Annotated in this window: 57 protein-coding genes and 2 pseudogenes (1 of these 59 running past the window's edge); all 59 read right to left on the reverse strand. The window is 46.4% G+C overall.

Annotated features, from left to right (window positions below):
* Window positions 1-109: 109 nt before the first annotated feature.
* Complete coding sequence (gene dapA, locus CVD19_RS06930) at window positions 110-976, reverse strand: 4-hydroxy-tetrahydrodipicolinate synthase (protein WP_101581129.1); 867 nt, start codon at window positions 974-976, stop codon at window positions 110-112.
* Window positions 977-1260: 284 nt separating this feature from the next.
* Window positions 1261-2496 (reverse strand): aspartate kinase, encoded by a 1236-nt coding sequence (gene dapG, locus CVD19_RS06935; RefSeq protein WP_101581130.1) that lies wholly within the window; start codon window positions 2494-2496, stop codon window positions 1261-1263.
* 33 nt (window positions 2497-2529) lie between these two features.
* Window positions 2530-3582 (reverse strand): aspartate-semialdehyde dehydrogenase, encoded by a 1053-nt coding sequence (gene asd, locus CVD19_RS06940; RefSeq protein WP_101581131.1) that lies wholly within the window; start codon window positions 3580-3582, stop codon window positions 2530-2532.
* Window positions 3583-3766: 184 nt separating this feature from the next.
* A complete protein-coding gene (locus CVD19_RS06950) occupies window positions 3767-4366 on the reverse strand; it encodes a dipicolinate synthase subunit B (RefSeq protein WP_101581133.1) in 600 nt (199 codons plus the stop codon).
* Entirely contained in the window at window positions 4363-5265 is a 903-nt protein-coding gene (dpaA, locus tag CVD19_RS06955; protein WP_101581134.1) for a dipicolinic acid synthetase subunit A, read from the reverse strand. The genes CVD19_RS06950 and dpaA overlap by 4 nt, the downstream gene beginning before the upstream one ends.
* 191 nt (window positions 5266-5456) lie before the next feature.
* On the reverse strand, window positions 5457-5699 hold the full coding sequence (locus tag CVD19_RS06960) for a YlmC/YmxH family sporulation protein (protein WP_101581135.1): 243 nt from the start codon (window positions 5697-5699) through the stop codon (window positions 5457-5459).
* 132 nt (window positions 5700-5831) lie between these two features.
* Window positions 5832-7064: a M16 family metallopeptidase gene (locus tag CVD19_RS06965; protein WP_101581136.1), complete on the reverse strand. Its 1233-nt coding sequence runs from the start codon at window positions 7062-7064 to the stop codon at window positions 5832-5834.
* Window positions 7065-7164: 100 nt separating this feature from the next.
* Window positions 7165-8118, reverse strand: a complete 954-nt coding sequence (locus CVD19_RS06970) for a polysaccharide deacetylase family protein (protein ID WP_101581137.1) — start codon at window positions 8116-8118, stop codon at window positions 7165-7167.
* A gap of 122 nt (window positions 8119-8240) precedes the next feature.
* Complete coding sequence (pnp, locus tag CVD19_RS06975) at window positions 8241-10361, reverse strand: polyribonucleotide nucleotidyltransferase (RefSeq protein WP_101581138.1); 2121 nt, start codon at window positions 10359-10361, stop codon at window positions 8241-8243.
* A 153-nt stretch (window positions 10362-10514) separates the two neighbouring features.
* Window positions 10515-10784 (reverse strand): 30S ribosomal protein S15, encoded by a 270-nt coding sequence (rpsO, locus tag CVD19_RS06980; protein WP_101581139.1) that lies wholly within the window; start codon window positions 10782-10784, stop codon window positions 10515-10517.
* A gap of 87 nt (window positions 10785-10871) precedes the next feature.
* A pseudogene (gene ribF, locus CVD19_RS06985) lies at window positions 10872-11856 on the reverse strand (bifunctional riboflavin kinase/FAD synthetase).
* Between the two features lie 56 nt (window positions 11857-11912).
* Window positions 11913-12839 carry a tRNA pseudouridine(55) synthase TruB gene (gene truB / locus CVD19_RS06990; RefSeq protein WP_101581141.1) on the reverse strand — a complete coding sequence of 309 codons (927 nt, stop codon included), beginning with the start codon at window positions 12837-12839 and terminating at the stop codon, window positions 11913-11915.
* A 67-nt stretch (window positions 12840-12906) separates the two neighbouring features.
* Window positions 12907-13275: a 30S ribosome-binding factor RbfA gene (gene rbfA / locus CVD19_RS06995; RefSeq protein WP_101581142.1), complete on the reverse strand. Its 369-nt coding sequence runs from the start codon at window positions 13273-13275 to the stop codon at window positions 12907-12909.
* Window positions 13276-13293: 18 nt separating this feature from the next.
* Window positions 13294-13575 carry a DUF503 domain-containing protein gene (locus CVD19_RS07000; RefSeq protein WP_101581143.1) on the reverse strand — a complete coding sequence of 94 codons (282 nt, stop codon included), beginning with the start codon at window positions 13573-13575 and terminating at the stop codon, window positions 13294-13296.
* The gene (gene infB, locus CVD19_RS07005) at window positions 13575-16151 is read right to left on the reverse strand and encodes a translation initiation factor IF-2 (RefSeq protein WP_101581144.1); all 2577 of its coding nucleotides are present in this window, start codon (window positions 16149-16151) and stop codon (window positions 13575-13577) included. Before infB ends, CVD19_RS07000 begins: the two co-directional genes overlap by 1 nt.
* Window positions 16152-16170: 19 nt before the next feature.
* Window positions 16171-16470, reverse strand: a complete 300-nt coding sequence (locus CVD19_RS07010; protein ID WP_101581145.1) for a YlxQ family RNA-binding protein — start codon at window positions 16468-16470, stop codon at window positions 16171-16173.
* On the reverse strand, window positions 16467-16751 hold the full coding sequence (gene rnpM / locus CVD19_RS07015; RefSeq protein ID WP_101581626.1) for an RNase P modulator RnpM: 285 nt from the start codon (window positions 16749-16751) through the stop codon (window positions 16467-16469). The genes CVD19_RS07010 and rnpM overlap by 4 nt, the downstream gene beginning before the upstream one ends.
* A 17-nt stretch (window positions 16752-16768) precedes the next feature.
* Complete coding sequence (nusA, locus tag CVD19_RS07020) at window positions 16769-17875, reverse strand: transcription termination factor NusA (RefSeq protein WP_101581146.1); 1107 nt, start codon at window positions 17873-17875, stop codon at window positions 16769-16771.
* Between the two features lie 66 nt (window positions 17876-17941).
* On the reverse strand, window positions 17942-18415 hold the full coding sequence (gene rimP / locus CVD19_RS07025; protein WP_180953548.1) for a ribosome maturation factor RimP: 474 nt from the start codon (window positions 18413-18415) through the stop codon (window positions 17942-17944).
* A 214-nt stretch (window positions 18416-18629) separates the two neighbouring features.
* Window positions 18630-22955: a PolC-type DNA polymerase III gene (locus tag CVD19_RS07030; protein ID WP_101581148.1), complete on the reverse strand. Its 4326-nt coding sequence runs from the start codon at window positions 22953-22955 to the stop codon at window positions 18630-18632.
* Between the two features lie 216 nt (window positions 22956-23171).
* Window positions 23172-24875, reverse strand: coding sequence for a proline--tRNA ligase (locus CVD19_RS07035; RefSeq protein WP_101581627.1), 1704 nt, complete (start codon window positions 24873-24875; stop codon window positions 23172-23174).
* A 198-nt stretch (window positions 24876-25073) separates the two neighbouring features.
* Window positions 25074-26336: an RIP metalloprotease RseP gene (gene rseP, locus CVD19_RS07040; protein WP_101581149.1), complete on the reverse strand. Its 1263-nt coding sequence runs from the start codon at window positions 26334-26336 to the stop codon at window positions 25074-25076.
* Between the two features lie 17 nt (window positions 26337-26353).
* On the reverse strand, window positions 26354-27496 hold the full coding sequence (gene dxr, locus CVD19_RS07045; protein WP_101581150.1) for a 1-deoxy-D-xylulose-5-phosphate reductoisomerase: 1143 nt from the start codon (window positions 27494-27496) through the stop codon (window positions 26354-26356).
* Between the two features lie 76 nt (window positions 27497-27572).
* Window positions 27573-28364 carry a phosphatidate cytidylyltransferase gene (locus tag CVD19_RS07050; RefSeq protein ID WP_101581151.1) on the reverse strand — a complete coding sequence of 264 codons (792 nt, stop codon included), beginning with the start codon at window positions 28362-28364 and terminating at the stop codon, window positions 27573-27575.
* Between the two features lie 41 nt (window positions 28365-28405).
* Window positions 28406-29185, reverse strand: a complete 780-nt coding sequence (locus CVD19_RS07055; protein WP_101581152.1) for an isoprenyl transferase — start codon at window positions 29183-29185, stop codon at window positions 28406-28408.
* Between the two features lie 321 nt (window positions 29186-29506).
* On the reverse strand, window positions 29507-30064 hold the full coding sequence (frr, locus tag CVD19_RS07060; protein ID WP_101581153.1) for a ribosome recycling factor: 558 nt from the start codon (window positions 30062-30064) through the stop codon (window positions 29507-29509).
* Window positions 30064-30789 carry a UMP kinase gene (gene pyrH / locus CVD19_RS07065; RefSeq protein WP_101581154.1) on the reverse strand — a complete coding sequence of 242 codons (726 nt, stop codon included), beginning with the start codon at window positions 30787-30789 and terminating at the stop codon, window positions 30064-30066. The genes frr and pyrH overlap by 1 nt, the downstream gene beginning before the upstream one ends.
* 86 nt (window positions 30790-30875) lie before the next feature.
* Complete coding sequence (gene tsf, locus CVD19_RS07070; RefSeq protein ID WP_101581155.1) at window positions 30876-31760, reverse strand: translation elongation factor Ts; 885 nt, start codon at window positions 31758-31760, stop codon at window positions 30876-30878.
* Between the two features lie 220 nt (window positions 31761-31980).
* Window positions 31981-32691, reverse strand: coding sequence for a 30S ribosomal protein S2 (rpsB, locus tag CVD19_RS07075; protein ID WP_101581156.1), 711 nt, complete (start codon window positions 32689-32691; stop codon window positions 31981-31983).
* A gap of 144 nt (window positions 32692-32835) precedes the next feature.
* Window positions 32836-33474 carry a hypothetical protein gene (locus CVD19_RS07080; protein ID WP_101581157.1) on the reverse strand — a complete coding sequence of 213 codons (639 nt, stop codon included), beginning with the start codon at window positions 33472-33474 and terminating at the stop codon, window positions 32836-32838.
* A 9-nt stretch (window positions 33475-33483) separates the two neighbouring features.
* Window positions 33484-33792 (reverse strand): hypothetical protein, encoded by a 309-nt coding sequence (locus CVD19_RS07085; RefSeq protein WP_101581158.1) that lies wholly within the window; start codon window positions 33790-33792, stop codon window positions 33484-33486.
* A gap of 61 nt (window positions 33793-33853) precedes the next feature.
* Window positions 33854-35212, reverse strand: coding sequence for a DUF342 domain-containing protein (locus CVD19_RS07090; RefSeq protein ID WP_101581159.1), 1359 nt, complete (start codon window positions 35210-35212; stop codon window positions 33854-33856).
* 14 nt (window positions 35213-35226) lie between these two features.
* Entirely contained in the window at window positions 35227-35988 is a 762-nt protein-coding gene (locus tag CVD19_RS07095) for a FliA/WhiG family RNA polymerase sigma factor (RefSeq protein WP_257985077.1), read from the reverse strand.
* Between the two features lie 155 nt (window positions 35989-36143).
* Window positions 36144-36638, reverse strand: a complete 495-nt coding sequence (locus CVD19_RS07100; RefSeq protein WP_101581161.1) for a chemotaxis protein CheD — start codon at window positions 36636-36638, stop codon at window positions 36144-36146.
* Window positions 36631-37272 (reverse strand): chemotaxis protein CheC, encoded by a 642-nt coding sequence (locus tag CVD19_RS07105; protein ID WP_101581162.1) that lies wholly within the window; start codon window positions 37270-37272, stop codon window positions 36631-36633. Before CVD19_RS07105 ends, CVD19_RS07100 begins: the two co-directional genes overlap by 8 nt.
* Window positions 37273-37287: 15 nt before the next feature.
* Entirely contained in the window at window positions 37288-37743 is a 456-nt protein-coding gene (locus CVD19_RS07110; RefSeq protein ID WP_101581163.1) for a chemotaxis protein CheW, read from the reverse strand.
* A gap of 150 nt (window positions 37744-37893) precedes the next feature.
* The gene (locus CVD19_RS07115) at window positions 37894-39927 is read right to left on the reverse strand and encodes a chemotaxis protein CheA (RefSeq protein ID WP_101581164.1); all 2034 of its coding nucleotides are present in this window, start codon (window positions 39925-39927) and stop codon (window positions 37894-37896) included.
* 17 nt (window positions 39928-39944) lie between these two features.
* A complete protein-coding gene (locus CVD19_RS07120; RefSeq protein ID WP_101581165.1) occupies window positions 39945-41048 on the reverse strand; it encodes a protein-glutamate methylesterase/protein-glutamine glutaminase in 1104 nt (367 codons plus the stop codon).
* Window positions 41049-41057: 9 nt separating this feature from the next.
* The gene (locus CVD19_RS07125) at window positions 41058-41924 is read right to left on the reverse strand and encodes a MinD/ParA family protein (protein WP_101581166.1); all 867 of its coding nucleotides are present in this window, start codon (window positions 41922-41924) and stop codon (window positions 41058-41060) included.
* Between the two features lies 1 nt (window position 41925).
* A complete protein-coding gene (gene flhF / locus CVD19_RS07130) occupies window positions 41926-43086 on the reverse strand; it encodes a flagellar biosynthesis protein FlhF (RefSeq protein ID WP_101581167.1) in 1161 nt (386 codons plus the stop codon).
* Complete coding sequence (gene flhA, locus CVD19_RS07135; protein ID WP_101581168.1) at window positions 43083-45119, reverse strand: flagellar biosynthesis protein FlhA; 2037 nt, start codon at window positions 45117-45119, stop codon at window positions 43083-43085. The genes flhF and flhA overlap by 4 nt, the downstream gene beginning before the upstream one ends.
* A 49-nt stretch (window positions 45120-45168) precedes the next feature.
* Window positions 45169-46254 carry a flagellar biosynthesis protein FlhB gene (flhB, locus tag CVD19_RS07140; protein ID WP_101581169.1) on the reverse strand — a complete coding sequence of 362 codons (1086 nt, stop codon included), beginning with the start codon at window positions 46252-46254 and terminating at the stop codon, window positions 45169-45171.
* Entirely contained in the window at window positions 46255-47031 is a 777-nt protein-coding gene (gene fliR, locus CVD19_RS07145) for a flagellar biosynthetic protein FliR (protein ID WP_101581628.1), read from the reverse strand.
* Between the two features lie 2 nt (window positions 47032-47033).
* Window positions 47034-47303 carry a flagellar biosynthesis protein FliQ gene (gene fliQ / locus CVD19_RS07150; RefSeq protein WP_101581170.1) on the reverse strand — a complete coding sequence of 90 codons (270 nt, stop codon included), beginning with the start codon at window positions 47301-47303 and terminating at the stop codon, window positions 47034-47036.
* Window positions 47304-47317: 14 nt separating this feature from the next.
* Window positions 47318-47983 carry a flagellar type III secretion system pore protein FliP gene (gene fliP, locus CVD19_RS07155; RefSeq protein WP_101581171.1) on the reverse strand — a complete coding sequence of 222 codons (666 nt, stop codon included), beginning with the start codon at window positions 47981-47983 and terminating at the stop codon, window positions 47318-47320.
* Window positions 47976-48656, reverse strand: coding sequence for a flagellar biosynthetic protein FliO (locus CVD19_RS07160; RefSeq protein WP_257985054.1), 681 nt, complete (start codon window positions 48654-48656; stop codon window positions 47976-47978). Before CVD19_RS07160 ends, fliP begins: the two co-directional genes overlap by 8 nt.
* A 20-nt stretch (window positions 48657-48676) precedes the next feature.
* The gene (locus CVD19_RS07165) at window positions 48677-49039 is read right to left on the reverse strand and encodes a response regulator (protein WP_101581173.1); all 363 of its coding nucleotides are present in this window, start codon (window positions 49037-49039) and stop codon (window positions 48677-48679) included.
* A 17-nt stretch (window positions 49040-49056) separates the two neighbouring features.
* Window positions 49057-50286 carry a flagellar motor switch phosphatase FliY gene (gene fliY / locus CVD19_RS07170; protein WP_101581629.1) on the reverse strand — a complete coding sequence of 410 codons (1230 nt, stop codon included), beginning with the start codon at window positions 50284-50286 and terminating at the stop codon, window positions 49057-49059.
* On the reverse strand, window positions 50273-51274 hold the full coding sequence (fliM, locus tag CVD19_RS07175; protein WP_101581174.1) for a flagellar motor switch protein FliM: 1002 nt from the start codon (window positions 51272-51274) through the stop codon (window positions 50273-50275). The genes fliY and fliM overlap by 14 nt, the downstream gene beginning before the upstream one ends.
* A 46-nt stretch (window positions 51275-51320) precedes the next feature.
* Window positions 51321-51749, reverse strand: a complete 429-nt coding sequence (gene fliL, locus CVD19_RS07180; protein ID WP_101581175.1) for a flagellar basal body-associated protein FliL — start codon at window positions 51747-51749, stop codon at window positions 51321-51323.
* Window positions 51739-51960, reverse strand: coding sequence for a flagellar FlbD family protein (locus tag CVD19_RS07185; RefSeq protein ID WP_101581630.1), 222 nt, complete (start codon window positions 51958-51960; stop codon window positions 51739-51741). Before CVD19_RS07185 ends, fliL begins: the two co-directional genes overlap by 11 nt.
* A gap of 52 nt (window positions 51961-52012) precedes the next feature.
* Window positions 52013-52885 (reverse strand): flagellar hook-basal body complex protein, encoded by an 873-nt coding sequence (locus CVD19_RS26040; RefSeq protein ID WP_101581631.1) that lies wholly within the window; start codon window positions 52883-52885, stop codon window positions 52013-52015.
* A gap of 195 nt (window positions 52886-53080) precedes the next feature.
* A pseudogene (locus tag CVD19_RS26045) lies at window positions 53081-53842 on the reverse strand (flagellar hook-basal body complex protein); the annotation flags it as partial.
* Between the two features lie 79 nt (window positions 53843-53921).
* On the reverse strand, window positions 53922-54311 hold the full coding sequence (locus CVD19_RS07200) for a TIGR02530 family flagellar biosynthesis protein (protein ID WP_101581176.1): 390 nt from the start codon (window positions 54309-54311) through the stop codon (window positions 53922-53924).
* Between the two features lie 17 nt (window positions 54312-54328).
* The gene (gene flgD / locus CVD19_RS07205; protein WP_101581177.1) at window positions 54329-54967 is read right to left on the reverse strand and encodes a flagellar hook assembly protein FlgD; all 639 of its coding nucleotides are present in this window, start codon (window positions 54965-54967) and stop codon (window positions 54329-54331) included.
* A gap of 9 nt (window positions 54968-54976) precedes the next feature.
* On the reverse strand, window positions 54977-56269 hold the full coding sequence (locus CVD19_RS07210; RefSeq protein ID WP_101581178.1) for a flagellar hook-length control protein FliK: 1293 nt from the start codon (window positions 56267-56269) through the stop codon (window positions 54977-54979).
* Between the two features lie 46 nt (window positions 56270-56315).
* On the reverse strand, window positions 56316-56924 hold the full coding sequence (locus CVD19_RS07215) for a MotE family protein (RefSeq protein ID WP_101581179.1): 609 nt from the start codon (window positions 56922-56924) through the stop codon (window positions 56316-56318).
* 8 nt (window positions 56925-56932) lie between these two features.
* Window positions 56933-57376: a flagellar export protein FliJ gene (fliJ, locus tag CVD19_RS07220; protein ID WP_101581180.1), complete on the reverse strand. Its 444-nt coding sequence runs from the start codon at window positions 57374-57376 to the stop codon at window positions 56933-56935.
* A 4-nt stretch (window positions 57377-57380) separates the two neighbouring features.
* A protein-coding gene (fliI, locus tag CVD19_RS07225) for a flagellar protein export ATPase FliI (protein ID WP_101581181.1) crosses the window boundary here: on the reverse strand, window positions 57381-57671 show its 3' end. 1023 nt of this gene lie beyond the right edge of the window; the window shows 291 of its 1314 coding nt (coding positions 1024-1314); the start codon falls outside the window, past its right edge — the gene reads right to left on this strand; the stop codon is at window positions 57381-57383.

Raw genomic sequence — 57671 nt, forward strand, 5'->3', positions numbered from 1 at the left:
TCCCAATTATACAAAAAAGACTGTCGACAAAAACGATTTTCATCGAATTTGTCGACAGTCTGAGCCAACCAGCTTTAAACTGGTTGGCTTTTCACCCGGTTATTGCAATTTATAGGAACAACGCGGCCAGCGCTGATCTCTCATCTTGAGTAAGGGGAACGAGCGGCAGCCTGACAGACCCTACATCAAGCCCTTTTAGCTGCAGGGCCGTTTTGACAGGCGCGGGGCTTGGGGCGGCAAACAGGCCGAGCATCAGCGGCAGAATCTTCTGATGCTGTTTTGCTGCGGATTGATAATCGCCAGTAAAGAAGGCCTCAATCATCTTCTGTATCTCATTTCCGATTACATGGGACGCGACGGAAACAATCCCGGCTCCACCGATTGACAATACCGGCAGGGTAAGGGCATCGTCGCCGCTGTATAATAGAAAGTCATCAGGAGTTTCAGCAATGATTTTTGTCATTGCATTCAAATCCCCGCTGGCTTCCTTTACAGCCACAATATTGGGAATTTCAGCAAGGCGGATGACGGTTTCGGCCTGAATGTTGGCGGCTGCCCTCCCAGGGATGTTATAAATCATGACCGGCAGGGATGTACTGCTGGCGACAGCCTTGAAATGCTGGTAAAGCCCTTCCTGGTTAGGCTTGTTGTAATACGGCGCGACAAGCATGATTGCGTCGACACCGAGCTGCTCTGCTTTTCTGGTTAGCTCAATGGTTGCGTAGGTGTCATTGCTGCCTGTGCCTGCAACGACAGGAACGCGGCCATTTGCTGCCCGTACCGTGTGCTGGAATAAGGCAAGCTTTTCTTCTTTAGAAAGAGTCGGAGATTCGCCAGTTGTGCCTGCAACAACAAGTGAATCCGTTCCATTTTCGATTAAGTGGTTTACAAGCTGGGCGGTTTTTGAAAAGTCAATATGCCCTTTGTTATCAAAGGGAGTGACCATTGCCGTTGCCACTCGGCCAAATTGAACCATACTCCCAATCCTCCTGTTATAAAAAATAAGGTATCATTTTGTATTTAGACTGGTGTCTATCTCCAGCGCCTAGCCAGTTTTCATCCTGAATAATCTTCTTAGAGTATCTTGCGAGAAGCGTTAGCTTTGAGCAGCTCGAGCCGTAAGCCGCCGTCCTTTTTAGAAATCGGGATTTCCTTCAGGAGCCCTCTTACGCCTGTCGGGGTCTTACAGGATGTAAAGGGTTGACGCGTTGGGCACAGGACGTGCCCGTCTTCAGCGTCAACTCAGGCGCTTCCGCTTTTCTATATTCCATACTCATACTTTTCCTGTTCTAACTGAAAGGCGTCGTGCAGGGCGTTCACCGCTTTAACCAGGTCGGATTCTTTTACAAGCACCCAGATGGTAGTATGGCTGTCCGCGGATTGCAAAATGCGGATGCCTTTTTCCGATAATGCAGTAACGATTTTGGATGTGACCCCCGGAACGCCGGCCATCCCGGCGCCCACTACAGACACCTTTGCACATTTCCTTTCTATATCAGGACTATGGCCGAGCTCTGCCAAAACAGCAAGCGCCTTGTCCGACATGCCATCCGCAACCGTATAGACGACGCCATTCGGGGAAATATTGATAAAATCGACGCTGATGTTTTCATTGGCCATTGCCTTGAATACTTCTGACTGCAGGTTATACTGGTCTTTTTTCGCGAATACCTTGATTTGGCTGACGTGCGAAACATGGGCAATGCCGGTCACCGGCCGTTCCCTGATATCACTGCCTCGTTTCTCCCTGTCGATCGAGGTAACGAGTGTCCCTGGACTGTCAGAATAAGTGGACCTGATCCGGATTGGAACCTTTGCCTGCATGGCAATTTCCACAGCGCGGGGATGAATGACTTTCGCACCCTGGTATGCCATGTTGCAGACCTCAGTATACGTCACAACTGATAATGGCCTGGCATTTTCCGCAATTCTCGGATCTGCTGTCATAATTCCTTCAACGTCTGTAAAAATATCGATCCATTCCGCATTCAGGGCAGCACCGAGTGCAGCCGCGGAAGTATCGCTCCCGCCCCGGCCGATGGTCGTGATGTCTCCATTTTTGGCAGCCCCCTGGAATCCGGCCACTACAATGACATCCCTTTCCTCCAGTTCTTTCAGAAGCCTGTCGCATCTCATATCGAGAATCTTGGCATTTGTATGTTCACTGTTTGTCCTGAATCCTGCCTGGGCACCTGTCAGTGCCGCTGCATTGATCCCATTTTCAAGCAGCATATTCGCAAACACCGCACTGGAAATAACCTCTCCGCATGACAGCAGGAGGTCATGCTCCCGTTTGCTCAGCTTGCTGGAATTTCCGCCAACTAAAGACAGGAGGGTATCTGTAGCGTAAGGGTCGCCCTTCCGGCCCATCGCCGAAACGACGACGACTACCTTATACCCTTCACTGATGGCTTTTTGGATATGTTTTTTTGCATGTTCACGGCTGCTTTCGTCACGCACAGAAGTGCCGCCGAATTTTTGAACGATAATTTTCATGAAACACCTCTAACGAGTCTGACTAATGAATCATTATTTTGTGATAATTCCGAGCTGGATGAGGCTTTCGGCAATCTGGACCGAATTCCAGGCTGCACCCTTTAACAGGTTATCTGATACGACCCACATATGAAATCCGCGGTCATTGTCGAGATCCTTCCGGATACGGCCGACAAAAACGTCATTTTTGCCGACACTATATGCTGGCATAGGATAAATCTGCTGGGCCGGATCGTCCTGGAGGATAACTCCTGGTGCATCCTTTAACAATGCTTTAATTTGATCGGCACTTACGCCGCTCTCCTGGATTTCAAAATAAACCGATTCAGAATGGCCTGTGCCAACGGGAAGGCGGACGCATGTGGCCGCGACCTGCAGTTCAGGCATATGCATGATTTTTTTCGTTTCGTTGATCATTTTCATCTCTTCATACGTAAAACCATTTTCCACAAATTTGTCGATTTGCGGTATCGCATTGAAGGCGATTTGATAATGCTTTTCATCTGATTTTACTGGAAGGATTTGCGGTTCAATTTTTTCACCGTTCAAAATGGCCTGTGTTTGCTGTGTCAGTTCATCAACAGCAGCTGCACCGGCACCTGAGACAGCCTGATAAGTCGAAACAATGACTTTATTAAGCCCATACAGCTTCCTGATCGGTTCCAGGGCAACAACCATCTGTATCGTTGAACAGTTTGGATTTGCAATGATACCGCCATGACCATGAAGATCCGCGGCATTCACTTCAGGAACTACAAGCGGTATATTTTCATCCATGCGAAAAGCACTTGTGTTGTCTACAACGACTGCTCCTCGTTTGGCTGCTTCAGGAGCCAGTTCCTTTGAAACGCTCCCTCCGGCGCTGAAAAGGGCAATATCGACTCCTTCAAAGCTTTCAGGCTTTGCTTCCTGGACAGTATATTCTGTTCCTTTAAAGGATACAGATTTGCCCGCAGAACGCGCTGAGGATAGCAGTGTTAATTTTGAAATAGGAAAATCACGGTTTTCTAATGTTTTGATCATTTGTTGGCCAACAGCCCCTGTTGCTCCCACAACAGCTACATGGAAACCATGGATATGTTGCATGCCAGTTTCCCCTTCCGGTCTAATTTTTTTCCTGTGCCGGCAGTGCCGGTTCGGTCTGTATAAGTATCAGGCGGAGGAAACAAAAAAAGAATCCCTGCCGCCATTTTGATAATATCATTTATTTTATCATAATCATGAGACAAGGAAAGAAACATTTTGCTTATGTGGGAGAAAAGGAACCGTTTTAGTGCCCGTCGCGGTACCGTTCAACCAGTACGGGCTGGTATTGTTTTCCGTTCATTGCAGATACAACAGTTTCCCTTAAATCCGTCATCCGTGCAACCATGGAATTTGGTTTCTTTTCTGGATCGTCCTGGCCGAAGGGGATGAAGTAGACATTTTTTGTCGACATCAGCCTCATTAGATTGACACCGTTCAATCCTAGCGCATCATTTGTTGATATGCCAAGGACGACCGGCTTCAGGTTCCTGAGGGTTGCTTTTGCAGCCATCAAAACCGGAGAATCATTCATTGCATTCGCAAATTTGCTCATCGACACGCCTGTCATCGGTGCAATGACCATACAGTCGAGAGGAATTTTCGGCCCGAGCGGTTCGGCTTTTACAATTGAATCGATTACTTTATTTCCGGTCAGTTCTTCAATTCTCTGGATCCAGTCTTCGCCTTTTCCAAATCTCGTGTCAGTATTTTTTACTGTGAAGCTCACGACGGGCAAAACTTCCGCCCCTTCATTCACAAGCTTTTCTATCTCCGGAAAAACGGCGTCATACGTACAATGGGATCCAGTCAGGCCAAATCCGATTTTTTTTCCTTTTAAGCTCACGTAGCTTTCCCCTTTCGTTTGTCCAAATCATCAAGAAGCAGCTGAGAAAGAACATTGGCCAGAATCTGCCCGGCTGTTTTCGGGGCCACAATTCCGGGAAGTCCAGGTGCGAGCAAAGCTTTTATTCCGCGTTTTTCAGCATATCTGAAATCAGTGCCGCCCGGTTTGGAAGCCAGGTCTATAATGAGGGTATGGGCAGGCATCTTGGAAATGACAGAAGCGCTTACGACGGGATGGGGGATGGTGTTTATGCAAATGTCTGTGTCCCTGACTGAATGTTCAAGGTCATGTAAATGGAACGGGGCCAGCCCCATCTCGGTGATTCTGGCAATATGCTCACTTTTTCGCGCTCCAACCTTTACGTTTGCACCCAGTGCATGGAATGTCCTGGCAACACTCATTCCTACCCGGCCGAGCCCGAGTACCACGACATTTGAACCGTGGATTGTAAAGTCTGTGTGCTGTATCGCCATCATGATCGTGCCCTCTACCGTCGGAATGGAATTATAAATGGCAACATCGTCCCGCTCAAACAGCTGAACAAGGCGCCGGTTGGCGTGTTTTGTCATGGCTGTTAAATGTGAATTGCTGATACCTGAGTAAATCGTGCAGTGCTGTGGTGTGTTCTGGAGCAGCTCCTTGGTGAGGACTACTTTTTCATTTGAAAAAATCGTTTCGACCTGCCCCTCGAGACTGGTACCCGGAACCGGCAGTATAATGGCGTCCAGGCTTGTGAAATCCACATCATCTATTTTCTCTTTCGCCGCTCCTGTAAAGGCATGGTCCAATTGCTCAAAGCCAATCAAAGAAAGCTTAGCATCCAGCTCTGTAAGCTTGCGTATAATCTCCAGCTGTCTTGCATCACCGCCCATTACGGCGATTTGCATTCCTGTCAGCATGAGTACTTCACCTTCTTTTTTCGATTATCCATACTGAGAATGTTACTGCGAATTACTTAAACATCATATGTATCATTAGGCGATTCGGTGAGTTTTCCCAATAAAAGACATGAAAATTGCTTAGTTTGCCTACAGTTGCAACGTTCCCTCAATAAACAAAAATAGGACTGGCGCCCGCCAGTCCTAACCACTTACTCATTTTCCGGTATATCAATGATGATCATGTCATTGCCGATCTTTTTGATGTGCCGCCATGGGACCCTTACTTCTCCGCCTTGCTTCTTCAGCCCAAACCACTTCAACGCAGGTATGATCAACGCCTCAATCTGGCCGGTGCTTTCATTGATTTCCAGATCCGTCTGCCCAAGCACCCCAAGACGCTCAGCCCTTTTAACATCGACAATTTCCTTTCCTCCCAGTTCGCTTAACTTCATCTTTGCCCTCCTGTGCTTTGTCCTTACTATATATGTATCAGCAAGGGGGCTGTTTTAGAATCAAATTGCCGAACTGTTTTGTACCGCATTAAATAAAAAAACAGCCTTGTTTGCACAGGCTGTTCTGCTTGTTTAACTATTTGGGAGCTCTCCATCAGGGCTGATCAGTGCAGTGGAATATTTGTCGGTAAAAATGCTGTTTGCCAATCCATCCACACTTTCCTTCGTCACCTGGTCTATTTGCTCGACAATTTCATCAAGCGAGCGGTGGCGTCCCAGCATCAATTCATTTTTCCCGTTCCTGCTCATACGGCTGTTGGTGCTCTCCAGGCTGAGCATCAAGCTGCCTTTAAGCTGTTCTTTGCTGTTGTTCAATTCCTTAGCGGTGATCCCTTCGTCGCGGAGCTTGCCGAGTGTTTCCTCGATTGTTTCATATAGCACGTCCAACTGTTTGGCGCCTGTCCCTCCATAAATCGTCACAATCCCGCTGTCAAGATATGCTGAATGATAGGAAAATACAGAATAAGCCAGGCCCCGCTGCTCCCTTACCTCTTGGAACAAGCGGCTGCTCATGCTTCCGCCGAGGATGTTATTCAAAACGATCAGGCTGTAAACGTCTTTATGCCCGATCTGAAGGCCTTCAAAGCCAAGACAAAGATGGGCCTGTTCCGTCTCCTTTTGGCGGGAGATGCGGCTCGCATTGAACACGGGCTTCTCTATGTCCCTGTGGTTTTTCCCGCCCTCGTAAGACCCGAATAATTTTTCAACATTGCTGATGAATGCCTCGGAAATGTTTCCGGCAATCGAAACCACGACATTTTCAGGGGTATAATTATCATGCATGTATTGATTCAGCGTCTCACCCGAGAATGTATCCAATGTTTTTTCCGATCCCAGGATAGGATAGCCAAGCGGGTGGTCATCATATATCGCCTGGCTTAACAAATCGTGTACAATATCGTCTGGCGTATCTTCGTACATCTTAATTTCTTCATAGACGACATTTTTCTCCTTGTTAAGCTCTTCGGCCACAAATGTGGAGTTAAAAAACATATCCGAAAGAATCTCAAGCGCAAACTGAGCGTGAGTATCCAATACCTTTGCGTAGTAGCAGGTGTACTCTTTTGACGTAAAAGCGTTTACCTGGCCGCCGATGCTGTCGAAAGATTCGGCAATTTCCCTTGCCGTCCTTGTCTTGGTCCCCTTAAAAAACATATGCTCCAGGAAATGAGAAATCCCGTTGTTCTCAGGGTTTTCATTTCTTGAACCTGTTCCAATCCAAACACCGATCGCTACCGACCGGACAGTCGGAATTTGTTCAAGGACGATTCTTACTCCGTTTTGGCATGTATATTTCTTAATCAATTAAACTCCTCCTCTGGAACAACTGCTGAAAACTAATTATGCCTGCAATAAAATAGTATATGCCATTTTTGTTACTTTTTCCAAACTGACGATCGATTTTTCACTTTTTTGTCAGGATCCGCTCCTCGCTCAGGTTTTCTGAAACGGTCCCAAGCTCGATATTTTTGCTTTTTATGTTGCGGATCAATTGGTCAAGTGAATTTGCTGTCGATTCAGTTGGATGCATTAAAATTAGTGCCCCATTGTGAATCCTGGAGGTGACGCGCTCGATCAGCTTTTCGGGCGCTGGCTTTTGCCAATCTATTGTATCTATGCTCCACATAACGGTGCCCAGCTTATGGGCAGCGGCAATTTTGACTACTTCATCTTTATAGCTTCCGCTTGGAGGAGCGAACCAGCGGCAAGTGACACCGGTCGTTGCCGAAATCACGGCGTTCGTTTTTACGATCTGTTCATTTATTTCAGCCGGTGACAGTTGTTTCATGTCCGGATGTGAATACGAATGGTTGCCGATCTCGTGCCCCGCGTCAACAATCATCTTTGCCAGGTCCGGATTTTTCTTTACCCAGTTGCCCTCAAGGAAAAAACTGGCTGAAACATGGTGCTTCTTAAGTGTGGCAAGCATCCCGGACAGGTATTCGTTGCCCCAGGCAACGTTGATGATAAAGCTAGCCATCGGCTTATCCGGATGGCCTCTGTAAACCGCCTCCGGAGGAAGGTCACGGAGGAGGACCTCCGGGACAGTCTGTTTAAAAATGAGCTTTTCCTCTGAAAATTTGCCTGTCTGCTTCATTTTTTTATATGACTGTTTAATGTCTATTTTCAGTCCGTTATAGCCTGGCATCGCTTTCCAGACACGATCTATTTTGGCGTTTGAAGCAGGGACCTCATACTCAGCCGCTTTCATCTCTATTTCCCTCATTAGGTTATCTTCATGCACGGAAACAACAGCAGCTTCATTTTTTATCCCAGCCAGATATTTTGTAGACCACGGATTATTGACTAAAACCCACGCTGTTAAACAAATGATGGCAAACGTATTCAACTTTCTCATTATCCAGCCTCCTTCATTAAAAAATATGTGAAGGAGGGACAAGGTAGAACGAAAGGCAATTTGCAGCCGTGAAAAATCAGAGAAAGCCAGGGCACCCCCTGGCTTTCTCTCGGAATAATGATTTATCCTTGTGCTTTTTCGGCTTTTTCGCGCTGTTCTTTTAATACAGCCTTGCGGGACAGGTTGACACGTCCCTGCTTATCGATTTCTGTGACTTTTACAAGCAATTCGTCACCAAGCTTCAAGACATCTTCAACCTTTCCGACGCGTTCTTCAGCGAGCTCGGAAATGTGGACCAGGCCGTCTTTGCCTGGGAATATTTCGACGAAGGCGCCGAATTTTTCGATCCGTCTCACCTTGCCCAGGTACAGCTGGCCAACTTCGACTTCCCGGACGATATCCTCGATGATTTTCTTTGCCTTCTGGTTCATTTCTTCATTTATTGAAGCAATAAAAACGGTGCCATCCTGTTCAATGTCAATCTTGACGCCAGTTTCTTCAATAATTTTATTGATTTGTTTTCCGCTTGGCCCAATGACATCACGTATTTTATCAGGGTTAATGGACATGGTCAGGATTTTAGGCGCATATTCGGACAGCTGTCCACGCGGCTCTGACAGTGTATTCAGCATCGATTCAAGGATCTGCATCCGGCCCTTTTTGGCTTGCTGCAATGCTTCTTCTAAAATCTCACGGGACAAGCCTTCAATCTTTATATCCATTTGCAGCGCTGTAACCCCTTTGGAGGTTCCGGCAACTTTAAAGTCCATGTCGCCGAGATGGTCTTCCATGCCTTGAATATCGGTAAGGATTGAATAATGCTCACCTGATTTGACGAGTCCCATTGCAATACCTGCAACAGGGGCCTTGATCGGAACACCAGCATCCATCATCGCCAGCGTACTTGCGCAAATACTCGCCTGGGATGTTGAACCGTTCGATTCCAGCACTTCCGATACAAGACGGATCGTGTAAGGGAAATCCTTTTCTGAAGGAATGACTGGCTCCAACGCCCTTTCCCCAAGAGCTCCGTGCCCGATTTCACGGCGTCCGGGCCCGCGGATCGGACCTGTTTCCCCGACTGAAAACTGCGGGAAGTTATAGTGGTGCATAAATCGCTTTTCTTCTTCGATGCCGAGCCCGTCCAAAATTTGCACATCACCCATTGCTCCAAGTGTACAAATGCTGAGTGCCTGGGTTTGTCCCCTTGTAAACAACCCGGAGCCGTGTGTGCGTGCCAATAAGCCTACCTCGGATGACAGCGGGCGGATTTCATCCAGTTTTCGTCCATCCGGGCGGATTTTATCTTCGGTGATCAGACGGCGAACCTCGCCCTTAACGATTTTGTCAAGGATCTGTTTCACCTGTTTTAGACCGTCTTCTTCAGCCTGCTGTTCTTCAAATTTGGCGATTACACTGTTTTTGACTTCCTTGATCGCTTCTTCGCGGGCATGCTTCTCTTTCACCTGGATGGCAGAAAGCATGTCCTGCTCACACATTTCGCGGATTTCAGCCTCAAGGTCTTTATCCAACTCATATAGCGTTATTTCCCTTTTTGCTTTGCCAACCTTGTCGGCAACTTCCTCCTGGAAAGCAATCAGGCGCTTGATTTCATCATGGCCGAACATGATCGCCTCGAGCATCACTTCCTCAGGAACTTCATTCGCCCCCGCTTCAACCATGTTGATCGCATCTTTTGTACCGGCGACAGTCAGATGCATATCGCTTTTTTCTGTTTCATCCACAGAAGGGTTGATCACAAATTTGCCATCGATACGTCCGACTACGACACCGGCAATCGGGCCTTCAAATGGAATGTCAGACACAGAAAGTGCGAGTGACGATCCAAACATAGCAGCCATTTCAGGCGGGCAGTCCTGGTCAACACTCATGACGATGCTGATGACCTGCACATCGTTGCGGAAGCCGTCAGCGAACAGCGGGCGGATCGGCCGGTCGATTAAACGGCTCGCCAGAATCGCTTTTTCACTTGGGCGCCCTTCTCTTTTAATAAAGCCGCCGGGGATTTTTCCGACTGCGTAAAGCCTTTCCTCATAATTCACTGTCAGCGGAAAGAAATCGACATTTTTAGGTTCTTTTGAAGCCGTTGCTGTACTCAGTACTGCTGTATCGCCGTAACGGACCATGACAGCACCGTTTGCCTGTTTGGCAAGCTGCCCTACTTCAACGGTCAGCTTCCGCCCGGCCCAGTCTATGGAAAAACTTTGTTTTTCATGTTCCATTCTTTTATTGCCCCTCTCTGCCTTAAATCTATATGGACTCGTTTTTATTAATAGTATGTACACAAACCCCTGTCCTTAAAAGAAGGAGTCGATATGTGGGCGCAAATTGTTTTGTGCATATTAAAAAAGCGGGAAAAATCCCGCTTCTGCTGATTATCGACGTAAACCAAGCTTGTTGATTAATTCACGGTAACGTGAAACGTCTTTGTTGCGCAGGTAAGTCAAAAGATTACGACGTTTACCTACCATTTTTAAAAGACCGCGACGTGAATGGTGGTCTTTCTTATGAACGCGCAAGTGATCGTTCAAATTGTTGATTTCTTCAGTAAGGACAGCGATTTGAACCTCAGGTGAGCCAGTGTCACTATCGTGAGTTTTGTACTCATTGATTAGTTCGTTTTTACGTTCTTTTGTGATTGCCATCCGTTTTCACCTCCTGATTATAGATCCCCTGTTACCGAGCAAGCGTCGGTGACTCGACTTGCCAAGCAAAGGTTCCTTTTCGGTACGTTAATAAGAATACATCTTTTCATGGCAAAAAGCAAGCCTAAGCCTTGTTTTTTTGAAAGTACAGCAGTGCATTTTGTTTGTCTTTTTCGATCTGGCTGACAAGCTGCTGGATCCCTTCAAACTTCTGTTCCTGACGGAGATGCAGGTGCCATTCAACCGTGACATGGTCACCGTAAATATCACTGACGAAATCAAAGATATGAACCTCGACAGATGGCACCTCTGGCCTTTCATCTTTGAACGTCGGCTTATACCCGACGTTGCAGACCCCTTCATGCCAAGTGCTGCGATGCTTGATTTTTACGGCATAAACCCCGAGGGGCGGGAAAATGTATTCTACATCAGTCTCAATATTTGCGGTGGGAAATCCGATCGTTCTTCCGCGCTTATCACCATGGACAACCTTGCCCCTGGTCGTATAGAACCGGCCCAGCAAAGATGGGATTCTGTCCATCTCACCCTTTTTCAGGCAGGACCTGATCAAAGTTGAACTGACCTTTTCTCCTTCGGATGAAAGCTTGGGTACCACTGTGAAATCAAAACCGCCGCGGGAATGGAACGGGAGAGTTTCCATTGTGCCTTTTCCCAGTCTGCCATATGTAAAATCGAACCCGGCTACGACATGTTTGACATTCAATCCCAAAATATATTGATCTGCAAATTCCTGCGGCAGCAGCGCCGCGAATTCAGGCGTGAAATGGACTACAAATAAATAATCAACACCCAGGTCTTCAATCAACTGGATCTTGTCCTTCAAGGGCGTAATATATTGCACTTTTTGTTCACTTTTCCCGAGGACAACGGACGGGTGTGGATCAAAAGTCATAACTGCGCTCTTTAGCCCCAATTTTTGAGCTGCTGATTTTGCTTCATTAATGACCTTCTGGTGCCCAAGATGGACGCCGTCGAAATAACCGAGCGCCATGGCAAAAGCGGGCAAATCCTCAACGCATGAGAGAGGATGCTCTAATCTGATCAATTGCACGATGATACTCACCTTTTCTAGTAAAGCCTCATTTATAAAACAACGATATATATAAATTATTGCTGTTGCGATTCGTTCCTCAATACTTTGTCAGGCTTGATGCAGCCTGGTTTGCGCGGGTGTTTCCTGTAAATCGCCAATGCAATCCCAGTGTTGGTCCCGACGACGATCGGTCCGTCGACATCCGCGAGTTGTGGCGGAATTTCCAGAATCGCCCCGTTTTTTACTTTCTCTGCTACTGTATCACTTATTTGATATTTCGGCAAATAAGAAATCCCTTCTTCAAGCGGCCTCAAAACGGCAGAAACACCATGTTCGGCAGCCAATTTTTCAACCTGTTCAAGTGTGACACAGTCTTCCAAAGTAAATGATGCAGATTGTATTCTTGTCAGGTGAGACATATGGGCGGGGTATCCCAGCCTGTCGCCGATCATGACGGCAAGCGTCCGAATATAGGTGCCTTTGCTGCACGACACACGGAACCGGAATGAAATTGTCTCCCCTTCAAACAACTCCCGGCCGTCGAGCAATTCGATTGAATAGATGTTGACTTTTCTGGTTGGCCGTTCTACTTCGATCCCCTGTCGCGCATATTCATACAGCCTTTTACCATTCACCTTGACAGCTGAAAACATCGGGGGTGTCTGCTCAATTTCACCCAGGAGGGAATTCAGCACAGCCTCGATTTCAGGCCTTGATATCGGGCCCGCCACGGCTTTTTCCGCCACTTTTTCCCCTGAAGCATCTTCTGTTGTGGTTGAAAAGCCTAAGGTTACTTCCCCTTCATAAGCCTTTCCTGCATCAGTAATATATTCTGCCACTTTTGTGGCCCGGCCGATGCAGATCGGCAACACGCCAGTCACGTCGGGATCAAGTGTCCCTGTGTGGCCGACCTTTTTGGTGCGAAGCATTTTTCTCAGTTTAAAAACACAATCATGTGAAGTCATTCCGGCTGGTTTATAGAGCGGCAATATGCCTTCCATAACATCTCACCTTCCAAATAAATCTTATGTACGTGAAAAAAAAGGATAGACACAAGGTCTATCCATTTTATTCCTCTTGTTTTTCCTGTTTTTCCTCTTCATCGTGAATCTGATGAAGCAGCGATTCTATGCGGTTTCCGTAGTCAATCGATTCATCGAATTCGAAAATGATTTCCGGTGTTTTCCGCAGCCTTATTCGCTGGCCAATTTCAGAACGGATAAAGCCTTTTGCTTTAGCCAGTCCTTTTAGCGTGTTTTCCTTTTGCTCATCGCCGCCTAAAACGGATATATAAACCTTTGCTTGTTGCAGATCCCCAGTTACTTGAACATCGGTGACCGTGACAAATCCAATTCGCGGATCTTTGATTTTGCGTCCAATAATGTCACCTAGCTCTTTTTTCATTTGCTCTCCAACACGGTTTGCTCTATGACTCATGGTCTGTCACCTCGTCTGTTAAAGCCATTCTATTTCGGTGATCGTTCGTTCAATTTCCGGAAAAGAATCAATCAGCTTTAAAGCGCTTTGCAGTTCTTTTTCCGCGGAAACCTGGCTGGAAGAAACAGCAGCAATCGCGATCTTCGTGCGCTGCCAGGTGTCCTGGTAATCCACTTCCGCGGCCGAGACATTGTACCTTTGTTTTAAGCGGGTCAAAATTCTCAGCAAAACGGAGCGTTTTTCTTTTAAAGAATGTGCATCATAAATAATACATTCACAGGCGGCTAAGCCTATTACCATTAACGTTCCACTTCTTCCATGATGTATGCTTCAATCACGTCGCCTTCCTTGACGTCGTTGAAGTTTTTAATGGTAATTCCACATTCATAGCCTTGTGAAACTTCTTTTGCATCGTCTTTGAAACGTTTCAGGGCGTCAATTGTTCCTTCAAAGATGACGATTCCGTCACGTATGAGGCGTATGCCGCTGTCACGGGTGATTTTGCCATCAGTCACATAGGATCCGGCAATCGTTCCGATTTTCGACACTTTAAAGGTCTGGCGCACTTCTGCCTGGCCGATTGTTTTTTCTTCGTAAACCGGATCAAGCATCCCTTTCATGGCGGATTCGATTTCTTCGATCACCTTATAGATGATACGGTGAAGGCGGATATCGACTTTTTCGGATTCTGCAGCCCGTTTCGCGTTATTGTCAGGACGTACGTTAAATCCGATGACGATCGCATTCGAAGCTGCTGCAAGGGTAATATCAGATTCGTTGATTGCACCGACTCCGGTGTGGATAATCCTGACATTTACGCCCTCCACATCCAGTTTTTGCAGTGCTGCTGCAACTGCCTCTACTGATCCCTGGACATCGGCTTTAACAATCAGATTTAAATCTTTCATTTCCCCTTGTTTCATGTGTTCAAACAAATTATCGAGGCTGACCCTCGTTTTTTCGCTTCTTTGGGCCTGTAATGCTTGAGTGGCCCTAATTTCCCCAACCTGGCGGGCGGTCTTTTCATCATCAAACACAACGAACCGGTCACCTGCCTGAGGAACATCGTTAAGGCCTGTGATTTCAACAGGAGTTGACGGGCCAGCTTCCTTGACGCGTCGCCCGATGTCATTCACCATTGCACGGACACGTCCAAACGTAGTCCCGACTACAATTGGATCCCCTACTTTAAGAGTGCCGTTTTGGACCAGTAAAGTTGCAACTGAGCCCCGCCCTTTATCCAGCTGTGCCTCAACCACTGTACCGACGGCGTTGCGGGATGGGTTTGCCTTGTATTCCTCCACTTCGCTCACTAGCAAAATCATTTCAAGAAGATTGTCGATTCCCTCACCCTTAAGGGCTGAAATCGGAACAAAGATGGTATCCCCGCCCCAGGCTTCAGGAACAAGGCCATGTTCGGTCAATTCCTGCATGACGCGGTCTGGATTTGCTGCCTCTTTATCCATTTTGTTCACTGCTACAATGATTGGCACATTAGCGGCTTTAGCATGGTTGATTGCTTCGATTGTCTGCGGCATGACGCCGTCATCTGCTGCAACAACCAGAATGGTAATATCCGTGATTTTTGCTCCACGCGCACGCATTGTCGTAAATGCTGCGTGTCCAGGTGTATCAAGGAAAGTGATTTTCTTTTCGTTTTCTACTACCTGGTAAGCCCCGATATGCTGTGTAATTCCGCCGGCTTCCCCTGCAGTCACTTTCGTGTGCCGGATAGAATCAAGCAGAGTTGTTTTACCATGGTCAACGTGTCCCATGATCGTTACGACCGGCGGACGTTCTGCCAGTGTTCCTTCTTCATCAGGTGTGAAGTACACTTCCAGGTCGGACGTGTCAATCCTGATTTCCTCTTCTGCCTCGACGCCATATTCCGCACAAATCAATTCGATGGCGTCTTTATCTAGGTCCTGGTTGATCGTTGCCATGACTCCAAGCATAAACAGCTTCTTAATTATCTCTGATGGTTCCCGGTAAAGCTTTTTGGCAAGCTCTCCAACTGTTAGAGACTCAACGAAGGTAATTTTTTGCGGAAGTTCTTTTTCTTTTTTAATCTGCGGCTGTGTATTCTGAGGCTGATGCTGTTGCTTCCCGCGATTGTTTTGCTGCTTTGATTTGTTATTGTTGCGATTGTTATTATTGCGGTTATTATTGTTGTTACGGTTATTGGAACCGACGCGATTGTTGTTGCTCTGGCCGGATTCATTTCCTGATCTTCCTGCACTGCTCCGGTTGTTTTGCCCCTGGCTCTGAGTTCGCTGACCTTGGCCTGTTTTTTGTCCGGTTTGACCAGCAGGTCTTTGCTGGCTAGTTGCAGGCCTTTGCTGGCCCTGGCCTGATCTCTGTTGATTTTGGCCTGTTCTTTGCTGGTTCTGGCCAGTCCGGTTCTGGTTTTGTCCAGAGCGCTGCTGGCTTTGGCCATTACGGTTCTGTTCCTGTCCTGGCCTTTGCTGGTTTTGCCCGGATCTTGGCTGGCCTTGCCCGGTTCTTGGCTGGCGCTGCTGGTTTTGCCCGGATCTGTTCTGGTCGGCTGCAGGACGCTGCTGGTTTTGCCCGGTTCTGTTCTGGTCGGCTGCAGGACGCTGCTGGTTTTGCCCGGATCTGTTCTGGTCCGCTGCAGGACGCTGCTGGTTTTGTCCAGGCCGCTGATTGTCCCGGACTTGTCTTTGTTGTGGCTGTGCAGGCTGTTTCGTGTTATCCTCTTTTTTATTATAAATCGCATTCAGTTTCTGAACGGTGGCATCCTCCATTGCTGTCATATGGTTGGAAACCTCGATGTTCATATCTTTTAATTTGGCGATCACATCTTTACTTGAAATGTTAAGCTTTTTTGCGTACTCGTAAACGCGTGTTTTACTCATATTTTCACCCCCGCTAGAATTAATCGAGCAACGTCATCAGTTTTTTTGCAAATCCATCATCCAGTATGGCGACGACTACGCGGGCATCTTTCCCAATAGCCTGGCCTAGTTGGTACCGGTTATCGACCTTTTTGTATGGAACCCGATAGGAACTGCATTTATCTGTTATTTTCTTTGTCGTGTTGGCGGACGCGTCCGCGGACAACAAAATGAGTTTTGCCCTGCCGCCCCGAATTTCTTTAACGGCCAGCTCCTCACCTGAAATAATTTTCCGTGCTCGATTGGCTAAGCCAAGCAATGACATCCACTGATTGGTCATCTGGATAGTCGTTTCTCCTTTTCGATAAGCTCCAACAGCTCATCGTATAATGCATCATCTATAGTTACTTCTAAATGGTTAGACAGGATTTTTTTCTTTTTTGCGAGTTCCACAGCTTCCTTGTCCTTGGAAAGATAGGCGCCCCGGCCTGATTTTTTTCCGGTAAGGTCTATGGAAACTTCCCCTTCTTTGGAGCGGACGATGCGAACGAGTTCTTTTTTAGGCTTCATTTCACCAGTAGCGACACATTTTCGCATTGGAACTTTTTTTCTTGTGTTCACATTCATTCCCCTCTCACCTAGTCCATGTCTTCGTCAAAGTAGTCTTCATCATTTAGCAGGAAGTCGTCTTCCCTTGGGAAAATCCCGGATTCCCGTGCCTCTGACTCTGATTTAATGTCGATCTTCCAGCCAGTCAGCTTTGCCGCCAGCCGCGCATTCTGGCCTCGTTTGCCGATCGCGAGTGACAGTTGGTAATCAGGGACGATGACTGTCGTTGCTTTTTCATCTTCACTCACGATGACATCAAGAACTTTGGATGGACTTAAAGCATTCGCGACGAACACGACTGGATCGTCAGACCATTTGACGATGTCAATTTTTTCACCCTTCAATTCATTGACAATCGCTTGTACCCTTGTGCCCTTGGGGCCTACACAAGAACCAACCGGATCGACTTCAGGGTTATCTGAGTGGACAGAAATTTTTGAACGGTCGCCTGCTTCACGGGCAACGGATTTGATTTCAACTGTTCCGTCATAAATTTCAGGGACTTCTATTTCAAACAACCGCTTCAGCAAACCAGGGTGAGTCCTCGACACGAATATTTGCGGTCCCTTTGTTGTTTTTTCCACTTTTGTGATAAACACTTTAATGCGGTCATGCGGCTTATATTGTTCATTTGGCATTTGCTCGTTTGCCGGGAGGATCGCCTCAATTTTGCCGAGGCTGACATAAATGAATTTAGAATCCTGGCGCTGGACAATGCCTGTCATGATATCCTCTTCACGGTCAATAAATTCGGAATAAATAATTCCCCGCTCAGCTTCGCGGACACGCTGGGTCACTACCTGCTTTGCTGTCTGCGCGGCGATCCGGCCGAAATCCTTGGGGGTAACCTCAAGCTCGACAACGTCTTCCACCTGATAATTAGGATTCAATTTTTTTGCTTCATCAAGATCAATTTCAAGTCTCGGGTCAAAAACCTCCTCGACAACCTCTTTCCTTGCAAACACACGCATTGAACCTGATCCAAGATTAAGGTCGATCCTGACGTTTTGAGCCTGGTTAAAATTTCTTCGATAAGCAGAAATAAGGGCGGCTTCTATGGCCTCAATCAAAATATCCCTGGAAATGCCCTTTTCTTTTTCAAGCAATGTCAGAGCATCCAACAATTCGCTGCTCATGAGATTTGTATCCCCCTTTTTAAGTAGAAAAATATATTTTTTTAAGGCTGTCTCCCGGTTGGCAGGCTACGAAAAAGCAACGGCAAGACGCGCGCTGGCAATTTTTTCGAATGGAATCTCAATTGTCTTTTTGCGGGTCTTGATTGTCACTTCGACTGTTACAGTGTCACCGTCAAAAGCGGTCAGCGTTCCTTCAAAGGCCTTTTCCCCATCAATAGGTTCATATGTTTTGATATAGACATTTTTGCCGACCGCCTTTTGAAAGTCTTTATCTTTCTTCAAAGGCCTCTCAGCACCCGGTGATGACACTTCCAGGAAGTAGTTATGGGGAATCGGGTCAAGCTCATCAAGCTTTTCGCTGAGCTTCTCGCTTACCATCCCGCATTCTTCGATATCAACACCATTGTCTTTATCAATATATATACGGAGGAACCAGCTCTTCCCCTCTTTCACGTACTCCACTTCGACTAGTTCAAGCCCATTTTCAGTTAAAATCGGGGTTACAAGCTCCTCGACAACCTCTGTCACTTTGCTCATCATATCCCTCCTTCGGCTGCGGTGTTATTCCTTGGATTGTTTTCATGTTCCGGCATGCATCATATTCTGGTAAAAAAGTGGCCTACACAACACGAAAGAGTGGGTTTCCCCACTCTCCTCTGCCAAGTTATCCTTAGTATTTCCAATAAAAATATAACATAACCATGTATTTAATGCAAATAGCGAAAAGCAAGGCTGGACATTAAAGACAACAATCCTAAAAAAGTGACAGCTGGTTTTGGTCCGGCATTTCTTCGAGGCAGCCATGGTTTTCGAGATATTCCATGATCGTTTTCGAAACCTTGCCCCGTTGCTGAAGATCTTCTTTTGAAAGGAATTCACCATCCTCGCGCGCTTTAACGATATTGATGGCGGCATTGGTCCCAAGGCCAGGAATCGAGTTGAACGGCGGGATCAATGAGTTTCCGTCAATAATGAATTCAGTCGCACTTGAACGGTATAAATCCACTTTTTTAAAGGAGAAGCCTCGCTCGCACATCTCCAGGGCAAGCTCCAAAACGGTCAAAAGGTTCTTTTCCTTCGGAGATGCATCAAGGCCCTTTGCATTGATCTCATCAATGACCGTCCGGATGCTTTGTGAACCCCTTACCATCGCTTCAACGTCAAAGTCTTCCGCCCTGACTGTAAAATAGGCTGCATAATATAAAAGCGGATGGTGCACTTTGAAATAGGCAATCCTTACTGCCATCAAAACATATGCTGCCGCGTGGGCTTTAGGGAACATGTATTTGATTTTCTTGCAGGAGTCGATATACCATTCCGGTACATTGTTCTTCCTCATTTCCTCTTCCATTTCATCTGTGAGCCCTTTTCCTTTACGGACCGACTCCATGATTTTGAATGCAAAAGATGGTTCAAGCCCCTGATAGATCAAGTACACCATGATGTCGTCCCGGCAGCCAATCACTTCACTCAATGTGCATGTCTTGTTGTAGATCAATTCCTGGGCGTTGCCGAGCCATACATCCGTCCCGTGTGACAGTCCCGAAATCTGGACAAGCTCCGAAAAAGTTGTTGGTTTCGTGTCCTCAAGCATCTGGCGGACGAACCGCGTCCCGAACTCGGGTATGCCAAGTGTCCCAGTTTTACACATAATCTGTTCTTCAGTGACACCGAGCGATTCGGTACCGCTGAAAATTTTCATGACCTCCGGGTCGTCTGTCGGGATGGTCTTAGGGTCAATCCCGCTCAGGTCCTGGAGCATCCGGATGACGGTAGGATCGTCGTGTCCCAGGATATCAAGCTTCAGCAAATTGTCATGGATCGAATGGAAATCAAAATGGGTCGTCTTCCATTCGGACGTATTGCTGTCAGCAGGGAACTGGATCGGCGAGAAGTCATAAATATCCATATAATCCGGTACAACGATAATACCACCAGGATGCTGACCAGTCGTCCTTTTTACGCCGACACATCCCGCGGCAAGCCGGTCAATTTCAGCTCCACGCAATTGCAGGTTGTTGTCCTGCTGGTAGGCTTTCACATATCCATACGCCGTCTTGTCGGCGACCGTGCCGATCGTACCTGCCCTGTAGACATTGTCTTCACCGAACAATACTTTCGTATAGTTGTGGGCGCGCGGCTGGTACTCACCTGAAAAGTTCAAGTCGATATCGGGAACCTTGTCCCCTTTAAAGCCAAGGAATGTTTCAAACGGTATATCATGGCCATCTTTTTTATACTTAGCTCCACAGCCTGGGCAATCCTTGTCCGGCAAGTCGAATCCGGACCCGACCGATCCGTCATTAAAGAATTCAGAATGCTTGCATTTTGGGCAAACATAATGGGGCGGCAGGGGATTGACCTCTGTAATCTCGGTCATTGTGGCAACCAACGATGAGCCGACCGATCCACGAGAACCTACCAGATAGCCGTCATCGAGAGATTTTTTCACGAGCTTGTGGGATATCAGATAGATAACGGCGAATCCGTGCCCGATGATGCTTTTCAGTTCCTTTTCAAGCCGCGCTTCGACGATTTCCGGCAGCGGGTCTCCATAAATCTTCCTTGCCATCTCATAGCTCATCGTCCGCATTTCCTCATCCGCGCCTTCAATTTTAGGCGTGTAAAGATCATCCTTTATCGGCTTGACTGTTTCAATGATATCGGCCATTTTATTGGAATTGGTGACGACAATTTCTTTCGCCTTTTCTTTGCCTAAAAAAGCAAACGCATCGAGCATTTCGTTAGTGGTCCGGAAATGCACATCCGGGAGCTTGTGCCTGTTAAGCGGATTGGCACCTCCCTGGGAGCTGACAAGAATTTTCCGGTAGATTTTATCGTTTTCGTTCAAGTAATGGACATTGCCTGTCGCGACTACCGGCAGGTTTAACTTTTCACCAAGCTGGACAATGTTGCTGATGATTTCTTCGAGCGCTTTTTCATCCCGCACGAGCTCCAGTTCGAGCAAATGGGTATATACCTGTTTCGGATGCACTTCAAGATAGTCATAGAATCTGGCCGTCTCCTCGACCTCTTCAGGAGCTTTTTGCATCATCCCTTCGAATACTTCACCTTTGTCGCAGCCAGAACCGACGAGAAGCCCTTCCCTGTGCTTTTGCAGCACCGAACGCGGGATTCTCGGGACTCTGTAAAAATAATCGATATGAGAAATGGATACTAGCTTGAAAAGGTTCTTCAAGCCGGTTTCATTCTGGGCAAGCAGTGTGCAATGGTAAGGCCTTGCCCGCTGGTATGCTTTCCCCTGGCCCATGTTATCATTGAGCTGGTCATGGTATTCGATCCCTTTTTCACCTGCATCCTTGAGCATCTTCGCCAAAAGATATCCAGTTGCTTCAGCGTCATAAATGGCGCGGTGGTGCTGGGTAAGCTCAATGTCGAATTTTTTGGCGAGCGTGTTCAGGCGGTGATTTTTCATATCGGGATACAGGAAGCGGCCAAGCTCCAATGTATCGATAACAGGGTTTTTCGCCTTGCCAAAGCCAATTTGTTTATACCCTACATTTAAAAAGCCCATATCAAAGGAAGCATTATGCGCAACGAGGACATCGTCGCCAGTCCACTTGTGGAACTTTTGCAGAACCTCTGCCACCTCTGGTGCATTCTCGACCATATCATCAGTAATCCCGGTCAAATTAATGGTGGTCGCTGATAACCGATGATGCGGATTGGCAAAGGATTCAAAGCGGTCGATAATTTCACCGCCCCGCATCTTTACGGCCGCAAGCTCAATGATCGTGTCATAGACTGCGGACAGCCCAGTTGTCTCCACGTCAAATACAACATAGGTATCATCGGCGAGCAGGCGGTGTGCTTCGTTGTAGGCAATCGGCACCCCGTCGTCGACCAGGTTCGCTTCGATACCGTATATGATTTTTATATCATTCTTCTTTCCGGCACTGAACGCTTCAGGAAATGATTGTGCAACGGCATGGTCCGTTATGGCGATCGCCCGATGTCCCCATTTTTTCGCCTGGGCGACGAGTTCACTGACGGATGTAACTGCATCCATCTGGCTCATCGGAGTATGCAGATGCAGTTCTACCCGCTTCTCTCCATCAGGCGCAGTATCCATCCTTTGTTTCGGTTTTAATTCATTGATATCGTTCCCGATCATGACAAGGTCTCGGACAAATGTATCATTTTGGATGCTGCCCCGTACCTTCACCCACATGCCTTTCTTGACACGCTGGAACTGGCTTGCATCTTCTTTGTCCCGGGAGAACATTTTCACCATGATCGAGCTTGTGTAATCGGTGACCTTAAAGGTTAATAGAGTACGTCCGCTCCGCAGTTCCTTCGTTTCCGCATGGAAAACAAAGCCTTCCACCGCAACACGGCGCTCTTCATCCGTAATTTCCTCCAGCTTGCGGAAATCTGCGTCATCCTTGATTGTCAAACCAATGACCAGTGGGCCTTCATGCTGGCCGCCGTCCGGATGGTCTTTTTCGGCCTCTCTCTTCTGCATTTCCACCATCGCCAGCAGCGCGCGTTCCTGGTCTTCCTTCTCTTTCGCCTTGATAAACTCCTGGTACTGCTCGTTTGACCCTTCCGTGCTGACCTCTGTATCGATCACAAGGAGCGGAAACCCGAAACTTTGGTAGATTCCGGCGATATAAGGACCATACTTCCTTTTAATTTGCAGCCCTTCTGTGTCATTGGCCACTTTTAGGAGAAGCTTGTTCCCCTGTACCTGAGGGGTTTGCTCATTTAAAAGCTTGAGGAGGGGCGGGGCGATCCCGTCGATTTCCTGGATGCAGTTTTTCCAGTAACCAAGCACAAGCTCTTCTGTAAAAGCCTGGTCTGCAACCTGGATTGTATAGGCAACACTGGCAATATGGGAGAAAGTCCGCTCAAGCTGGGTTGTGAACATGTTTAACACATTGCAGGGGATAATTCTTTCAAACTGAAAAAAGAAGTGCCATTTCTTCGCCTTCTTCTCTATTAAAACCCTGTCTATCTGTGCATTGTTGAAATGGATCACAAACGCATCTTCTGTTAATTGAAGCTGCTGGAGCAAGAGCTGGAATCTCTCTTTTTTCCCTGAGGAAAGATCGTTCATCATTTTCTCTCCTTCAAAAAGCTTAATCTATTAAATCATGGCCATATGTATTAGTAGGCGTTATGTAGCAAAAGCTATTATAACATAAAAGGATAACGTGTTTGCTTCTTTCATGGCGGAAAAACCGGTGAAATAATTATCCAGCCAAACAATTTTCTTATCATAAAAAGATTCTCTCCATCAAAAAAACGGATCCCCAAAGGAATCCGCCCCACTTTATAACCTGTTCAATAAGTTTTCAATTGTTTCAGCGATTTCATCTTTATGGACTTCCAGCATTTCGCCGGTTTTTCGCACCTTTACTTCGACAATTCCTTCCGGAGCCTTCTTTCCAACCGTAATCCGGATTGGCAGGCCGATCAGGTCTGAGTCGGCAAATTTAACGCCCGCCCTTTCCTGGCGGTCGTCAAACAGGACTTCAAGCCCGGCCCCATGCAAAGATTGATATAATTCTTCAGCCAGCCCTGCCTGTGCTCCGTCCTTCATGTTGACCCCGATCACATGCACCTGGAACGGGGCGATGTTGGCAGGCCAGACCAAACCGTTGTCGTCATTAAATTGTTCAGCCACCGCGGCCAGTGTACGTGACACCCCGATTCCATAGCACCCCATGATCATCGGCTGTGCCTTGCCGTTTTCGTCCAGGAATGTGGCATTCATTGCTTCACTATAGCGGGTACCGAGCTTGAAGACGTGGCCAACCTCAATCCCTTTCGCAAACACGATGGTCCCGTTGCCGTCTGGAGAAGGGTCCCCTTCCTGTATGAAACGAACGTCGGCATAGCGGCTGACTTCAAAGTCACGACCGGGATTTACATTAATCAAATGATAATTTTCTTCATTTGCCCCGCAAACACCATTCACAATTGCTTCAACAGCATGGTCAGCAACGACCTCCACATCTGCCGCACCGACAGGGCCCAAGGATCCGACAGCACAGCCGAGCACGGCCTTTGTTTCCGCTGCGTCGGCCAGTTCAACCGAAGAAGCTGCAAACAGGTTTTTCAGTTTTATATCATTCACTTCATGGTCACCGCGGACGAGGACAAGCACATGGCGTCCATCAATATTGAACAGCAATGATTTAATGCAGTCTTTCGGCTCGACGCCTAAATAGGCAGAAACCTCTTCAATCGTTTTTTTGTTTTCTGTTTTCACTCGTTCAGCAGGCTTTTGCACCTCACTGCTTTTTTCATATTTCGCAATGACTGGGGCCATTTCAATATTGGCAGCATAATCCGATGTGTCTGAATAGGCAATGGTGTCTTCACCGACATCTGAAAGCACCATGAACTCATGGGTATCCTTTCCTCCCATTGCACCGGAATCGGCAATGACCGCCCGGAAGTTCAAGCCGCAGCGCCGGAAGATATTTGAATAAGCCTGGAAAAGCTTCTCATATACTTCATCCAGGCTTTCCTTCGAAGCATGGAATGAGTAGGCATCCTTCATGATGAATTCCCGGCCGCGCAAAAGCCCAAATCGCGGGCGCTTTTCATCACGGAATTTTGTCTGGATTTGATAAAGGGTAAGCGGAAGGCGCTTGTACGATTTTACTTCGTCGCGCACAAGGCTGGTGATGACCTCTTCATGTGTGGCACCCAGGGCAAAATCCCTGTCATGCCGGTCTTTTAACCGCATCAATTCCGGCCCGTATGTATACCATCTGCCCGATTCCTGCCACAGCTCGGCCTGTTGCAGGGCTGGCATGAATAATTCCACTGCCCCGGCATTATTCATTTCTTCCCTGACGATTGCTTCAACTTTTTGTAAAACCTTCCGGCCCAGCGGCATATAGGAATAAACGCCGCTCGCTGTCTGGCGGATAAAACCGGCCCTTAACAGAAGCTGATGGCTCTTGATGTCCGCATCAGCAGGAACCTCGCGGAGAGTAGGAATAAGCGTCATACTTTGTTTCATAGTCAGCACCTCATTTATTTGAAAACGTCTGGCGTTCAGCACCTCAGCCTGTTCGAGGCGCCAAACGCGGAACATCTATCAAAAATCCTTTATCAACATAAAAATCAGCCCCTCCAGGCTAACTGAAGGAGCAGGTTATTTCGATTTAACTACGGCTGTCCCTTTCGCCTTGAGGCTCTCCAACCGCCGAGTTTTTCTTTATAAAAAGAACCGCTGGATGTCGTTCCAGGTCACTACGAGCATGAGCAGCATGAGCAGCGCGAAACCGATAAAATGGACCATGCCCTCTTTATGCCGGTCGATTGGTTTGCCCCTGAGCGCTTCTACTGCGAAGAACATCAGGCGCCCGCCGTCGAGTGCCGGAATCGGCAGCAAATTCATGATTCCGAGGTTGATGCTTAAAATCGCCGCCCACTTCATCAAGTAATACACACCTGATTTTGCCACGGTATCAGTGGATACATAAATGCCGACAGGACCCGAAAGCATGTCGATCGAAAACTGGCCAGTGACCAGCTTGCCGAGCATCGTAAAGATTTCTGCCGTCCAAAAATATGTTTCCTTAAAGCCGTACGTAATCGCTTTGAGAGGCGATTTCTCGACAGGGCTGTACACTCCGATAATCCCGATTTTTTCGCCTTCTATTTCCCTGGTCTCCGGCGTTACCGGTATATCAAGAGACTTGCCGCCACGCTCTACAGAAAACCCGAGTTCTTCTCCAGGGCTTTTCCTGATGATTTCGACTACATCCGACCAGCTGGAAATTTCCGCCCCGTCAATGCTTTGCACGGCATCCCCTTCTTTAAGGCCTGCCTCAAGCGCTGAGCCTTCCGGAGTAAGCTTCCCAAGTACTGGTTCATTTGATGGAATGCCCTGGAACAATGCGAGCAGGATGAACACAACAAGTGCCAGGATGAAATTCATCATCGGCCCTGCAAAAATTGCCATTGTCCGCTGGCCAAGTGTTTTAGAAGCAAACTGCCTGTCATAAGGCGCCACCTGGGTTTCTGTTCCATCCTGGACTAGGACAGCAGTCGGGCTGACTGCGAATGTTTTTAACGACTCGTCGTCATCGCCTTCCTCGAATCCTTTAATGACGAGGGCATGCTCAATATCGGCATGCTCCACTTCAATCACACGGGCTTTAGGATACTTTTCTTTATTGTTGATGATGATTTTATTCACTTTTTCCTGGCCGTCGAATAATAATCCAATCCTGTAGCCAGGCTTGATCTCGATCATTTCCGGGTCTTCCCCGGCCATCCGGACAAACCCGCCTATCGGGAGCAGGCGGATCGTATAGGTTGTTTCGCCTTTTTTATGTGAAAATACTTTTGGTCCAAAGCCTATCGCGAATTCCCTGCATAGAATCCCGGCCCGTTTCGCGAATATGAAATGGCCGAGTTCATGAAAGAACACGAGGGCGCCAAAGATGACAATAAAGGCTATTACAGTACTCAAATACATAACCACCTTTTTTATATAAGTGTGCTTACGAACTTCCTTGTTTCTTCATCCACCTCTTGTATCGTCTCAAGGCTGGGGTTGGCAATTGTATTATGGCCATTCAGCGCTTTTTCAATCATGTCCTCAATTTGAAGAAAAGAGATTTTGCCATCCAAAAAGGCGGCAACCGCAATTTCATTTGCAGCGTTCAGCACGGCAGGCATTGTCCCGCCTGTTTTGCCTGCATCATAGGCAAATTGAAGGCACCTGAAGCGGGTGAAATCCATTTTCTTAAAATTAAGTGTCCCGATTTCAGCAAGATTAAGCCTTTTGCTGGAACTTAACGGGGCTCGGTCAGGGTAGGTCAGTGCATACTGGATTGGCACTCTCATATCAGGTGTGCCTAGTTGCGCCATGATGCTCGTATCATGGAATTCGACCATGGAATGAATGATGCTTTCTTTATGGAGCAAAACGGAAATCCTTTCATATGGCAAAGAAAACAGCCAGTGTGCTTCGATTACTTCCAGGCCTTTATTCATCATTGTTGCCGAATCGATGGTGATTTTTGCACCCATTGACCAATTGGGATGATTCAGGGCATCTGCCACAGAAACATTTTTAAGCTGCTCCCTTGTCAAATCCCGGAAACTGCCGCCGGATGCAGTAATGATCAGCCTTTCAATATTTTTCGGATTTTCGCCCTGCAATGATTGAAAAATAGCCGAATGTTCACTGTCAACAGGAAGGATCGGCACGCCATGTTTTTCGGCAGCTTCCATCACAATATGCCCCGCGGTCACTAGGGTTTCTTTATTGGCAATCGCAATTGTCTTGCCGGACTTGATCGCTTCCAGGGTCGGTTTTAGGCCGACACTTCCAAGCACTGCATTCACAAGTATATCTGATTTATGGTACACAGCGGCTTCCTCCAGGCCAGCGCTTCCATAACTTATAGCCTGGCCAGGGAATTCCGCTTTTAAAGCCTCGCTATCCAATTTATTCTGTACAGAGACAAACTCCGGGCTGAATTCCATGATAATTTTCCGGGCCAAATCGATATTCCGTCCGACAGACATGGCCGAAAGCTGAAATTTTTCCGGATGCTCCCTGATAATATCAAGTGTCTGCATCCCGATTGACCCGGATGCCCCCAACAGGCTGATTCTTTTCACATCGTTCACTCCTAAATATATGGCAAAGGCAAAACCTGTTGATGGATTTCACCTGCATCTTCACTGGTATAAGCCTTTACAGTAAATGAAAAAAATGCAATAAAGGCCAGACAAACAGCAGGCTGTCAAACCTGTCCAGAATTCCTCCATGTCCGGGCAGGATATTTCCGGAATCTTTAACATTGTAATGGCGTTTCATTGCCGACTCTACCAGATCGCCAATCTGGCCAAAAATGGACAAGAAAACTGTCGCGATCAACAACAGCACGGGAGAAGCATCGATACCCGTGAACAGGAAAACTGCCGCGACAATCAATGCGCAGAAAACCCCGCCAAAAAAGCCTTCTACCGTCTTGTTAGGGCTGATTTCCGGCCAAAGTTTATTCTTTCCGATGGCCCGCCCGATGAAATAAGCTCCTGAATCAGTTGCCCAAATGATGAACAGTGAATAAAATACATACGTCAGCCCGGCCTCGGCTCCTCTTGTCTCGAGAAAATAATAAAAGCCGATGCCGACATAGAGTGTCGCGAGCGTAGAAAACGCGACGTCCTCAAAAGTGAAGCGGTTTTTGGTTATCACTGTATAAGTCAAAAACAACAGGACCGCAAGCATCGCAAGCTCGATTTTGGTGTAATTCATCGTGTCGAGGATACCCTGGTACTCCTTTGGCAGGAGGAAGATCCATAAAAGAATAAGGGAGATCAAACCGGGTACTGATAACAGCTTTAAATTCCTCATCTTTAGCGCTTCGTACAATCCAACAGATGCCAATAGATACACCATCAGTGTAAAAGGAATTCCCCCGAAAATGACGATCGGAAGGAAAACGGCTGCTGCTATGACTGCTGTTATGATTCTTTGCTTCATCTAATTTTCACACCTTTAAAATACGTTGGGAAGGGTGAAGTTTATACTCCCCCAAAGCGCCTCTGCCGTCCTTGATAAGCTTCGATCGCTTCCACAAAATGGCCCTCGCTGAAATCAGGCCACAAAACATCCGTAAACCAGAACTCAGTGTATGCGAGCTGCCAAAGCATGAAGTTGCTCAATCGGATTTCACCGCTTGTTCTGATCAATAGATCTGGATCTTTTAATTCTGAAGTCATCAAATACGAAGAAAAAAGGCCTTCATTGATGTCTTTTTCATCCATTATACCACTTTTGTAATCTCTCGCGACTTGCCTGACAGCCTCCAGTATTTCCCCTCTGCTGCCGTAATTCAGTGCGAAATTTAAGATTAGCCCTGTATTGGAGCTTGTATCATTGATTGCTTTTTCAACTGCACGGATGGTATGGGCAGGAAGATTATCCTTATATCCCATCATTTTTACCTGGACGTTCTCCTCTATCAGTTCCGGTAAAAACGTCCCGAGGAATTCCTCAGGCAGTTTCATCAGGAAGTCAACTTCCATCTTTGGCCGTTTCCAATTCTCAGTGGAAAACGCATAGACAGTAAGCGCGTTAACACCCAGCTCATTTGCGAGCCTGGTGATTTTGCGGACCACTTTCATCCCTTCATGATGGCCCGCAACTCGGGGCATCGCCCGCTTTTTTGCCCACCTGCCATTCCCATCCATTATGATGGCCACATGGGCTGGGACATCATGCTGTTTTATTAGTGCAATTCGATCCCGGAGATCGGAAGAGTTATTGTTCTGGTTCTTCCAGATATTTAATTTATTTAACATAAAGACAGTCCTCCAAAATAGGATAATCTGACCCTCCGATGAAACTAAATCCGGCATGATTCAGGCAGGTTAATGCAGTCCCCTATTTCCACATGCTCTTATCATACCAAAAAAGGAAAAAGATATCTCTATAAAAGAGTATGTACAGAAAAAGTGAAACAGAATAAGGCAGCAGGATAGATCAAATAGTTTTTATCACACACAATTGGAATATGTAATCAGCATTTCGCCACCGTTGAAAAACCATTTAATAGAGAAAAAACCCCCTGAAAATAGAGGGTCTTTTTGCCTGGCAAGCAGATGTTTGTTAATATAAACGGATTAAACCTCGAGTATTTCTTTTTCTTTGTCTTTGGTGATCTGGTCGATTTTGCTGATATGGTCATCTGTCAGCTTTTGGATGTCGTCAGAATAGCCGCGCAGGCCATCCTCTGTGATGTCACCGTTCTTTTCAAGCTTTTTCAAGTCATCGTTTGCATCGCGGCGAATATTGCGGATTGCAACCTTTGCTTCTTCTGATTCCTTCCTGACAACCTTTGCAAGCTCTTTCCGGCGTTCTTCAGTAAGCTGGGGAATGGCGATGCGGATGACAGATCCATCATTGGTAGGGTTCAGGCCGAGATCTGATTTCAGGATCGCCTTTTCGATATCCCCAAGGATGGACTTGTCATACGGCTGGATCACAAGTAAACGGGCTTCCGGTACAGTTATGCCCGCAAGCTGGTTTACAGGTGTTGGAGCGCCATAATAATCAACCGTGATCTTGTCAAGCAATGATGCACTTGCGCGGCCGGCACGAATGCTGGCCAACTCGCGAGTGTAAGCCTGGATTGCTTTTGTCATCCGATCTTTTGCGTTGGCAATAACCTGTTTTGGCATTAGTTTTTCCCCCTCACAATTGTTCCAATTGTTTCGCCTAATACAACTCTTTTAATATTTCCTTGTTCCATAATTGAGAAGACAATCAACGGGATGTTATTGTCCATGCACAAGGATGAAGCAGTTGAGTCCATTACGGCAAGTCCTTCTTTCAGGACATCAAGATAAGAAAGTTCATCATATTTTATGGCGTTCTTGTCAAAACGCGGATCGGCTGAATACACTCCGTCCACATTGTTTTTCGCCATTAAAATGACTTCTGCCTCGATTTCGGCAGCACGCAGCGCGGCGGTAGTATCGGTTGAAAAGTAAGGATTTCCTGTACCCGCAGCAAAAATGACTACCCGTTTTTTCTCCAGGTGGCGGATTGCTCGGCGCCGGATGTATGGCTCTGCAACCTGGCGCATCTCAATGGAGGTCTGTACTCTTGTCTCGATGCCAACCTGCTCAAGACTGTCCTGAAGGGAAAGAGAGTTCATCACTGTGGCAAGCATACCCATGTAGTCGGCGGTTGCCCGGTCCATACCCATTTCTTCACCGATTTTTCCGCGCCAGATATTCCCGCCGCCTACAACAACAGCTACCTCTACACCCAATTCAGCGATTTCCTTCACTTGTTCCGCAACATTTTTAATTACAGCAGGATTGATACCAAAGCCTTTTTCCCCGGCTAAAGCCTCTCCGCTTAACTTTAAGACAACTCGTTTATATTTTGGACTGCTCATAAGAACCTCCATATGTAGAATAAAGCTGGACAGTTTCAAAAACAGGGAACACTTGGGTGTTCCCTGAAATCAATATCTGATGCTAATTATTTTTTGTTAACCTGGTTCATTACTTCTTCAGCAAAGTTGTCTTCACGTTTTTCGATGCCTTCGCCTACTTCATAGCGAACGAATTCACGGATTTTGCCGCCTTTTGATTCAACAAACTGGCGTACTTTTTGATCAGGATTTTTAACGAAAGCCTGGTCATTGACACAAACATCCTCAAAATATTTGCTTAAGCGGCCTTCCACCATTTTTGCGACAATATTTTCAGGCTTGCCTTCGTTTAATGCCTGCTGAGTCAATACTTGACGCTCGCGTTCTACTTCTTCCTGGGAAACCTGGTCGCGGGATACGTATTTTGGATTTAACGCAGCAATATGCATGGAAACGTCCTTTGCAGCATCCTCGTCAGTAGTACCTTCTAAAACAGTAAGTACGCCGATTCGTCCGCCCATGTGCAAGTAAGCGCCAAATGCGTCGTTGTCAGTTTTCGTTTTGACTTCAAAACGGCGCAGCGTCAGCTTTTCACCGATTTTTGCGATTGCAGCGTTGATATGTTCTTCTACAGTAGTGCCATTATCCATTTTCTGTCCTGCAGCTTCTTCAACAGTAGCAGGCTTATTTTTAAGAAGGTGGGCAGCGAGTTCTTGAACAAGGGTCTGGAAGCCTTCATTCTTCGCTACGAAATCAGTTTCAGAGTTCACTTCAAGGATAACTGCTTCGTTTCCTTCCACTTTAATGGATGTAATACCTTCAGCAGCGATGCGGTCAGCCTTTTTCGCAGCTTTTGCGATCCCTTTTTCACGAAGGTAATCAATCGCTTTTTCCATGTCACCGTCTGTTTCCTGAAGCGCTTTTTTGCAGTCCATCATTCCGGCGCCAGTTTTTTCACGAAGTTCTTTAACCATTTGTGCAGTAATTGCCATAATCAAAATCCTCCTTATATATACGTTATGTAACTATACCTTTTTTCCGCGCGTTTTATTCAGGCGCGGACTATTACACTTTAAAAAAAGGTGATAAAGGGTGCTTCCCTCATATCACCTTTTTAGCAAAATCAAAAAAGTTTGCAGTCTTACGTCAGATGTTGCCTAGTTGCAGCGCCTAACCCCTCGGGTCTGATGAAGGCGCCTCCGCTTTATTTATTTAAGCTTCAACAGGAGCTGCTGTTTCTTCGCCTTGCTTGGACTCCATGATGGCATCTGCCATTTTGCCTGTTAAAAGTTTAACAGCGCGGATAGCATCATCGTTTGCAGGGATTACTACATCGATTTCATCCGGGTCACAGTTTGTATCGACGATTCCAACGATTGGAATGTTCAATTTGCGTGCTTCTGCAACTGCAATGCGCTCCTTGCGTGGATCAATGATGAATAAAGCGTCTGGAAGCTGCTTCATGTCTTTGATTCCGCCAAGGAATTTTTCTAAACGCTCTTGCTCTTTTCTTAATTGAACAACTTCCTTCTTCGGAAGCACTTCGAAAGTGCCGTCTTCAGACATTCTTTCGATTTCTTTTAAGCGGGAGATACGCTTCTGGATTGTTTCGAAGTTAGTTAATGTACCGCCCAACCAGCGCTGGTTGACATAGTACATGCCGGAACGTTCTGCTTCTTCCTTTACAGAATCCTGAGCTTGTTTCTTAGTTCCGACGAAAAGGACAGTACCGCCCTCGGCAGCAAGTTCTTTTACGTAGTTGTATGCTTCTTCAACCTTTTTCACTGTTTTTTGAAGGTCGATGATGTAGATGCCGTTACGCTCGGTGAAAATGTATTTTTTCATCTTAGGGTTCCAACGGCGAGTCTGGTGGCCGAAATGTACACCAGCTTCAAGCAATTGCTTCATTGAAATGACTGACATGTTTTTTCCTCCCTGGTTTTGTTTTTCCTCCGTCCATCTCATCTTCAACCGGAAACTGTTGGCACAGCACCATCCGCTTAAATCCATGAACGTGTGTAATTAACACCATGTCATAATATAGCACATGTGCAATTCACAATCAAGTTATTCCTGTTTGTTTTGCTGAAATTTAAGTAAAAGCTCGATCTCGGTCTGGCCCTTGTTAAGTGTCCTGGCGGTTTCTTCAATAGAAAAACCTTGTTTTTGAAGGGCCAGCACCTGGTTTAACAGAGATTCCTGGTGATTCAATTCTGCTAGCCCCGGGTTTATTGTTGAGTCTGGAACCGGTGGAACAGACGGCACAGGTTTGTCTTCCAAAAACTCTTTATTCTGCTGGTAAGCAGTTTTGGCAGCATAAAATGTTACGCCTTTTCCGGTGCGCGGCAGATTCCCGTTTTCCTGCTTAGGCTCTGATCCAACTGGCCCGCCATTATCATCCCGGTATCCTTCACTGGCTGCCTGTACATTAAACGGAACCGGTCCAGTGCCTTCAGCCTCGTTCATGCCCGATTTTTCGGCAGGCACTCCGTTAGCAAGAGCCTGTTTTAAACGGGTTATGAATTGATCATTTTCTTCCTTCATTTCGATTAAATAGGCAGAAAATAGCTCTTCCATTTCACGAAGAATGGTTTCCTGCTTATTCTCTGCCTGCATCAGGCGGTTCTGCCTTAAATATAACAAAATCACGGCGAATATAGCCACGATATTCAATGTAAGGCTGACGAGCAAAAGAAACGTGGTCATACTATCCCTCTATCCGCTGTAGTCGATAATCTTCCCTTTATAAGGGTGTGGTTCCTGCCGGCTTCGAGCCGGCTCCTTTTGTTTTCTTTCCTGGTTGCTTCCATGATGGTGCCCCGGACTCTGATCCTGATTAAGCCCAGCTTCCTTTTTTTGTTCATGTTTGTACACAGTATTCCGCTTTTGGTCATCTTCCTTCTGAACACTCTGTGCAGCATGTTCTTGGATGTGCTGGCCCCGCTGCTGAATCTGCTCCTGGATTTTCCCTGCCTCATGTGTTCTTGGAAGTGCGACCTGCATCTCGATTGATTTCAGGCTCACTCTGTTAACACTTCCTTTTATGAAATGCGCCACGCTCGTTTCAACCGCAGTTGGACAGTTATTAAACTATCGGCTTTGTCTGTATTTCTCCGTCATCAAAGAAGAACTGTACGTTTGACATGGTCTGGTTTGTTGTGTACGCGTATTTGCCGAAGTAAATCTTTGTGTTTGGATACACTTTATCGTAAATTGACAGGGTTGCTTTGAGCATGCCCAGTCTATCTTCTTCTGTTTCTGCCAGTCTTTCATTGCAGGCTGCGAGTTCTTTTTCCATGCCCAGCCTGGTTGCACGCTGTTTTTTGACCAGTATCACTTGCTCTGCAGAAAGCTGTCCTGAAGTTTTCAGAACCTGTAATAACTTTGACTCAATTTCCGTTAATTTTTTTATATTCGCTGCTATAGCTTCGATCTCAGACCGAAGCTGGGCTGCCTGTTTATCCAGGGCTGGATCCCAGCCCACTGCCAGCTCCGTTTTTGTGAACAGGCGATTTCCCAGTTCTTTAACATATATATTTTTGCCAGCTGTCAAAAGGCCGCCGACCACATGGCCTGACCTGCAGTCTATTTCGCCCCCGGCAATGATTTTGCTTTGGACGATCGAGGATTTTACAATGACATTATGCCCTGCCTTGATGACGGCATGGTTCAAGTATGCAGCCTGCACATTTCCGCCGGCATTTATGCTGCCTTTAAGGCCGCCGGCAATGCCGCCCTCAATAAGAATGTCTCCTTGCGCCTCGATATGGGATGCCTCGACCACACCGAAGATCCTGATGTCTCCACCGGCTTTTAATTGATAGCCGCCCGGTACATTGCCCCTGATGACAATATTTCCTATAAAATCAATATTTCCTGTTTTTAAATCAAGATCGCCCGGTACTTCAAACACCGGGTTTACTGAAATCCTTGTCCTTGAAATGCTGAGCTGCCCATCGTTGGCGGCAAAAAATTTACCTTCTGTGAAAACGACATTTGCTCCTGGCTTAACAGCCAACGGCTTTCCATCCCGTGCTTTTATGGTGCGCCCGCATACATCAATCCCGTCCACTCCATTGCCCGCAGGAACCACACTGGCCAAAAGCTGCCCCTGCTTGACAGAAGCAATATCAAGCACGTTGCGAAAATTAATTTTGCCACCGGAAGCTTTGCCAATGTCCCTCATTTCATTTCGCAAATATGCATCTTCCCCGTTAACCGGCAGAAGTCCTTCTGCAATCGTTACTGGATATTCAACGGAAGCTGAATCTTTCGAGATTCCGTCCAAAACCTCAGTCCTGATGCCATAGACTATTTCCTTCTCTTTTAGCAGGGCCAGCAGCTCATCAACTGTTATGGAAAAGCCGCTGACTGGTTTATGAGATATATTCAATTGCGCAGTCAACCGGTCTTGGCATAACTGTAAATCGAACAGCCCTTCCATATCTGTCTCCTTTTCTACAAGGTTTTTTCTAATAGATTCCTAAGCTTATAAAGTGCCTTCGAATGTATTTGTGAAATCCTTGAGGTTGATAGATCCATTACATGGCCGATTTCTGTCAGGGTCAGCTCTTCATGGTAAAACAAACTGAGTACCAGCTGTTCTTTTTCATTGAGCTTTGATACCATTGCAGCCATTTCCTCCAGCATTTCTGCCCTGATGACTTTTTCTTCAGGTATTTCAGACTTATCGTCTTTGATGACAAACGATTGACCTTCTTTTTCATCATGGTCCTGCGGTTGTTCATCAACGGATAGCACATTAGCAAAGAATTGTTCATTCATGGTCGTATAAATATCTTCTTCATCCATGTTCAATTCTACTGCCACTTCCATAACGGTGACATTACGCATATATTTTTGTTCCAGCTTTTCGATTGCTGCATCTATTTTTTTTGCCTTTTCCCTTGTGCTTCTTGGCAGCCAGTCTTCCTTTCGCAAGCCGTCCAAAATGGCGCCGCGAATCCGGAAAGAAGCATATGTATCAAATTTTAAATCCCTGTTCGGATCGAATTTTTCGAGAGCGTCATATAATCCGAGCATCCCAAGGCTTTTCAGGTCATCCCTTGACACGCTCTTTGGAACAGTCGCTGAAATTCTTTGGACATGGTAGGATACGAGGGACATATATTTTTTTATCAGCAAGTTTCCTGCATGCGGATCACGAGACTGGACCCATTTCTCCCAGATTATTTGTTCTTCGGACTTAGATGCCGGCATCATGGCAATCCTCCTCTTAAATATTCCGCATTGGGACTAACATAATTATAAACAAAAAACCTTTTGCAGCAACGGCCAGGCCGCATGAACCGATTGTTCAATAAAAAATCAGCCCCGTTCCAGTTAAGGGAGAGCTGAGTTTTTTATGCAGCAGACTAAATATCGTGTACTCCCCTATTCACCGTCCTGATTTGCAGGATTCCTGTGCCAGGGTCGAATTGAATTGTCCTGCCGCTGTTTCCGCCCACGTCTTCACTGGCAATCGCAATGTTCAAGTGTGCCAGCTCCATTTTGACCGCCTCGACATTTCTTGGCCCTATTCTCATTAAGTCACTGCCGGCAAATTGGAACATCTGCGCACCTCCAGCAATCTTTGCCCTCAAGGATGATGTTCTTGCGCCGTTTCGGAGCAGTATGGAAAAAAGTTCTTTCACGGCTGTGTCAGCATATTTTGCTATGTTTACTGGCCCGGATTTCGCCAGTGAGGAATCAGGCAGCATGATATGTGCCATCCCGGCCAGCTCCCGTTTCAGGTCATAAATCACTACCCCGACGCAGGAGCCAAGCCCTGTCGTCCTGATGACGTTCGGTGTCCTCACTATGTTCATATCCGCTATCCCTACTTTAATGATATCAGTAATCTTATTCATCAGCAGGGACTCCAAGTGCTTGAAAAATGATATTAAAAGAGTCGGGATCCGGCAGGAGGAAAAAATGGCCTTTGACACTGTCCGGAAGCGTGGCATCCTCTTCATTCAGGATTGTATCAATGACAATGGCATAATCGCCCACCTGCGAAAGCTGCAGCAATCCAAAGCTGATAACTGCTCCTGCCATATCTATGCTGAGAGCGGGAACAGTAGGAAAAAGTGTCAAACTAGTAAAATCAGACAGGGACGAGAGGTATGAGCCGGACAGGATATTGCCGAGCTCCTGCAATGCTGAGAGTGCTAATTCATCATACATCTCCTCCGTGAAAGAAAACGCAATCTCCCCGATTAGCAGCTGGACAAATTTTTCAGCCTGCTCAAGCGGCAGCATGAAGAACATGCTTCCCGGAGCATCTCCTTCAATCCGCAAAAAGACACTGGCGACCACATTCTCCGATCCGCCCGCCATGTCCATCATTTCATCAAAAGAGACAATCCGGACACTCGGGACTTTCATGTCAACCTTTTTACGCAGTAAGGTGGACAGGGAAGTGGCTGCATGTCCTGCGCCAATATTCCCGATTTCTTTTAAAATATCAAGATGCATGTCGGATATTTCGTTAAGGAATGACATAATATACCTTCGTTTCTACAGTTCTTTTGCTTGCTTTGAACTTAATACGTTCTCAAGGTCAATCAAAATCATGAGACGTTTGTCGATTTTGGCGACACCTTCAATGTATTCGGACGCAACAGAACCAACTATTTCCGGTGGCGGCTCTATCATGGCGGAAGGGATGTCAATGACATCATTAGCTGCATCGACAATCAGGCCTGCTTCATTATCTCCTATCGATACAATGACGACTCTTGTAGATTCTGTATAATCTGCTTCATTCAGCCCGAACCGGATTCTCAAATCAATTACCGGAGTGACCACTCCCCGCAAATTGATGACTCCTTTGACAAAAGGAAAGGTATGGGGTACCCGTGTAATATGCTGAACCTTTTCGATTGACCTTACCTGTGCGACCGGAACTGCGTATTCCTTGCCATCTATTTGAAAGACGATCACTTTCAGGTCGGTAGTTAACGCCATAGCCATATCTGCTCACTCCTCTTATTTTTATATATTTTCACATTAAAGGGGCTGGGGCCTGTCCCCAGTGAAATACCCCTTTAACGTGGCGGGGGCCTGTCCCCCAATGAATTAACGCTTTAGCGACGTGGGCCTGACCCCTGGTTGGTTAATGCTTTATTTGATTAATGCGTTGCAGTCTACGATCAATGCTACCTGGCCGTCTCCGAGGATGGTTGCGCCGGAGATGGCGAATACGTTTGTCAGGTAATTTCCGAGTGATTTGAGCACTACTTCCTGCTGCCCAATGAACGAATCAACGACCAGGCCGGCCATCTTTTCGCCTTTGCGTACGATGATCACGGAATGGAAATTGTCTTGATTTCCCGCAGAAGGCACTTCAAAAATATCCTTCAGGAACAAGAGCGGCACTACCCTGCCCCTGAAATCGATCACTTTTTGATTATGGGCGCTTAAAATATCTTCGTCTTTTACAATTGCTGTTTCAATAATGGACGATAACGGGATAGCAAACTTCTCTTTTTCGATTTCAACAAGCATGACCGAAATGATCGATAAAGTCAGCGGGAGCTGAATGGAAAATACTGTTCCTTGATTCTCAGTGGAATCGATCGATATCGTTCCGCCAAGTGATTCAATTGTATTTTTTACTACGTCAAGGCCAACACCGCGTCCTGAAATATCGGAAATTTTCTCGGCGGTGGAGAACCCGGATGCCATGATTAAGTCAAAAACCTGATTGTCAGTGAGGGCGTCAGCGGCCTGCCTGGTAAGAATGCCTTTGCTTATGGCTTTGGAAATCACCTTTTCCCTGCTGATTCCGGCTCCGTCATCTTCTATTTCTATAAAGACATGGTTTCCGCTATGGTAAGCTCTAAGAACAACTGTCCCTTCTTCACTCTTGCCCTTGGCCTTCCGCTCGGCAGGAGTTTCCACGCCATGGTCCAAGGAGTTCCGGATGAGGTGTACAAGCGGGTCGCCGATCTCGTCAATTACAGTACGGTCCAGCTCTGTTTCAGCACCGATAATCTCAAGATTAATCTTTTTATTTAAATCCCGGGCCAGCTGGCGCACCATGCGCGGGAACCTGTTAAACACTGTTTCTACCGGGACCATGCGCATATTTAAAATGATATTTTGCAGGTCACCGGAAATCCGGGACATTCTTTCAACCGTTTCATGGAGCTCGCCATTGTTCAGCTCCCGTGAAATTTGTTCCAGCCTGCCTCTGTCAATGACCAGTTCCTCGAACAGGTTCATTAAAATATCAAGTCGTTCGATATTCACCCTGATTGTCTTATTTCCGCCATTAGATTTTGCTGCCGTTTTCGTTTCAGTTGCAGGAGGCTCCTCCTGACCGTCCGGCTTGTCCTCTTTGACAGGAGTTGATGGCGCTTCCTGTACTGGTTGGTCCAGTTCGGAAAAACCATCCAATGACACGGGCTGGATTTCAACCTTCACTACTTCCGAAACCTTCATGACTTTTGACTTGATGTCATCCGCACTTTCCTTTGATACAAGAGTAATTGAAAACTCCTGATCAAATTGTTCATCCTCAAGCTGTTCAACAGGCGGATTTGACTTGATGACTTCCCCTGTTTTCTCCAGTACTTCAAAAATCATGTACACCCTTGCTGCTTTTAACAGACAGTCTTCCCTGAGGGAGATCGCAAGCTCATAAACCTCAAAGCCTTGTTCCTTCGACTGGCGGAGCACTGTCAGTTCAAATTCATCGTACTCATTCTTGAATTGCTTTTTGTCCGCGACTGCGGCGGCGGCTTCCGCATTTGATTGAACAGCAGAAGGGCTTTCCCCTTTTTCAATCAGCTTCAATTTCTCAACTGCGTCCGAAACGTCTTTTTTTCCGTCACCGCCTGATGCAATTGACTGGACCATTTCTTCAAGGTAGTCAACCGCCAGAAAAACCACATCCAAAATTTCCGCCGTAACTGTCAAACGGTTATTACGGATTGCATCAAGCACATTTTCCATCTGGTGGGTAAGGCTGGCTAAATCCTCGTATCCCATTGTTGCGGACATGCCCTTAAGTGTATGGGCTGAGCGAAATATTTCATTCACGATCGACAGGTCTGCAGGATTTTTCTCCAGTTCTAAAAGGTGCTGGTTGCACGACTGTAAGTGTTCTTTGCTTTCTTCGATAAAAACTTCTAAGTATTGATTCATTTCCATGGTTACACCCCCGGCCTTTATATGTATTTCATAATTGCTTCAGCGATTGTCTCGACATTCTTCACTTCATCCACCAGCCTTGTTGCAATAGCGGATTTTGGCATCCCGAAGACAACAGATGTTTCCTGGGATTCAACAATCGTTTTCACATTTCCCGACTTTTTCAACTCAACAAGGCCTTTTGATCCATCCGCCCCCATGCCGGTCATGATGACTGCAATTTTTGTGTAGCCGGAAATGCGGCTGACGGATTCAAACATCACATCCACAGATGGGCGGTGTCCACTTATCGGAGGAGTCTGGACAAGGCTGGCGGCCAGCGATATTCCGACCGTTTTTACCTCCAGATGGTATCCGCCTGGTGCGATATAGGCAGTTCCCCTCTTCAGGATTTCACCATCTTCCGCTTCTTTAACGGTAATTTTGCAAATCGTATTCAGGCGGTTTGCAAGCGATTTGGTGAAACCTGCCGGCATATGCTGCACGATTAGTACAGGAGCAGGAAAATTTTCCGGCAGACGGGTCAGCACCTGCTGCAGTGCCCTTGGCCCTCCTGTGGAAGTTCCAATGCAAACCAGTTTTTTTCCATTCTTTTCGGGAGGGACATTCACAAAAGTGGAATGTTTTTCCTCTGTGGTTACTAGTTCTATTTTACTATAACTCTCTTCATTTTCACGTGAATTTTTTCCTGGAAGCCGGCTGTTGGCCACAGTTTTCATATTGGCGCTGCTTGCGGACAACACTTTTTCGGTCAATTCTTCCTTTACTTTATACAAATCAATCGAGATTGCCCCGGATGGCTTCGCAACAAAATCGACGGCGCCCGCCTGAATGGCTTGAAGAGTATTGTCCGCCCCTTCCTTCGTAGTGCTGGAAAGCATGACTACAGGGACTGGCTGTTCATTCATGATTATTTTTAAAACATCGATTCCATTCAGGAGTGGCATTTCTACATCAAGGGTAACGACATCAGGCCTTGTCTGCCTGATTTTCTTCAGGGCATCTTCCCCATTCCGGGCAGTGCCGATTACCTCTATCCGCGGGTGTTCTGAAAGGAAATCGGTGATGAGCTTCCTCATGAAAGCAGAATCATCTACAACGAGGACTTTTATTTTTCCCACGCCTGCCCACTACCTTTCAAATATTAATTGTTTAAGCCTTGAAGCAAATGTCCTTTGTTTACCAGCCACGGTCATGCCATTTTGCCTTGACTCATAATGGTCGACAATCCTCTCCATCGCCCTTGCGGCAGGTGCCTTCCCGTTATAATGCATAAACGGGACCTGATTTCTGACTGCTGTCTGGACCGTCTGATCATCCGGAAGCATCCCGAGCTGCAGCAGTTCTTTGCCAAGAAATTTCTTCAACACGCTGCTAAGCCTCTGCAAAGTTTCCGTCCCCTCTTTTTGTGAACGGACCCGGTTGGCAAGTATGTAAAAGGGAATTCCCTTGTCTTGATGATGGATGTGCTTCATCGTGGCGTAGGCATCCATTATTGCAGTCGGCTCAGGCGTCGTAATCACAAATATCTCATTCACTGACAGTAATATTTTGAGCGTCTCCGGTGTTAACCCTGCTCCCATATCAAAAATAAGATAATCGTATCCTGACATGATATCCTGAAGGTCGTCTATGAATCTCGAAGTATCCGAATCATCCAGGGAGATGAGCTGGTTGAGGCCGCTGCCGCCAGATATATATTGAATGCCGCCCGGGGCTTCGGCAATGATGTCTTTAAGGTCCGACCTGCCAGTCAGGTAATCCGCAATCGACAGGCTTGACGTGCGTCCCATTAAAATTTCTATGTTTCCCATACCGATATCAAGGTCGAACAGCAACACCCGTGAGCCCCGCTTGGCTAATGAAATGCAGAAATTCAGGGAAAAGTTTGATTTCCCTACTCCACCCTTGCCGCTTACTACTGCCAATGTCTTGGCGTGCTTCCTGGTAGATTGCTGTTTAAGCCTGTTCCTTAAGTTCTCTGCCTGATCTCTCATATCAATCAAATACCCCGGTCAAAGTATTGGCAATTACCCGTGGTTCAGCCTCGATCAGGTCATCAGGGACATCCTGCCCATTCGTCAGGTAGGCAATCCCTGTCGAAAATTTTTCAGACATATTGAGCATTGACCCGTAAATGGATGTTTCGTCGGTCTTCGTAAAAATAAACCTGTCAATGTGGATCAATGAGAATTGCCTGAAAATCTCTTCCATATCCTTTTGTTTAGACGTAAGTGAGAGTACTAGAAACGTTTCCATCTCACCGTCATAATCAATCACTGTTTTCAGGTCCTCCACGTACTTTCTGTTACGGAAATTTCTTCCGGCAGTATCGATTAGAACAACATCATATTCTATGAAACGGTCGGCTGCATTTTTAAAATCTTCCAGGTTGTAACAGACTTCCAGCGGGATATCCAAAATTTTCGCGTATGTTTTTAGCTGGTCAATGGCTGCAATCCGATAGGTGTCTGTCGTAATGAATGCTACTTTTTTCTTGTGCTTCAGGACACAGTCAGCCGCGAGCTTTGCAAGCGTGGTTGTTTTTCCGACACCCGTCGGGCCAACGACATTGACAAATTTCCTTGTAAATGAAATCCCGCCTGATGGAAAGTTGGACATCCGTTCATTTACAGCGTCTTTTAACCAAGTTATTACTTCGGCTGAACTCGCATCCGCTCCGGTGGTATACCATTTTTCCATCAGTACCCCCAGAAGTTCCTCCCTGATGATAGCGTCTATTTCCTGGCTTTCAAGTAAATGAGCTGCCATTTTCACTGGTCCTGGATAAGGTACAGCTGAAGTGCTGCCATGTGGTACAGAGGTTAACAGCTTTTTTAGTTCACTGATCTCCTTCAGCCACTCAGGCGGCTGGGCTGGATTTAAGGAAGTGCCCGCATCCACTGGCTGGGCTGTTTCTTTGACAGCCTTCGCAGATGGCAGGCGAGGTACTTTCTCTTTAAGTTCCTGCTTCATTCCTGCCGAGGATTGAGGATCGACAGCCGCTATCACCTCTATATGGCTTTTGCGGAAAAAGCCAAGAAAGCCTCCTGACTGGATCGTTCTTGAATTTAATATGACTGCTTCGGTTCCAAGCTCGGCACGGATATGTTTCATAGCTTCGGACATTGAGGAAGCTGAATATTTTTTGATTTTCAATCTACGTTCACCACCCCGACACTTTGAACTTCTACGTTAGCTTCAAGTTCGTTATAAGATAAAATAGGAATTTGTGGAAAGTATCTGTCGGTCAGCTGCCGCACGTACATCCTCACTGCCGGGGAGCAAAGGACCACAGGAGTCTGCTCCATCAATGACAGCTGTTCAACCTGGGAAGCCACTGATTCCAATATGCCCTGGGAGACAGATGGATCGAGAGACAGATAGTTCCCGTGTTCAGTCTGCTGCACCCCGTCGGCAATCAGCTTTTCGACACGTCCGGAAACAGTCACCACTTTCAGCGTATCCCCCGGCCTTGAATATTGGTTCGTAATCTGGCGGGCAAGTGCCTGGCGTACATATTCAGCCAGTACGTCTGTATCTGAAGTCACCTTGCCAAAATCGGCCAGCGTTTCGAAAATGATCGGCAAGTTGCGGATCGATACATTCTCTTTAAGCAGCTTGGCAAGCACTTTTTGGACATCCCCGACTGACAGTGGATTTGGCGTCACTTCCTCGACCAATATCGGATAGCTTTCCTTCAAATGGTCGATCAGCTGTTTCGTTTCCTGCCTTCCCAACAGCTCATGAGCGTTTGCCTTGATCATTTCAGTTATATGTGTGGACACAACAGATGGAGGGTCCACGACCGTATAACCGAAAACTTCGGCCTGTTCCTTCATTTCTTCGGTAATCCACTTTGCCGGCAGGCCGAAAGACGGCTCAATCGTATCGATCCCCTCAATTGACTCATCCTCCACTCCAGGACTCATCGCAAGGTAATGATCTAGTAGAACCTCTCCCCTTGCCATTTCATTTCCCTTAATCTTTAAACGATATTCGTTCGGCTGCAGCTGGATATTGTCCCTGATCCTGACTACCGGGATGACAAGCCCAAGTTCAATTGCAAGCTGCCTTCTGATCATGACAATCCTGTCGAGAAGGTCCCCGCCCTGGTTCGCGTCTGCAAGCGGAATCAGTCCGTAGCCAAATTCAAATTCAATTGGGTCGACATTCAATAAGTTAACAACACTTTCAGGACTCTTCATCTCATCCATCTGGATCTCCTCCTCGAGTTCCAGAAGTTCGTTCTTATCCGGTTCCGGAATCCTTGAGAGGGCGAATCCTCCGGCACCAAGCATTCCCGCAATTGCCATTGTCAGCAAATCATTGATCGGTGTAAACAAGCCGAGCAAAAAGATCGTTCCTGCCGCAACATACATCATTTTTGGAAAGGCGAACAACTGGGAAGTGATGTCCTGTCCCAAGTTGCCATCCGATGCCGCCCTGGTAACCACGATACCTGTTGCGGTGGAGATCAGCAATGCAGGCACCTGGCTGACAATGCCGTCACCTACCGTCAGAAGCGAGAAATGGTTGGCAGCATCAGCGAAGCTCATATCCAGCTGCATCATCCCGATGATAATCCCTACAATGAGATTTATAAGAACGATAATGATTCCCGCAATGGCATCGCCTTTTACGAATTTGCTGGCACCGTCCATTGCCCCGTAGAAATCGGCTTCACGGCTTACTTTTTCTCGGCGTTCGCGGGCTTCATTCTCGGAAATCATTCCGGCGTTCAGATCGGCATCAATGCTCATCTGTTTTCCGGGCATCGCATCTAGCGTGAAGCGGGCAGCAACCTCGGAGACCCGTTCCGACCCTTTGGTAATGACGATGAACTGGATAATGATCAGGATGACAAACACGACCAAACCGACAACAACATTGCCGCCGACAACGAAAGTCCCGAATGTATGGACAACTCCGCCTGCCTCGCCAGTGGAAAGGATAGATCTTGTAGTTGACACATTCAGCCCAAGCCGGAAAAGGGTGAGCAGGAGCAGCAGCGATGGAAACACGGAAAATTGGAGCGGCTCAGTCATATTCATGGTTGTTAACAGCACTAAAAGCGCCAGTGAAATATTGACCATGATGAGCAGGCTCAACAGCCATGTCGGAAACGGAATGATTAACATGGCCACAATTAAAATAACGCTTAGCAATACCGATAAATCTCTAGCTGACATACTGTTTCTCCCCTAACTTGAGCGGAAAAATAAAACTGAGGAATTTCCACTATAAAACTTTATTTTTCGTCCTGTATACATAGGCAAGGATTTCTGCCACTGCCTTGAAAAATTCTTCTGGTATGGCATCTCCGATTTCTGCCTGGCTGTATAACGACCTGGCAAGCGGCCTGTTTTCCACTGTAATGACTTCATTTTCTTTCGCGATCAGCTTGATTTTTTGGGCGACGAAATCGACCCCTTTTGCAACGACAAACGGCGCATCCGACTTCAGTTCGTCATACTTGAGAGCGATAGCATAATGAGTTGGGTTCGTGATGACCACATCCGCCTTCGGAACTTCCTGCATCATTCTCCTCATTGCCATCTCCCGCTGTCTTTGCTTGATCTTCGATTTAATCAGCGGATCCCCTTCAGAATTTTTATATTCATCCTTGATATCCTGCTTTGACATACGGATACTTTTCTCAAAATCATACTTTTGATAGAGATAATCCAGCATCGACAGAAAAAGCAAAGCACCGGAAGCGTACAGGCCCATTTGAACCGTCAGGCTGGCCAGGACAGCAATGGTTGCACCCGCTGATTTCTGGGCCAGAGTCAAGATTTCGTCAATCCTTGTCCAGAGCACTGTGAAAGTGACCGCACCGACAAACGCGATTTTTAAAATCGATTTAAGCAGTTCCACAACTGCCCTCATCGAAAAAATCCTTTTAAAGCCGCTGATGGGATTGATTTTTTCCAATTTCATCTGAATCGCTTCTGTGGAAAATAAAAATCCAACCTGAAAGTAATTGGCTACAACCCCGGCAACCATCGCCACAAGCATGACCGGCCCCAGGAACAATGCCAGGTCCTGCAGAATTTCCAGCATGACCACATGAACACTGTTCTCGGTAAGGTCCATATGCATGTATTCCTGAAGCGAATGGCGCAGTAAATCTGATAGATGGTTAAACAGTGTCTTTCCGAAAAACAATAGAAAAAGAAATACCGCAAGGAGCACAACAGCAGTATTGACGTCCTGGCTTTTAGCAACCTGGCCTTTTTTTCGGGAATCCTGCCGTTTTTTCGGGGTTGCCTTTTCAGTTTTTTCACCTGCAAACAACTGCAGGTCAAGCTTGATTAATTTCACTTATGCCCCTCCCATCAGCTCCAGCAATCCGCGCATTGCAGTGAACATGGAAGAAAACAGTTCGCCTGCCACGTACATCATGACCCCCATGACGGCAATCAGCACGATAAAACTCACCGCAATTTTTACCGGAAGGCCTACCACGAAAATATTTAGCTGCGGAACCGTCCTCGCAACAATCCCTAGCGCCACATCGACAAGAAACAGGCAGCCGACAACCGGCACTGACATCTGAAAAGCAATGATAAACATGGAATTGAAGGTTTCAATCACAAACTCTGCCATGTTTTTACTGCCGAAAGGAAGCCACACCTGGTCGATCGGAACAAATTGATAGCTGTAAAAAATGCCGTCCAAAAGCAAGTGATGTCCGTTAACTGCCAATAAAAACAACAGTGCGATGGTATATAAATATTGCCCCGTCAACGGGCTTTGCGCCCCTGTCTGGGGATCGATCACGTTTGCTATTGCAAACCCCATCTGGAAGTCGATAAAGCCCCCGGCTATCTGGATTGCGGATATCACCAGATGGGCGATAAAACCGATCATTACCCCGACAAGTGCCTCTTTCATGATAAGAAGATAATAAGCCCCGTCTATTTCTAGCTCAGGTGCTTCGACCGCAGAATACATGATGACAGCCAGGAAAAATCCGATTCCTATTTTATGAGAAGACGGTATGGTCCTGTACGAAAAAAGCGGCATCATTAAAAAAAACGATGTAACCCTGACAAAAATCAACAGGAATGCCGGAAAAGCAGGAAAAAATTCTGCGATGCTCATCCTACGAATCTCGTAAGGTCAGAGAATATCTCAGTTGTATAGGAAAGCATATGACTGAGCATCCACGGCCCAAAGAACACGATCCCGAGCAGGACGGCGACAATCTTCGGAATAAAAGCGAGCGTCTGCTCCTGGATTTGTGTTGTAGCCTGAAAGATACTTACAATCAGCCCGACAACCAGTGCCAGGACGAGCAATGGGCCTGAAATCATGAGAACCATGTAGATTCCCCGTTCAGCTATTGAAATCACTGTTTCTGTCGTCACATGAATCACCTAACTTAAAAACTTTGTAATAAAGATTTCACTACAAGATACCAGCCATCTACCAGCACGAATAACAAAATTTTGAACGGGAGAGAAATCATAACTGGCGGCAGCATCATCATCCCCATTGACATCAGGACACTGGCCACGACCATGTCGATCACTAAAAATGGAATAAAGATCATAAATCCAATTTGAAATGCAGTTTTTATCTCACTAATGGCATACGCAGGCACTAAAGCGGTCAGCGGAATATCATTAATGGATTCCGGACGGTCTGCTTTTGAATATTCAAGAAAAAGTGCCAGATCCTTTTGCCTCGTATGGGCACTCATAAATTCCTTAAAAGGCAGTGCTGCTTTTTCATAGGCCTGTTCCAGGTTGATTTCCTCATTAAAAAGCGGGGTCAGGGCCTGCTCATTCACTTCCTGAAAAGTCGGTGCCATGATGAAAAAAGTTAAAAACAGGGAGAGCCCGACTATCACCTGGTTCGGCGGCATTTGCTGGGTAGCAAGCGCCGTTCTGACAAAGGAAAGAACAATGATGATCCTCGTAAAGCTTGTCATCAAAATCAAGATGCTGGGGGCCAGGGAAAGAACAGTCAAGAGCAGCATCAGCTTGACGGATGTCGATACATTTTCCGGCGAACTGCTGTTAAAAAACTCCATAAATTCATTCATTGTGGTGAGGCCCTTTCTTTTCAAGCTCTTCAAACAGCTGTTTTCTACCTGTTGCAATTTCATCCAGTTGTGTTTTCAGCATCGCCCCGAACGGCTTGCTGTCTTCTGCCCCGGAGCTTTTTATGTTTGTTCTTCTCAATATCTTTGTCACAATATCGCTTGGCTGGACAAGCTGTTCCATTTTGCTGTTGTAGTCTTCGAGGACTTGGCGGTATTCATCCGGATCGTCAATTTCCGTGAGCAGCTGGATATTCTCGCCCACTCCCACGACCAGGAGGCGGCTTCCTGCCTTAATTACCTGGACTGACCTGTTTCCGCCGAGACTGGTGCCCCCAAGGTTTTCAACTAACTGGGAGCTTTTATATGAAATGCTTTTTTTGTTGATGAACCTGAGCAGGAAATATAGAAGTCCTGCCACGAACGCGGTCGCGAGGATCATCTTGATAAAGTCCCAGGCCGTGACACCCACTTTAGCACTTTCCTGGCCTTTTTCGGTATCCTGTTTCGTTTCTGAATCGGCCTTGCTGTCACTGTTTGCTTTCGGATTTTCGTAATAATCCTTCACACTTTTATTTAGCTGCTCTGCGCCTGCCCAACTTTGCGGGCCCGCGAGAGCAGCAATCATTATAAGCAACATGCTGGCCATTCTTACTAATCTTAGCAATTGCCGCACCCTCTAATGTTCTTTCTTTATTATCCTAACGCCTTGGAAATGGCTTCTATTACCCGGTCAGCCTGGAACGGCTTAACGATGAAATCCTTTGCCCCTGCCTGGATGGCGTCTATTACCATTGCCTGCTGGCCCATCGCCGAGCACATGATCACTTTTGCGTTTGCATTGACCTTTTTAATTTCCTTCAGTGAAGTGATGCCATCCATTTCAGGCATTGTAATATCCATTGTCACAAGATCCGGCTGAAGCTCCTTGTACATTTCTAAAGCCTGGGCACCATCGGCAGCCTCTCCCACCACATCAAAACCGTTCTTGGTCAAAATATCTTTAATCATCATTCGCATGAAAGCTGCATCATCTACAACTAATATTTTGTTTGCCATAAATATTCCCCCGTGTCCTATCTAAGTTTTTTTAATCGATCGCTCTGGCTGATTATATCGGTAAGCCTGACACCAAAGTTTTCATCGATGACAACTACTTCGCCAGTGGCTATTAAGCGGTTATTCACAAGAATGTCGACCGGTTCTCCCGCAAGTTTATCGAGCTCAATGATCGATCCCGCTGACAATTCGAGTATTTCTTTTACTGACCGTTTCGTCCTTCCAAGCTCTACAGTCACCTGAAGTGGAATGTCAAGCAGCATGTCCAGATTTTTAGCTTCAACTTGCTGCGGCTGGTGTGAATCAAAACTTGAAAACATAGCCGGCTGAATATTGGCCTGTACTCCAGCTGGCTGATGAGCGCCGAAATGCTGTGGGCCTGCAGGGATTCCGGCATTTACCGGTTCCTGCCAGCCTTGGCTTGCTGGCTGGGCCATCTGGGCTGTCTGCTGGTGGTTTACTTCCCTTTGCTGCTGTCCCTGGCTCGATTGTGCACTCGCAGCACCGCCTGGGGCTGGCATTTCTGGCCCGCTCGTTTTGGCGGCTTCCGGTTTAACTTCAACGGCCTGGGACGGATTCATCAGTTCATTTACAAGACTTCTCGCAAATTTAACCGGCAACAGCTGCATAATACTAGAATCTATGAGATTGCCAATCTTCAAAGAAAACGATATTTTTACAAGAATATCCTCATCTGGAATACTGTCAGTTCCTTCCCCTTCGTTTACGTTCAGTAAGTCGATCGAAGGCGGTGAAATATCGACCCGTTTGCTGAAGACAGTTGACATTGAAGTTGCGGCTGAACCCATCATCTGGTTCATTGCTTCCTGGACAGCACTCAGCTGGATTTCGTCCATGAGGTCCTTAGGGTTAAGCCCGTCCCCGCCAAGCATCAAATCAGCGATGATTGCTGCGTCATTTTGCTGAATGACAAGCATGTTGCTGCCTGAGAACCCTTCAGTGTAATGAACCTGAACAGCCACATACGGATCAGGAAACTCTTCTTGAAGCTTTGATTTCTCGACGACTGAAATAGTCGGTGTCGTGATTTCTACTTTCTGGTTTAATAACGTGGATAGCGCTGTCGCTGAACTGCCAAATGAAATATTCCCGATTTCGCCCAGGGCATCCTGTTCAATAAGAGAGACATACTCTTCCACGTTGAGGCCTGTTTCATCCTCGTCATCCTGTGTGCCTCTTAGTAAAGCATCTATTTCATCTTGTGAGAGCATGTCATCGCTCACCATCATCGTGTTCCCCCTTCAGTGTATCAAGCACTTGAATGGCTATTTTTTTGTTCATTTTACCTGGCTGGCCAACAAATTTAGGAATTTCGCCAATTTTTATCGTCAACGGCTCGTGGATTTGCTGGTTCAATTCGATGACATCCCCCGCATCAAGCATCAAGAAGTCCTGGATTGATATTTCCGATGTGCCAAGTTCAGCAATAACAGGGACTTCCGCCTTGTGAATTTCCTTTTGAAGCTCCAGGTTTTCCGCCGGCAGGCTTTCTTTCTTCTCAGACTGCATCCAATACCTGACTGACAGTTTTGGGATGATAGGTTCAAGGACGACATGCGGTATGCAAATATTCATCATTCCACTTGTTTCACCAATCGTGATATTTAAAGAAATAACGACAACCGTTTCATTCGGTGACACCATTTGCAGGAACTGCGGATTGACTTCAAATTCTGTAAGCTGAGGTTCAATCTCAGCGACAGTCGCCCATGCTTCCCTGAAATTTTCAAATGACCGTTCAAACATATTGGACATGATTTTTGTCTCGATTTCAGTCAGGTTTTCAACATTGTTATGGCTGTCTCCTTTGCCCCCAAGGAGGCGGTCCATCATGGCGTATGCCACATTCGGGTTGACTTCCATCAGGATGCTTCCCTCAAGCGGCGGAACATCGAAAACATTCAGGATCGTCATTTTTGGTATTGACCTGATAAATTCTTCGTATGGAATTTGATCAGCTGATGCCACATTAATTTGGATGTAAGTCCTCAGCTGGGCCGAGAAAAATGTTGTAAGCTGCCTGGCAAAATTTTCATGGATTCGCGTGAGGCTTCGTATCTGGTCTTTTGAAAACCGGAGCGCCCTCCTAAAATCATAGACTTTGACCCGCTTCTCGGACTCCTCTTTTTTTAGCTCGTCAGCGTCCATTTCTCCTGTTGACAAAGCTGACAGCAAGGCATCAATTTCACTCTGGGATAAAACTTCTCCCGACATTGTCTCACCTCCATAACATGCGTGTATTAAGATTCATGGTTACTCTTTATTGGAGGAGAGATCCGGTAATATAGACCTTTTCAACTTTTCCTTCCTGCATCAGGGCGTTGAGCTTCCCTTTCAAGGCTTCCTCCAGGCTTGCTTTCCCTTGACTAGCCTGCAAATCTTCTGTTTTTTTCTCTGACAGTTCATGGATGATAATATTACGAACCTGGAAGTCTCTTTTTTCCAGTTCCTCTTTTGCCTTTTTGCTGTCGGTTTGAATTTTGAATGAAATGCGGATAAAGTCATCCGATGCCAGGTTTGTTGTAATTTCCGGGATATCAACCGATGACTCCAGAACTTCATCTATCGTCGGTCCTTTTGGCTTCTCCTCACCCGAAACCTTCAGGACCACCACGAGGGCAACCGCCCCGACAAGCGTGATCGCAACAAGAAGGATTAGCATAGTCATGACAAGTTTATTATTCTTCATCTTCTTTTTCCTCCAGCAATTGTCTTCCAATAAGGCTGACAGATTGATAGAATTCTTTCACCAATTGACACACTTGTATTTCTGATTCCTTCACGATAAATTTTTTGCCATTAGTCAATGTTATCGTCGTGTCAGGAAAGGATTCGACTGTTTCTATGTAAATGGCATTGATTAAAAATGATTTTCCGTTTAATCGCGTAACGTTTATCAATTTATTCACAGGGGCTAAAAGCTTGCAGCCTTTAGCCCTGCTCCTTCCTTATCTATCTTTTCAGGTTGACAAGCTCCTGCAGAATTTCATCAGAAGTCGTTATGATTCTGGTATTCGCCTGAAAACCACGCTGTGCAGTAATCATTTCGGTGAACTCTTCAGACAGGTCTACGTTTGACATTTCCAGTGAACCGGAAGCAATAGTCCCGCGGCCGTCGCCACCGATAGAAATATCAGCTGTTCCAGAGTTGATTGATTCCTGGAATAGATTTCCTGCCGCCTTTGTTAAACCTGAACTATTGCTGAATTTCGCAATTGCAAGCTGTCCCAATGCCCCGATCAATCCATTTGAATACACACCGCTGATTTCACCGCCTGCGCCTATGTTAAAGCTTTCAAGCTTACCTTCGGTATTTCCGTTAGGATTTCCTAAAGCAGTTAGAGTTCCTTCATTCTGTGTAAGCGCAGTGAAATCGAACTCGATTCCCGCTAGTATTTTCTTGCTTTCATCCGCTATTGTGGCAGGATCGTTGTTGTATCCAGATGGAATTGGCAGATTCATTGTTATTTTTGAAGAAGCTTGTGGAATTCTGCCATTAACGAATGTCAGTGTTTCGTCCGGCTGGGTAGCCGCATTTACGTTGACTGTCCACTCATCACCATCTTGCGGGTTCTTTGCTTTTACATTGATCGTCCATTTGTCATTGTTTGCCAATGTAAGACCGGAAAGATCCAGCTCAATACCATCAACTATTTCTTTTCCTCCTGCAAATGGAAGAGTTGTTGAAGTTGTTGTACCACCGGAACTTTTAACAAGAGTATAGGTTGGCGGAACTGCCGGTGTTGCGCTTGGATCCACATTGTATGTTACAGTCCATGTTGAATCAGCAGTACCGGTATATGTGGTAGGGTCAGTAACCTTCATATTTCCAGATGATCCAGCTGTTTGCTTTGGAACAGCAGATGATTCCTTTGCAAAACCTGAAACATCCAGTTCCAAGCCTTCGAGATCAGGTGAAGTTAATTTTCCTGTATCAGGATCTAAAGTTAGATCGACTGTTGTGCCATTTTTAGTTAATTGGTACTTAGGATTGGCCACTGCAGGTGGAGTAACTGTTGGATTGCTGTAAGATATTGTCCAGTCCTGATCAACTGCAGTACCTGTATAAGCATCCGGCTTTGTAATTTTCAGTCCGCCTGTTGCTGATGCTGATGCAGGCATCGGGGTTTTGTTGGCGAAAATGCCCCAGTTATTTTCAGATACCTTTTTAAAATAAACCGTAGCCGTTCTCTGAATGCCTTGTTCGTCTACCACCTTAATTTGCTGTGAGTGGATCGCTCCGAGATTGGCATTGGCAGCCAAATTCTCGGAGAAGACAATTCCTGTTGTAGTGACAGGCGGTAATACTGCGTTGACATTTACCGTTACATCGCCATATTCATTTGTCAGATTCCCGGCGTTATCATATTTAAAAGCCTGAACTTTTAAGCCATCTGAATTGACCAATGAGCCGTTGTCATCCAAATAGAAATTTCCGGCCCTTGTATAAAACTCAGCGTCACCTTGGCTAACGACAAAATATCCGTCCCCATCAATCCCAAGGTCAAGTGTGCGCCCTGTTGTCTGCAAGCTTGATCCAGTATGTATTGTATCGATGGTTGCCAATGTCGAGCCAAGCCCCACCTGCATAGGGTTTTTCCCTCCGCGATTTGCCTGTGCTGCAGTAGCACCTGCCATTGTTTGGTTCATGGCATCCTTAAATGTTACACGGCCTTTTTTGTAGCCGTAAGTATTGACATTGGCGATATTGTTTCCTATTACATCCAGTTTTGTCTGGAAGTTTTTCATACCGCTTATTCCTGAGTACATTGAGCGAAGCATTTTTCCATTACTCCTTTCGATTATGGGCTGCTTCTTTCAGTCCGCAAGCCCTCGGCCTCCTTGTCCAGGTCCAGCCAGGTTAATTTTCTAACACAATCGTTCCATTGATATTCGTAAAAATTTGAGCAGAAGCCTCTTTCCGATCCATTGCCGTTATGACTGTATTGTTTTTCGCACTGACAATTAACGCTGCATCCCTCAACAGCACGAGTGAATCTTTCACTCCCATTTTTTTCGCTTCTTCCACTTTTTTCTCAATCTGTCCCCAGCGGGTGTCATCAATATGGATTCCCCGTTGTTCGAGCCTGGCCGTTGCATGTTTGCTTATGGTCAGCTTATTGCCTTCCTGGAGGGCAGATTGCAATTGTAGCGAGAACGGGCTGTGCACCGGCTTTTTACTTACAGCTGTGCGCAAAGGCTGTGAAGCTGCGTGCTGCGATTGAATCGGGCGAAAATTCGCTTTATCCATGCAACCACTACCTTAACTTACTGAATTTTTATGATCTGTGCCGGGCCAATGGCCGTTTTGTGTTCATCGTTCAGCTGGAATTCTGTTTTCCCATTCTTGAACGAAACCGATAATACTGCGGCTGTTTTTTCATTCTTCTCTGAATCCAAATAACTGATGGTCCTGCCAATCAGCATGCTGGCCTGAAGGATCTGGTTCTGGCCAGGGGAGTCATTTATTTGCGAGATGTTTCCTGGCTCAAGTTCTGTCCCATCTTCCAAAATGAATTTCACATTTCCGTCATTAAACTGGATTGATGCCACCTTGCCCGCGCCTTCCGTTATTACCGGCTTGCCGCTGCCGTCTTCCGGCTGGCTGATTGTATGCCATGTAACTTCTTTTCCTACAAACGGAGTGTAAGTGGTTAAATTGTTTTGCTCTTGAACCTTTACAAGCTTCTCAATTGAGCTTCCCATATTGGTGATTTGTTCAAGGGTAGAAAATGTAGCCATTTGGGCAACGAAATCCTTATCCTGCATCGGGTTCAGCGGATCCTGATTTTTAAGCTGGGTCATCAGGATTTTTAAGAAATCATCCTTCCCCAGTATGTCTGAACCGGTCTTGCGCTCTTTTTGGTAATTCGTTAGCAAGTAAGAAGAATCGATCGTATTTGCCATATTAATCTCCTATACTTCTGTATTGATCAGTGCTTCCGCAAACGAAAGCCCGGATTCATTGCTTTGTTTTTTATTTTCCTTTTCCTGCTGCTGTTCCTGTCTTTGGTGCTGCTGGCTGTCCCTGTTTAAATACCTCTCCTGCTGGGATGGCTGCTGGGAAATTTCAATTCTGTCAACTGTAATATTCTGGGCTGTAAAAGCTTGTTTAAGGCCATTCAATTGAGCTTCAAGTGTTTCCTTTGCAGCACCCGTCATGGTGAGGATCCTTGCCGACATCACCGTTCCTGACTGGACCAGTTCAATCCTTATCCCGCCCAAATGCTCTGGAAACAGCTTGATGAACAGCTTTTGTGACCCTCCCGTGTTAGAAAACTGCGATTTTGCCAGGATGGACTCGAATTGCTTGATCAACTGCTCGGACGAAACCGCCTTTTCGCCATTGGTCATTGTCAGCACCATCTGTTCAGCCTTTGACATCTGGGGAATGAACAGGGTTTGGCCTGCCAAACCTTCCAGTTTCACGGGCTGTTTTGGTTCAGTAGTTTGATTAACTTCCTGAAAAACGATTTTTTTTGATGCAGGCATGTTTAACTCGGCGGCAAGCTGGGTAAATTTATTTTGGATAAATTCGCTATAGGCTGGCTTTTGAGTCTCCTTTACCAAATTGGTGACTTTTTCGGCAAGTTCACTGATAAGGTTTTTAAGGCTTGCATGACTGTCATTAAACGAGTCCTTCTGCGTTAACATTAAATCAAACAGCTTGGCCACTTTCACCGTATCAACGGTTTTTTTATCCATTGCCAGCTTGAACTGGTCAGTTGGAAGGTTAAGAATGCCTGTCAGCAACACAGCGATAGCATCCATGATTTCCTGTTCACTGTTGCTGTCGGCTGCTGCTTCCTGTGCCGTAACATCCATCTTTAATAAATCTGCCATAATCGCTTCCATCTGCTCGTCAGTTACACCGAAATAGGCAAATGATGCTTTCAACAAATCAGGCTCTGCACCTGACAACGCTGCATCCAGCAGGGCTCCGCCGCCTTCAAGCGCTATAAGGTCGCCAGTGTCCAGCAGCTCTGCCAGCTGGCCGAGTTCGTGATGGGAAAGGCCGGTCGCCTCTTCCTGGCTGCCTATCATTTCGTTATTGACTGCAGGATTGTTTAACAAGGCGGTAAAAACACCGACAAAGCTATTCGGGCTGTTTAAAACATCCGCAAAACCCTCACCGCTATTTGCCTGGGATTTGCCGGTTGTTGCGGCGGCGATGGTAGTATTTATTAAACCTAATCCTCCGATTTCCAATTATATTTTCACCTCCTTTCATAGATGCGGGGCAGATTTTGTCAGACTAGGGCAATTGCTGATCTTCAGTTTCGTTTGTCAGCATTTCCGTATATTTTGCTGCTTCTTCAGGAGTCATTTTTTCCATGATTGCAGCAAGTGTATCTGCCTTTATGTTTGTCAGGATTTTAAGTGCCTCTTCATCCGTCATTTTGGCAATGATCGGTGCCGCACTCTTCGGCGACATAGATTCATAGGTGCGCACTATATCCTTAAAGGCCCGTTTATTTTCCTCTTGTATCGCGGTCAATTCATCAATTTGCGCTTCAAGCTGTTGCTTTTCGAGTTGAACGCGCTCGATATCTTTGCCGTTGTTGTCAATTTTTTTTTGCAGCTGCTCTATTTTCGCTTCCCGGTCCTTCATTTCAGCTTCGAGGCCGGCAATTTGTTTTTCGTATTCTTTAACTGACTCTTTCTTTTCACCCTTCATTAGTCCTGAAACAAATGGAATTTTTGCCCCGATGTCGTTCGCTTTCTCAAACACGTTGACCCCTGCAAATGTCAGGACTATCAAGGCCACGGTTATCGCAAACAATGAAGGGATCAGGATAACGATCAGAAACCATTGCAGCTTGCTCTGGGGCTTGTCTTTTATTTCCTCTAAGTCCTTTTGCATAAAATCACCTAATTTCCACGGTTCATATACTGCTGGATCGAGATTTCATCCATCATCTTGCCTTCTTCATATTTCTCGTTGGCTATATATTGATGGAAATCTTTTTCTCTGATTTTTTCATATTTCTTTACTTCAATATTTTTCTCCATCAGCTGAACCTGCTGATAATTCATCCGGTTTCGGGCGTTGATGACCATTTGCTGGTAGTGCTCGATCGTTTTTTGAAGATTTCCGATAAACTGCTGATGATGGCGGATTTCCTGGACGGGAAGTCCTTTCTGCAGCCGTTCGGACTGGAATGATTCCATGTCTTCCTTTTTTTTAAGCAGTCGATAAAGGTGTTCAGCCGCATCTTCGAATTTACGGACGGTGTCCTGATAGACGGCCTGGGCCTCGTCTTTTTCCCTGGAACGGAGGGTCAGGATTTTTTCGAATTTATATTGGTAGACCATATAATCATCCTTTATCTATTAGTTGCAAAAGGCTTTGTATGCTTTCCGCCATCGAAACTTTGTCATGCGTCCCCTGCTTTAAAAACGAGATGATCTGCTGATACTGGCTGATGGCTTCATCAATTTCGGGCGAGCTTCCCCGTTTATACGCGCCGATGTTGATCAAGTCTTCTGAATCTATATAAGTGCTGAGCAAATCTCTCAATCTTTCAGCTGATTTCTGATGCTCAGGGCTGACGATGTTGTTCATGACGCGGCTGATGCTTTTCAGCACATTTACCGCAGGGTATTGGCC

This window comes from Bacillus sp. T33-2 (assembly GCF_002860205.1).
Taxonomy (GTDB): Bacteria; Bacillota; Bacilli; order Bacillales; family Cytobacillaceae; genus T33-2.

Excerpts from the sequence above, each read along its gene's own strand:
- CVD19_RS07010 (WP_101581145.1), bottom strand. The coding sequence starts at position 16,470 with ATGACCAATCAGTGGATGTCATTGCTTGGCTTAGCCAATCGAGCACGG.
- rpsO (WP_101581139.1), bottom strand. The coding sequence starts at position 10,784 with ATGGCAATCACAAAAGAACGTAAAAACGAACTAATCAATGAGTACAAA.
- CVD19_RS07110 (WP_101581163.1), bottom strand. The coding sequence starts at position 37,743 with ATGGCTATGGCGTTAACTACCGACCTGAAAGTGATCGTCTTTCAAATA.
- CVD19_RS26040 (WP_101581631.1), bottom strand. The coding sequence starts at position 52,885 with ATGAAGGTTACTGACCCTACCACATATACCGGTACTGCTGATTCAACA.
- nusA (WP_101581146.1), bottom strand. The coding sequence starts at position 17,875 with ATGAGCAGCGAATTGTTGGATGCTCTGACATTGCTTGAAAAAGAAAAG.
- CVD19_RS06970 (WP_101581137.1), bottom strand. The coding sequence starts at position 8,118 with ATGAGAAAGTTGAATACGTTTGCCATCATTTGTTTAACAGCGTGGGTT.
- fliY (WP_101581629.1), bottom strand. The coding sequence starts at position 50,286 with ATGGTGAGCGATGACATGCTCTCACAAGATGAAATAGATGCTTTACTA.
- CVD19_RS07090 (WP_101581159.1), bottom strand. The coding sequence starts at position 35,212 with ATGGAAGGGCTGTTCGATTTACAGTTATGCCAAGACCGGTTGACTGCG.
- fliL (WP_101581175.1), bottom strand. The coding sequence starts at position 51,749 with ATGAAGAATAATAAACTTGTCATGACTATGCTAATCCTTCTTGTTGCG.
- CVD19_RS07200 (WP_101581176.1), bottom strand. The coding sequence starts at position 54,311 with ATGGATAAAGCGAATTTTCGCCCGATTCAATCGCAGCACGCAGCTTCA.
- CVD19_RS07000 (WP_101581143.1), bottom strand. The coding sequence starts at position 13,575 with ATGGTAATAGGCTTAGCCGCCTGTGAATGTATTATTTATGATGCACAT.
- CVD19_RS07080 (WP_101581157.1), bottom strand. The coding sequence starts at position 33,474 with ATGACCACGTTTCTTTTGCTCGTCAGCCTTACATTGAATATCGTGGCT.
- frr (WP_101581153.1), bottom strand. The coding sequence starts at position 30,064 with ATGCCAAAACAGGTTATTGCCAACGCAAAAGATCGGATGACAAAAGCA.
- dpaA (WP_101581134.1), bottom strand. The coding sequence starts at position 5,265 with ATGCTGACAGGAATGCAAATCGCCGTAATGGGCGGTGATGCAAGACAG.
- rimP (WP_180953548.1), bottom strand. The coding sequence starts at position 18,415 with ATGATGAGCAAAGTGACAGAGGTTGTCGAGGAGCTTGTAACCCCGATT.
- asd (WP_101581131.1), bottom strand. The coding sequence starts at position 3,582 with ATGCAACATATCCATGGTTTCCATGTAGCTGTTGTGGGAGCAACAGGG.
- dapA (WP_101581129.1), bottom strand. The coding sequence starts at position 976 with ATGGTTCAATTTGGCCGAGTGGCAACGGCAATGGTCACTCCCTTTGAT.
- CVD19_RS07105 (WP_101581162.1), bottom strand. The coding sequence starts at position 37,272 with ATGTCATTCCTTAACGAAATATCCGACATGCATCTTGATATTTTAAAA.
- rpsB (WP_101581156.1), bottom strand. The coding sequence starts at position 32,691 with ATGTCAGTCATTTCAATGAAGCAATTGCTTGAAGCTGGTGTACATTTC.
- fliM (WP_101581174.1), bottom strand. The coding sequence starts at position 51,274 with ATGTCGGGAGAAGTTTTATCCCAGAGTGAAATTGATGCCTTGCTGTCA.
- fliP (WP_101581171.1), bottom strand. The coding sequence starts at position 47,983 with ATGAATGAATTTATGGAGTTTTTTAACAGCAGTTCGCCGGAAAATGTA.
- tsf (WP_101581155.1), bottom strand. The coding sequence starts at position 31,760 with ATGGCAATTACTGCACAAATGGTTAAAGAACTTCGTGAAAAAACTGGC.
- infB (WP_101581144.1), bottom strand. The coding sequence starts at position 16,151 with ATGAGTAAAACACGCGTTTACGAGTACGCAAAAAAGCTTAACATTTCA.
- CVD19_RS07035 (WP_101581627.1), bottom strand. The coding sequence starts at position 24,875 with ATGAAACAAAGTATGACGCTTATTCCTACTCTCCGCGAGGTTCCTGCT.
- CVD19_RS07095 (WP_257985077.1), bottom strand. The coding sequence starts at position 35,988 with ATGCCGGCATCTAAGTCCGAAGAACAAATAATCTGGGAGAAATGGGTC.
- truB (WP_101581141.1), bottom strand. The coding sequence starts at position 12,839 with ATGGAAGGCATATTGCCGCTCTATAAACCAGCCGGAATGACTTCACAT.
- CVD19_RS07055 (WP_101581152.1), bottom strand. The coding sequence starts at position 29,185 with ATGTTAAATAAATTAAATATCTGGAAGAACCAGAACAATAACTCTTCC.
- CVD19_RS07215 (WP_101581179.1), bottom strand. The coding sequence starts at position 56,924 with ATGCAAAAGGACTTAGAGGAAATAAAAGACAAGCCCCAGAGCAAGCTG.
- flhA (WP_101581168.1), bottom strand. The coding sequence starts at position 45,119 with ATGTCAGCTAGAGATTTATCGGTATTGCTAAGCGTTATTTTAATTGTG.
- rbfA (WP_101581142.1), bottom strand. The coding sequence starts at position 13,275 with ATGAGTCATAGAGCAAACCGTGTTGGAGAGCAAATGAAAAAAGAGCTA.
- pnp (WP_101581138.1), bottom strand. The coding sequence starts at position 10,361 with ATGGAACATGAAAAACAAAGTTTTTCCATAGACTGGGCCGGGCGGAAG.
- CVD19_RS07030 (WP_101581148.1), bottom strand. The coding sequence starts at position 22,955 with ATGAACGATCTTTCCTCAGGGAAAAAAGAGAGATTCCAGCTCTTGCTC.
- CVD19_RS07125 (WP_101581166.1), bottom strand. The coding sequence starts at position 41,924 with ATGAGAGATCAGGCAGAGAACTTAAGGAACAGGCTTAAACAGCAATCT.
- CVD19_RS07165 (WP_101581173.1), bottom strand. The coding sequence starts at position 49,039 with ATGGCAAACAAAATATTAGTTGTAGATGATGCAGCTTTCATGCGAATG.
- pyrH (WP_101581154.1), bottom strand. The coding sequence starts at position 30,789 with ATGAGCAGTCCAAAATATAAACGAGTTGTCTTAAAGTTAAGCGGAGAG.
- CVD19_RS07115 (WP_101581164.1), bottom strand. The coding sequence starts at position 39,927 with ATGGAAATGAATCAATACTTAGAAGTTTTTATCGAAGAAAGCAAAGAA.
- dapG (WP_101581130.1), bottom strand. The coding sequence starts at position 2,496 with ATGAAAATTATCGTTCAAAAATTCGGCGGCACTTCTGTGCGTGACGAA.
- fliJ (WP_101581180.1), bottom strand. The coding sequence starts at position 57,376 with ATGGTCTACCAATATAAATTCGAAAAAATCCTGACCCTCCGTTCCAGG.
- flgD (WP_101581177.1), bottom strand. The coding sequence starts at position 54,967 with ATGGCAAATACGATCGATTCTTCTTACTTGCTAACGAATTACCAAAAA.
- CVD19_RS07100 (WP_101581161.1), bottom strand. The coding sequence starts at position 36,638 with ATGAATAAGATTACTGATATCATTAAAGTAGGGATAGCGGATATGAAC.
- CVD19_RS06960 (WP_101581135.1), bottom strand. The coding sequence starts at position 5,699 with ATGAAGTTAAGCGAACTGGGAGGAAAGGAAATTGTCGATGTTAAAAGG.
- CVD19_RS07050 (WP_101581151.1), bottom strand. The coding sequence starts at position 28,364 with ATGAAGCAAAGAATCATAACAGCAGTCATAGCAGCAGCCGTTTTCCTT.